Genomic DNA, 49,643 nt, shown 5'->3' with positions numbered 1-49,643 from the left:
CAGGGGGGGACGCCGTGAACCCGTCCCTGGGGGCTTGGCCGCGGCATCCATGCCGCGGACACCCCGCCTGACCCCACCCACCCGGCCTCTGACAGGTTCCTGCGCAGCCAGCCACGAAAGACAGAACAAAAAATCAAAATCAAAAGCAGAAGCCGGTCGCTGCGCGCTCCAATGCCTGATTTCTGATGTTCCCTGGTTGCCGGCCAGCGGCCGGCACTACCGCAGAGCCTCCACGCATGGCGTGGATCCACCGCACATCGCGGGAAACTGTCGGGGGCGGGGTGGTGGGGGCCAGCAGGACCGTTGGCGCCATGGATGGCGCCATCGAGCCCCCATGGACGGGTTTACGGCGTGTCCTGCTGGCCCCCACCACCCCGCCATCCCACGGGAACCCAGCTTTTGCTTGGGCCATTGCCGTTGCCATTGCCGTTGCCGCTGCCCTGGCCTCGGCGGGTGCCGGGCGCCGCCCGGCCAGAGCCCATCCCCCCGCTTCCGGTACAATGTCGGGCCCGTTTCCCAACTACGGTTCCCCGGACATGATGGTCCTCGAGGGCGCGCCCGCCCTGTCGCCGTTCCGCCGCGAACGTCTTGAATCCCGCCTGCAGTCCATCGCTCCCTCCCTGCGCATCAGCGGTGCCTGGCACGTCTACTTCGTGCAGCCCGAAGGCAGCGCCGCCCCCGACCTGACCACCCTGTGCCGCATCCTCGAAGCGGCGCCGCAGGCCGAAGCCGTGGCCGACGGCGCGGTCAGCCGCATCGTGGTGCCGCGCCTGGGCACGCTGTCGCCATGGTCGAGCAAGGCCACCGAACTGGTCCGCGGTGCCGGCCAGCCGGTCAGCCGGGTCGAACGTGGCCTGCGCATCGACGTGCAGGGCTGGCCGGCCGATGCCGCCGCCCAGCAGGCGCTGGTCAAGGCGCTGCACGACCCGATGACGCAGTCGGTGCTGGAGACCGTGGAACAGGGCCAGGCGCTGTTCTCGGCACCGGCCCGGGGTGAACTGGAGCGCGTGCCGGTGGACCAGCTGGAGGCCGCCAACCAGCGCCTCGGCCTGGCCATGGCCCAGGACGAGATCGACTACCTGCGCGAGCGTTTCACTGCGCTGGGCCGGTCGCCGTCGGACGTGGAACTGATGATGTTCGCGCAGGCCAATTCCGAGCACTGCCGCCACAAGATCTTCAACGCCAGCTGGACCATCGACGGCCAGGAGCAGGACCGCTCGCTGTTCCGGATGATCAAGAACACCCACCAGCAGACTCCGCAGCACACGCTCAGCGCGTACAGCGACAATGCCGCGGTGATCGAAGGCCATCCGGCCTCGCGCTATCGCCCCGATCCGGCCAGTGGCGAATACCGCCGCGAGCCGCAGGTGCCCAGCGCGTTCCAGATCAAGGTGGAAACGCACAACCATCCGACCGCGATCGCGCCGTTCCCGGGTGCCTCGACCGGTGCCGGTGGCGAGATCCGCGACGAGGGCGCGACCGGCCGTGGCGGCAAGCCGAAGGCGGGCCTGACCGGCTTCTCGGTCTCGCACCTGCGCATCCCCGAGCTGCCGCAGCCGTGGGAAGCGCCGCGCGCGCTGAACCCGCGCATGGCGCCGGCGCTGGAAATCATGACTGACGGCCCGCTCGGCGGCGCTGCGTTCAACAACGAATTCGGCCGCCCGAACCTGCTCGGTTACTTCCGCAGCTTCGAGCTGCCCGAAGGCGCCGATCTGGTGCGTGCGTACGACAAGCCGATCATGCTGGCCGGCGGCCTCGGCGCGATCGATCGCGTGCAGGTCGACAAGATCCCGCTGCAGGCCGGTGATGCGGTCATCGTGCTCGGCGGGCCGGCGATGCTGATCGGCCTGGGCGGTGGCGCCGCCAGTTCAGTGGCGTCCGGCGAGAGTGCCGAGGACCTGGACTTCGCCAGCGTGCAGCGCGACAACCCGGAAATGGAGCGCCGCTGCCAGGAGGTCATCGACCGCTGCGTGGCGATGGGCGCCAACAACCCGATCAAGTTCTTCCACGACGTCGGCGCCGGTGGCCTGTCCAACGCCATCCCCGAACTGCTGCACGACTCGAACGTCGGTGGTGTCATCGACCTGGGCAAGGTGCCCACCGATGATCCGTCGCTGTCGCCGATGCAGCTGTGGTGCAACGAGTCGCAGGAACGCTACGTGCTGGGCGTGGCCCAGGAGCGCCTGGCCGAGTTCGCCGCGCTGTGCGCCCGCGAGCGCTGCCCGTTCGCCGCCGTTGGCGTGGCCACCGCCGAGGAGCACCTGGTGGCGGCCTACGGTGCCGTGCCGGGCCACACCCCGGCCGATGCGCCGATCGACCTGCCGATGGACGTGCTGTTCGGCAAGCCGCCGAAGATGCACCGCGACACCGCGCACCCGCCGGCACCGCGCTGGCCGGCGCTGAAGACCGGCGGCCTGGACCTGCAGGAAGCCGGCCTGCGCGTACTCGCGCACCCGACCGTCGCCTCGAAGAACTTCCTGGTCACCATCGGTGACCGCAGCGTCGGTGGCCTGACCGCGCGTGAGCAGATGGTCGGCCCGTGGCAGCTGCCGGTGGCCGACGTGGCGATCACCCTGGCCGACTTCGATGGCGTGGCCGGCGAAGCGATGTCGATCGGCGAGCGCACCCCGCTGGCCCTGCTCGACGCCGCTGCGTCGGCACGCATGGCGGTGGGCGAAGCGCTGACCAACCTGTGTGCGGCCCCGGTCGATGCGCTGGATGAAATCAAGCTGTCGGCGAACTGGATGGCCGCGGCCGGCCATCCGGGCGAAGACGCACTGCTGTACGACGCGGTGAAGGCGGTGGGCATGGAACTGTGCCCGCAGCTGGACATCAGCATCCCGGTGGGCAAGGACTCGCTGTCGATGCAGGCGCAGTGGCACGACCAGGGCGAAGCGCACAAGAGCGTGTCGCCGGTGTCGCTGGTGATCTCGGCGTTCGCGCCGGTCGCCGACGTGCGCAAGCAGCTGACCCCGCTGCTCGACCGCGACGTGGACAGCGAGCTGTGGCTGATCGGCCTGGGTGCCGGCAAGCAGCGCCTGGGCGGTTCGATCCTGGCCCAGGTGCACGCCGACCATGGCGACCTGCCGGCCTTCGCCGGTGCCGCTCCGGACCTGGACGATCCGCAGCGCCTGCGTGGCTTCTTCGAGCTGATCCGCGATGCGCGCCAGTCCGGCCTGCTGCTGGCCTACCACGACCGCAGCGACGGTGGTGCCTTCGCCGCGCTGTGCGAAATGGCCTTCACTTCGCGCCTTGGCCTGGACATCACGCTCGATGCCTGGGGCGATGATCCGTTCCGCAGCCTGTTCAACGAAGAACTGGGTGCGGTGGTGCAGATCGCGCGCGAAGACCGCGCTGCGTTCGCCGACCTGGTCGAACGCCACGCACTGACCGAATGCGCACAGCGCATCGCCAAGCCGACCACCGCGCCGGTGGTGCGCGTGTCGCTGGGTGGCGAGAACCTGGCCGAATGGCGTTGGGACGCACTGTTCGACGCCTGGTGGTCGGTCACCCACGCGATGCAGAAGCGCCGCGACAACCCGGCCAACGCCGATGCCGAGCGCGAGGTCGCCCGTGCCTTCAACGCACCGGGCCTGAAGCCCAAGCTCAGCTTCGACCTGAACGAGGATGTGGCGGCACCGTTCATCAGCACCGGTGCGCGTCCGCGCGTGGCGGTGCTGCGCGAGCAGGGCGTCAACGGCCAGATCGAAATGGCCAACGCCTTCGAACGTGCCGGCTTCCGCGCCTTCGACGTGCACATGAGCGACCTGATCGAAGGCTGCGTGGCGCTGCAGGATTTCACCGGTCTGGTCGCCTGCGGCGGCTTCAGCTACGGCGATGTGCTCGGTGCCGGCCGTGGCTGGGCCACCTCGATCCTGGAGCGCAGTGCGCTGCGTGATGCCTTCGCCGCGTTCTTCGCGCGCGAAGACAGCTTCGCGCTGGGCGTGTGCAACGGCTGCCAGATGATGAGCCAGCTCAAGAACATCATCCCCGGTGCCGGACACTGGCCGCAGTTCCGCCGCAATGCCAGCGAGCAGTTCGAAGCCCGCACCGCGCTGCTGGAAGTGGTGGAATCGCCGTCGATCCTGCTGCGTGGCATGGCCGGCTCGCGCCTGCCGGTAGCGGTGGCGCACGGCGAAGGCCAGGCCGTGTTCGACAACGCCGTCGACCAGGCTGCCGCCCGCGTCTCGCTGCGCTACATCGATGGCCATGGCAACGTCGCCAGCCAGTACCCGCTGAACCCGAACGGTTCGCCGGACGGCATCACCGGCCTGACCAGCACCGACGGCCGCGTCACCATCATGATGCCGCACCCGGAGCGCACCCCGCGCGCGCTCAACCTGAGCTGGGCACCGGCTGAATGGCAGGGTGATTCGCCGTGGATGCGCATGTTCCGCAACGCGCGGGTGTGGTGCGGCTGATCGCATCGTTCCGCGCAGGCCGCAATGCCACCGCGTATGGAAAAACCCGCCGCTTTGTCGGCGGGTTTTTCTTTGTGTGCGTGAAATTGCTGATCTGGCCGCTAGTTACATCCGTTTTCATGCGCCAGCAGTTCGTCACGTATGTCTAACAAAATGCCTTTATAAACACGTGAAATAGTGAACTGCTTCACGGCAATAGGATTTGTCGTGTCAAAGTCTTGACGATCTGCAAAGTTGCCGTTAACACTTGAACCCCGTTTCAGAATCATTCATTTCGCAGTAACCGGTTGGCGCACGCGCTCGGTTTTCTGTCGCTGCGCGCCGTTCGGCAATACCCCGCAGTAAATCACGCGAATAAACGCCCCCAGGGGACGTTGGGCCGGAAAGCCCAGCGGTGGCGTTGCTTTGCCCAAAACCAGTCCAATCAGGAGCCGTACCGATGAATCGGATTTATCGCAAGGTCTGGAACAAAGCACTGGGTCAGTTGGTGGTGGCCTCGGAACTGGCCTCCTCCGACAGCAGCAGTGGCGGGGTCGTCGACCAGCGCCGCGATGCGACACAGGCCACGCCCGCACTGCTGGCGGTGGCACTGGGCCTGGTATTGGGGTTGGGCATGAGCGGCAGCGCGACGGCACAGTCGGTGCAGATCGGCGGCAGCGCCACCTGCGTTGCATTCAGCGGCAAGCTGCTGGAAAAGTGCCTGATCGAAGGCTCGGCCACGGCCAAGGGCAGCAATGCGGTGGCGATCGGCAGCAACAGCAATGCCAGCGCCGCCAACAGCGTGGCGCTGGGCGCTGGCTCCAAGGCCACGCGGGCCAATACCGTGTCCATCGGCGACGCCGGCAAGGAGCGGCAGATCACCAACGTGGCTGCTGGTACGCAGGGCACCGATGCGGTGAACAAGGCGCAGCTGGACGCGCAGGCGCGCGCCACGCAGGCCGCGCTGGCTGATGTCGCCGCCGATGGAAACCGCTATTTCAAGGCCGACGGCGCAGGCGATGACAGCGACGCGGCGAAGATCGAGGGGCAGGGCGCAGTCGCGGCCGGCGCCGGTGCACAGGCGCTGGCCAACGCCACCACCGCCATCGGGACCCAGGCCATTGCCGCCGGTCTCGGCGCCAGTGCCTTCGGCCAGGGCGCCCTGGCCATCGGCGATGCCAGCGTGGTGGTCGGGCAGAGCGCGGCCGCGTTCGGGCTTGGCGATACGGCCGTCGGCGCCAGCGCGTACGCAGCCAGCGAGAACGGTGCGGCCACCGCACTCGGTGCGTTGTCCGAAGCCACTGCCGATGGCGCGACGGCCGTCGGCGGTGGTGCCGTGGCGATGGGTCCTGGCAGCACCGCACTGGGCCGCGGCGCTACCGCCGCCAACGAAGCGTCGATCGCGGTGGGCGCGTTCAGCACCGCCGTCGGTAAATACAGCACCGCGCTGGGTTCGAACGCCGCTGCGGTTGCCACCGGCAGCGTGGCGCTGGGCGCCGGCTCGCTGGCCGACCGCGTCGATACCGTCTCTGTCGGCGCCGCCGACTACGGCCTGACCCGGCAGATCACCAGCGTCGCTGCGGGTACTGAAGATACCGACGCGGTCAACGTCGGCCAGTTGAAGGGCGTCGCCGCCGTGGCCGATGCCACCGCCAAGCGTTTCCGGGCCACGGGCAGCAGCAACAGTGATGCGGGTGCATTGGCCGAGGGCGACGAGGCGCTGGCGGCTGGCGAGGCCGCCAATGCGATCGGCAAGGGTGCGACGGCCGTGGGCGCCGGTGCGACCGCCGTCGCGCAGAACGCCACCGCCGTTGGCAACAACGCGCTGGCCTCGGGCCAGAACAGTGCCGCGTTCGGCAACAACGCGCAGGCCAACGGCCCAGGCAGTGTCGCCGTCGGTGGTGCTGCGGTGGATGCCGATGGCAATCCGCTGATCACCAGTGGCGGCGTGCCGGTGGAAACCGGCGCCACCAGTGCCGGTGTCGGGGGTACTGCGGTGGGTGCGAGTGCCGAGGCCGGTGGTTTCGCCGCGTCGTCCTATGGCGTTGGCGCATATGCCGCCGGCGCGCAGTCGTCCGCGTTCGGTGCGGTTGCCAATGCCATCGGTGATTACTCCACCGCGCTGGGTACGCAGAGCAACGCCACCGGCACCAGCAGCGTGGCCATCGGCGGCCCGGCCGATCTGATTCCAGGCCTGGGCTTCTTCGTGCAGACCCAGGCCAGCGGCGAAGCGTCGACCGCCGTCGGCGCCGGCGCCATCGCCAGCGGTGATCGCGCGGTGGCCAACGGCAGCCTGACCGAAGCGTCCGGCGCCGAAGCGACTGCGGTCGGCTACTTCGCCTACGCACCGGGCGAGAACGCCAGCGCGCTCGGCGCGCAGACCTGGGCCAGCGGCGCGCAGAGCACCGCCGTGGGCTACTACGCCACCGCACGCGGTGCCAACAGCGTTGCGCTCGGCGCCAACTCCGAAGCGGTGCGTGCCAACAGCGTGGCCGTGGGCAGTGCCGGCAACGAACGGCAGATCACCAGCGTCGCCGCGGGCAGTGAAGCCACCGATGCAGTGAACAAGGCGCAGCTCGACGCGGTGGCCAGCACCGCCGACAGCACCGCGCGCTTCTTCCAGGCCCAGCCGGAAGCAGGCAGCGATGCCGGTGCATTGGCCGAGGGCGAAGGTGCGGTTGCGGCGGGTTCGTCGAGCAATGCGATCGGCGCTGGCGCGATTGCACAGGGCGCAGCGGCCTCGGCCATCGGTGACGACGCCGTGGCGGTGGGGCGCAACAGCAACGCCACCGGCAATGGCGGTGTTGCCATCGGTGGCCTCGGCCAGGCCTACGACGAGTACAACCAGCCGATCATCGGTGCCGACGGTACGGCACAGCAGGTCGGCACCACTGCCGTTGCCGACGCCACGGCGGTCGGCAGTGGTGCGCAGGCGACCGGCGCTGCCAGCAGTGCGTTCGGCAACGCCGCCAGGGCCAGCGGAGACAACAGCTTCGCGGCCGGCGGCAAGTCGCGTGCGACCGGCAGCTACGCGGTTGCGGTTGGCGACAGCGCCTTCGCCAGCAGTGACGACAGCACCGCCGTCGGTGGCTACAGCTGGGCTACCGCAAGCGGGGCGAGTGCGTTCGGTTCCGGCGCCTGGGCAACGGCCACCAATGCCTCGGCATTCGGCAACGCGGCCTGGGCCAGTGGCAGTGGTGCGACCTCCATCGGTTACAACAGCTGGGCCAACGGCACCAGCTCCACCGCCGTCGGTCGCGGCGCATTCGGTTATGGCGACAACAGCGTGGCGCTGGGCTTCCAGGCGCTGGGCAACAGCCTCAACAGCATCGCCATCGGCACCAACACGGTGGCCGGTGGTGAAAGCGCGATCGCGCTCGGTGCCGGCAGCAACGCCAGCGCCAGCAACGCCGTCGCACTGGGCGCCGGCTCGGTCGCCAACCGCGCCCGCAGCGTTTCGGTCGGCAGCACCGGTAACGAACGCCAGGTGACCAACGTCGCCGCCGGTACCCAGGCCACCGACGCGGTGAACAAGGCGCAGCTGGATGCCGTGGCGGGCGCGGCAGCCACCACCGGCCGCTTCTTCCAGGCCAGCGGCAACGGCGGTGATGTGGCCGGTGCACTGGTGGACGGTGACAACGCGCTGGCCGCCGGTGATGCGGCCAACGCCATCGGCAACGGGGCCACCGCAGTCGGCAGCGGCGCCAACGCGCTGGCCAGCAATGCGCAGGCACTGGGCGTCAACGCCCTGGCCAGCGCCGCCAACGCCAGCGCGGTCGGTGCAAATGCACAGGCGACCGCTGAATACGCAACCGCGCAGGGTGCGGAAAGCGAGGCCAGTGGCGAGCAGAGTGCGGCGTTCGGTGCGGCCAGCATCGCCAGCGGTGCTGGCAGCACCGCGACCGGCGTGCTGTCCGAAGCCTCCGGCGAGGAGGCGGTGGCAGTGGGGTACTTCAGCAATGCCAGTGGCAGCGGCGCCACCGCGGTCGGCAGCGAGAGTGTCGCCAGTGGCACCGCGTCGGCAGCGTTCGGCATCGGTGCCGAGGCGACCGGCGGCTACAGCACCGCCATCGGTGGCTATGCACAGGCCTCGGCCTTCAATGCCACGGCCTTCGGCAACTTCGCCAATGCCTCCGGCTCCAACAGCGTGGCGCTGGGCGGTGATTCGGAAGCCTCCGGTGCCTACAGCACCGCCACTGGCCAGGGCAGCCTGGCCACCGGCACCAACAGCGTCGCCGTCGGCGGATCGCTGTTCGGCGTGCTGGCCACCGAAGCATCGGGCAACTACTCCACCGCCGTCGGTGGCGGCGCCTGGTCCGGTGGCATCAACAGCACCGCGCTGGGCAACGCCGCCGAATCGCGCGCTGCCAACAGCGTGGCGCTGGGTGCCGATTCGATCGCCGACCGCGACAACACCGTGTCGGTCGGCGGCGGTGGCAACACCCGCCAGATCACCAACGTGGCTGATGGCACGCAGGGCAATGATGCGGTCAACAAGAACCAGCTCGACGCCGTAGCCGCCGCAGCGGAAAAGACCAGCAGGCAGTTCCAGGCCAGCGGCAACGCCGATGGCGAAACAGGGGCACTGGTCGAGGGCGACAACGCGCTGGCGGCCGGCGATGCGGCCAACGCCATCGGCAACGGGGCCACCGCGCTGGGCAGCGGTGCCAACGCGCTGGCGGCCAACGCCACGGCCGTGGGCATCGATGCATTGGCCACCGGCAACAATGCGGCGGCGCTGGGCAGCACAGCGCAGGCCAGCGGTGAAGACAGCCTTGCGCTCGGTACCGGTGCCAGCGCCAGCGAGCTCGGCGCCAGCGCGGTCGGTGCGCGTGCACAGGCCAGTGGTGCGTACAGCACGGCAACCGGCACCGAATCCAACGCCAGCGGCACGCAGGCACTGGCCAGCGGTTTCCGTAGTGCCGCCTCTGCCGATGGCGCCACTGCCGTCGGTGGCTATGCCGAGGCCAGTGGACGCCTCGGCACCGCATTGGGCTACGGCTCGGCGGCCAGTGGTGCCAACACGACCGCCGTCGGCTTCGGTGCTGCTGCGGCCGGTACCGGTGCCGTGGCGGTGGGTCAGTCCAGCGAGGCCAGCGGCGAGGAGAGCGTGGCCATCGGTGGCAGCACCTTCTTCGGCCTGATCCCGTCGCGTGCCAGTGGCACCGGTGCGGCGGCGTTCGGCGCCGGCGCATGGGCGACCGAAGACTACGCCACGGCAATCGGCTGGAACTCGTGGGCCGCCGGCAGCAATGCCACGGCCCTGGGCGCCAACGCCACCGCCAACGGCAGCAACAGTGTCGCCCTCGGTGCCGGCTCCAAGGCCGACCGTGACAATACCGTGGCCGTCGGCAAGGCCGGTGGCGAACGCCAGGTGACCCATGTGGCAGCCGGTACCGAAGCCACCGACGCGGTGAACAAGGGCCAGCTGGATGCCGTTGCCAGCGTCGCCGACAAGACCAGCCGCCAGTTCCAGGCCAGCGGCAACGCCGATGGCGAGGCCGGTGCCCTGGTGGACGGTGACAACGCCTTGGCCGCCGGCAACGCGTCCAACGCCATCGGCAACGGTGCCACCGCGCTGGGCAGTGGCGCCAACGCGATGGCCGCCAACGCCACGGCGGTAGGCGCCGACGCCCTGGCGACCGGCAGCAACGCGGCGGCACTGGGTACCAACGCACAGGCCAGTGGTGTCGACAGCGTGGCCGTGGGCAGCGCTGCCAGCGCCAGTGAACTCGGCGCCAGCGCTACCGGCGCCGGCGCCCAGGCCAAGGGCGCCTACAGCACCGCCAGCGGCGCGCAGGCCACGGCCAGCGGCACGCAGTCGCAGGCCAGCGGTTTCCGCGCCACTGCCTCGGCCGATGGCGCCTCGGCGCTGGGCAGCTACGCCGAAGCCAGTGGTCGACTGGGTACTGCGGTGGGCTACGGCAGCAAGGCCACCGGTGCGAACGCTACCGCGGTGGGTGTCAGTGCCAACGCTTCGGCGGCCGGCAGCATCGCACTGGGCGCAGGCTCGGTGGCTGATCGTGCCAACACCGTGTCGGTCGGTAGTGCCAGCAGTGATCGTCAGATCACCCGTGTCGCCGCCGGTACCGAGCGCACCGATGCAGTCAATCGTGGCCAGCTCGATGCGGTCGCGGCGACCGCCGATGGCACCGCACGCTACGTCAAGGCCAGCGGCGCGGGTACCGCCAGTGCCAGCGGCAGCGATGCCGCAGCGATCGGTTCGGCCGCCAGTGCCAGCGGCGCACGCAGCAATGCGCTGGGTGCCAATGCGATGGCCATCGGCAACGGTGCGCTTGCACTGGGCAACAGTGCCGGCGCGTCCGGTGCGAACTCGGTGGCACTGGGTGCGGGCTCGCGTGCGCTCGATGCCAACGTGGTGTCGGTCGGTGGTGGCAACGGCACCGATGGCCCGGCCGCGCGCCGCATCGTCAATGTGGCCGACGGCCGCATCGCCGCCGGCAGCAGCGACGCGGTCACCGGCTCGCAGCTCAACGTCACCAACCAGCGCGTGGGCGCCGTGGAAACCCGTGTCGGTGATTTCGACTCGCGCATCGCCACGGTCGAGACCACGGCGGCCAGCGCCGTCGGCTATGACGACGCCAGCCGTGACCGCCTGACCCTGTCCGGCTTCCAGGGCACCACCATCGACAACGTCGGCGCGGGCAACATCGCCGCCGGCAGCCGCCAGGCGATCAATGGCGGGCAGCTGTTCCAGTCGCTCAGTGATGCCGCCAGCTTCCTCGGCGGTGGTGCCAGCGTCGGCATGCAGGGTGTGTTCGTGGCGCCGAACTACGTGATCCAGGGCGCCACCTACAGCAATGTCGGCGATGCGCTGGGCGCGCTGGACCGCAAGGTCAGTGAGATTGACCGTCGTACTGCCGGTGGCACGCGTGCAGGCGCGTCCAGCCTGCGCGCAATGAGTGCTTCGCTGGATGAAAGCCCGCAGGCCAGCGTGGCCGACGCACCGGCAACGGCCGATGCCGCGCCGGCCAGTACCGCACGCGTGCAGGGCACGCCGACGGTGGCCGCGGCGGGGGCGGGCATTCCGGTCGGCACCCCGGCCACCGGCTTCAACGCCGTGGCCATGGGCGATGGCGCGGTAGCCAGCGGCGCTTCGTCCACGGCCATCGGCCAGGGCGCCAGTGCCACGGCGGCAAATGCCGTGGCGCTGGGCCAGGGCTCGGTTGCCGATCGTGCCAACACGGTCTCGGTGGGCAGCGAAGGCAACGAACGCCAGGTCACCAACGTCGCCGCGGGCACCACCGCCACCGACGCCGTCAACAAGGGCCAGCTGGATCGTGGCATGGCGACGGCGAACAGCTACACCGACAGTCGCGTCCAGGCCGTTGCCGACAGCTTCGATGTGTTCAAGGGCGAGATCGACGGACGCCTGCGCCACATGGACCGCCGCATCGACCGCCAGGGCGCGATGAGCGCAGCGATGCTCAACATGGCTACCAGTGCCGCCGGTATCCGCACCCAGAACCGTGTCGGCGTCGGCATCGGTTTCCAGGGTGGCGAGTCGGCGTTGTCGCTGGGTTACCAGCGTGCGATCAGCGATCGCGCCACGGTCACCTTCGGCGGCGCCTTCAGCAGTGACGACAGTTCGGTCGGCGTCGGTGCCGGCTTCGGCTGGTAAGCCACTCCATCGCGCCGGCGGCCACCCACGCCGGCGCCGTACCTGCAGTGAGGGCCTGGGGGGAGGTCACGGCAATCCCGGCTGGGCCGGCCGGGAGTCGTCAAGGAATGATGGCCGCAGTGTTGGTTCGATCCATGACCCAGAAGAGGAATTCGACGTGATCAAGAAGCAGAACCTTCGCATCAATGTGCTTGCCGCCGCCGTGCTGTCGATGACGGCGGTCGGTGCCGTCCACGCCGCCGGGTTGCCGACCCGTGAACCGGTGCGCCAGGCCAGCACCGCCCAGCCGGGTACCGAGCGCATCATCGTCAAGTACCGGGCCGGCGCTGCTGCCGCCACCGACCGCTCGGCGAAGCTGTCCACCGTGCAGTCCGCACTGACCCGTGCCAGTCTCTCCGGCGGCACGTCACGCGCCAGCACGCTCGGCCCGCAGGTGGTCCGCAAGCTGTCTACCGGTGCGGATCTCATCCGTGTGCAGGGCCGCCTGGCACCGGCCGAACTGCAGCGCGTGCTGAAGGAACTGAAGGCCGATCCGTCGGTGCAGTACGCCGAAGCCGACGTGAAGCTGCGCCGCAGCGAACTGCGTGCCGGCAACGTGCAGCCGGCGCTGGTGCCGAACGATCCCTTCTACCAGCAGAACCAGTGGCATCTGCACAATGCGGTCGGCGGCATCAACGCACCGGCGGCGTGGGATGTCTCGCAGGGCGAGGGCATCGTGGTGGCAGTGATCGATACCGGCGTCCTGCCGCAGCATCCGGACCTGGTCGGAAACCTGCTGGAAGGCTACGACTTCATCAGCGATGCGGAGACCTCGCGGCGCCCGACCAACGATCGCGTGCCGGGTGCGCAGGACTACGGTGATTGGGTCGAGAACGACAACGAGTGCTATGACGGCTCGCTGGCCGACGACAGTTCCTGGCACGGCACCCACGTCGCTGGCACCGTGGCCGAGCAGACCAACAACGGCGTCGGCATGGCCGGTGTCGCCTACAAGGCCAAGGTGCTGCCGGTCCGCGTGCTGGGCAAGTGCGGCGGCTACCTGTCCGACATCGCTGATGCGGTGACATGGGCCTCCGGCGGTACCGTGACCGGCATCCCGGCCAACACCAATCCGGCCGAGATCATCAACATGAGCCTGGGGGGCGGTGGTTCCTGCGCCAGCACCTACCAGGACGCGATCAACGGCGCGATCTCGCGCGGTACCACGGTGGTGGTGGCTGCCGGCAATGAAGCCGACAACGCGTCCAAGTACCAGCCGGCCAGCTGCGAAGGCGTGGTGACCGTGGGTGCCACCCGCATCACCGGTGGCATCACCTACTACTCCAACTATGGAGCCCGCGTGGACCTGTCCGGTCCGGGCGGTGGCGGCAGTGTCGACGGCAACCCGGGCGGCTACATCTGGCAGACCGGCTCCAATGCGGCCACCACGCCGGAATCGGGCACGCCGGGCTACATGGGCATGGGCGGTACCTCGATGGCCTCGCCGCATGTGGCCGCCGTTGCGGCACTGGTGCAGAGCGCACTGATCGCCAAGGGCAAGGATCCGTTGACCCCGGCCGCGATGCGTACCCTGCTGAAGGAAACGGCGCGTCCGTTCCCGGTCGCCATCCCGGCGGCGACCCCGATCGGTACCGGCATCCTCGATGCCAAGGCCGCGCTGGCCAAGGCACTGGAAGAACCGTGCACCGAGAACTGCGGGCCGGTGGCCACGCCGCTGACCAACAAGGCCGCAGTCGGCGGCCTGAACGGTGCTGCCGGCAGCAGCAAGCTGTACAGCTTCGAAGCCGTCGCCGGAAAGCAGCTCAGCGTGATCACCTACGGTGGCACCGGCAACGTCTCGGTCTACATTGCCCAGGGGCGTGAGCCGAGCGCCAGCGACAACGACGGCAAGTCGACCCGTCCCGGCACGTCCGAAACGGTGCGGGTGAACAAGCCGGTGGCGGGCACCTATTACATCAAGGTGGTGGGCGAAGCGGCATACAACGGCGTGAGCATTCTCGCCACGCAGTAATCACCTCGTGTCGTAGTTGAACGGCCGACGCCCGTCACCCTGTGTGACGGGCTTCGTCTTTTTACGAAAGGTGGCCGCAGGGCGGCGGAAATCACGGCTTAACTGCTAAAGTCGGGCCGATTGACAGGAGAGTCACGTGAACGCGCTCGCTGCAACCGTTACCGACGACGCCGAAGGCCGCATCCTGGATGCGTTGCTGGCGCGCGGCCGGCTCAAGGAAGGAGACCTGGCACGCGCGCGGCCATTGCATGCCGAGGCCGGCGGCAGTCTGCTGGGCCTGCTGGTGCGCCTGGGCCTGGTGTCTGAACGCGACCAGGCACAGGCCAGCGCTGAGGTGCTGGGCCTGCCGCTGCTGGAAGGCAAGCAGGTGCCGGAGGCCCCGCCGCAGGCGCTGGCCGAGGGACTTCCGCTGTCGCTGCGCTTCCTGAAGCAGTTCCATGTGTGCCCGCTGGAGTTGGATGAACACGGGGTGCGGCTGTGGCTGGCCGATGCCCACGACGCCTATCCACAGCAGGCCGTGCAGTTGGCCCTTGGGGTCCCGGTGACACCGGTGCTGGGCATGCGCGCGGAGATCGATGACCTGGTCGAGCGCTGGTTCGGCCAGGGCCGCAGCGCGATGGGCGCGATCGTGGAAACCGCGGATGGCGAGGGCGGTGCGGTTGACGACATCGAGCACCTGCGCGACCTTGCGTCGGAAGCACCGGTGATCCGCCTGGTCAACCTGGTGATCCAGCGTGCGGTGGAGCTGCGCGCTTCGGATATCCATGTCGAACCGTTCGAGAGCCGGTTGAAGGTCCGCTACCGCGTCGATGGCGTGCTGGTGGAGGGCGAAAGCCCGCCGGCCAACCTCACCGCTGCGGTGATCAGCCGCATCAAGATCATGGCCCGGCTCAACATCGCCGAGCGCCGCCTGCCGCAGGACGGCCGCATCATGCTGCGCGTGCAGGGCAAGGAGCTGGACCTGCGCGTGAGCACGGTACCGACCGCGCATGGCGAAAGCGTGGTGATGCGCCTGCTGGACCGCGAAACGGTGGTGTTCGATTTCCACCGGCTCGGCTTCACCGATGCCTTCCTGCCGCAGTTCCGCAAGGTGCTGGAACAGCCGCATGGCATCCTGCTGGTCACCGGCCCGACCGGCTCGGGCAAGACCACCACGCTGTACACCGCGCTGAGCCAGCTCAACACCGCCGACGTCAAGATCATCACGGTCGAAGACCCGGTGGAATACCAGATAGAAGGCATCAACCAGATCCAGGCCAAGCCGCAGATCGGCCTCGACTTCGCCAATGCCCTGCGCAGCATCGTGCGCCAGGATCCGGACATCATCATGATCGGTGAAATGCGCGACCTGGAAACCGCGCGCATCGCCATCCAGTCGGCGCTGACCGGCCACCTGGTGCTGTCCACCCTGCATACCAACAACGCAGCCGGTGGCATCACCCGCCTGCTCGACATGGGCGTGGAGGACTACCTGCTCACGTCCACCATCAACGGCATCCTGGCCCAGCGCCTGGTACGCCGGCTGGAGCCGACCCACGCCGAGCGCTACGAAGCCTCGCCGGAAGAGATCGAGCGGTTCGAACTGCGCCGCCTGCAGCCGGAAGGGCCGATCCACCTGTACCGCCCGAAGCCGTCTGCGCTGGCGCCGACCGGCTACCTGGGGCGTACCACCATCATGGAATTCCTGGTGATGGACGATGCGCTGCGCCGTGCGGTGATGCGCCGCGATGGCATGGGCGAGATCGAGCGCATCGCCCGCGAGGCCGGCATGCGCACCATGTACGAGGATGGCCTGTCCAAGGCGTTGAGCGGGCAGACCACCATCGAGGAAGTGCTGCGCGTGACCGAGGAAAGCTGATGCGTGCAGGACGCCGGGGCTGACATGCCGAACTATCGCTACAAGGCGCTCAATCCGCATGGCGAGGTCTTCGATGGGCAGATGGAAGCGGCCAGCGAGGCCGAGCTGATCGCGCGCCTGCAGGACCAGGGCCACCTGCCGATGGAGACGCAGCTGGCCGACGCCGGCGCGATCGGCGGCAGCAGCTGGCGCAACCTGCTGCAGCAGCGCCCGCTGCAGGGGGCCGCGCTGCTGCAGTTCACCCAGCAGTTGGCGACCCTGCTCGGTGCTGGCCAGCCGCTGGACCGCGCGCTGTCGATCCTGCTGGGGTTGCCCGAGGACGAACGATCGCGCCGCGCGATCACCGACATCCGCGACGTGGTGCGCGGTGGCGCACCGCTGTCCACCGCGCTGGAGCGCCAGCATGGGCTGTTCTCGCGCCTGTACGTGAACATGGTGCGCGCCGGCGAAGCCGGTGGCAGCCTGCATGAAACCCTGCAACGCCTGGCCGACTACCTCGAGCGCAGCCGCGCGCTGCAGGGCAAGGTCATCAACGCGCTGGTCTACCCGGCGATCCTGCTGGTGGTGGTCGGTGGCGCGCTGTTGTTCCTGCTCGGCTACGTGGTGCCGCAGTTCGCGCAGATGTACGAAAGCCTGGACGTGGCGCTGCCGTGGTTCACCAACGCGGTACTGCAGCTGGGCCTGTTCGTGCGTGACTGGTGGGTGCTGCTGCTGGTGGTGCCCGGCGTGCTGGTGCTGTTCTTCGAGCGCAAGGCGCGGCAACCGGCGTTCCGGTTGGCGCTGGATGGCTGGCTGCTGCAGCGGCGTGGCATCGGTCGCCTCATCGGCGAGCTGGAAACCGCCCGGCTGGCGCGCACGCTGGGCACACTGCTGCGCAACGGCGTCCCCTTGCTGGGGGCACTGGGCATCGCGCGCAACGTGCTGGGCAACCGCGCCCTGGCCGCTGACGTCGAAACGGCCGCCGATGAAGTGAAGAACGGCGCCGGCCTGTCGCTGGCCCTGTCGCGCGGCAAGCGGTTCCCGCGCCTGGCGCTGCAGATGATCCAGGTCGGCGAGGAATCCGGCGCACTCGATACCATGCTGCTCAAGGCCGCCGACACCTTCGAACAGGACAGCGCCCGGCGCATCGACCGCATGCTGGCGGCGATGGTGCCGGCGATCACCCTGGTGCTGGCCTCGGTGGTCGGCGCGGTGATCGTGGCCGTGCTGGTGCCGCTGTATGACCTGACCAATGCCATCGGTTGACGATGGCACTCCCTGCAACCCCGACACTCCGCAACTGAAAGGACCGTCCATGATTGCCCGTCGCCGACCGATCCGCCTTTCCTTCACCGCCGCGCGCAACCAGTCGGGCATGAGCCTGCTGGAAATCATCATCGTCATCGTGCTGATCGGCGCGGTGCTGACCCTGGTCGCCAGCCGCGTGCTGGGCGGCGCCGACCGTGGCAAGGCCAACATCGCCAAGGCGCAGGTGCAGACCGTCGCCTCCAAGATCGACAACTACCAGATCGACACCGGCAAGCTGCCGGCCACGCTCAACGACCTGGTGACGGCGCCGGCCGGTGTCGGCGGCTGGCTCGGCCCGTACGCCAAGCCCGCCGACCTGAATGACCCGTGGGGCCACGCACTGGAGTACCGGGCGCCGGGCGAAGGCCAGCCGTATGAGCTGGTCAGCCTGGGCAAGGATGGCAAGGCTGGCGGCAGCAGCGTCGACGCTGACATCCGCTACCAGCCGTAACCGCGCATGACGCACTTCCTGCCGCGCCGGTTGCCACGCCCGCGCCTGCACGGCAGGCGTACGGCTGGACTGTCGTTGCTGGAAATGCTGCTGGTGATCGCATTGATCGCAGCGATCGGCCTGATCACCGCCGCCGGCCTGTCGCGCGGGTTCGCCGGCATGCAGCTGCGCAGCGCCGGCAAGGACATCGCCAGCCAGCTGCGCATGGTGCGCGCGCAGGCGATCGCCCGCGGCGAACCGCAGCGCTTCGTGATCGAACCGGCACGGCGCCGCTGGGAGGGGGCCAACCAGCGCCACGGTGAGGTGCCGGCACAGCTGCAGGTGCAGTTCGAAGGTGCCGCACAGCTGGCCACCGCGGCGGGGCAGGGCGTGATCGAGTTCCATCCCGATGGTGGCTCCAGCGGCGGCCGTATCCGGTTGCAGCGCGACGGTGCCGAATGGCGCGTCGACGTCGGCTGGCTGACCGGCGAGGTCCGCTCCGGCCCCTGGCGGGCGCAATGAAGCGGCGCGCGCGTGGCTTCACCCTGCTGGAAGTGATCATCGCTTTCGCCCTGCTGGGCCTGGCGTTGACCCTGCTGCTGGGCAGCCTGTCCGGTGGCGCGAAGCAGGTACGTGACGCCGAGCTGCGCACGCGTGCGGTGCTGCATGCACAGTCGTTGCTGGCCCAGGCCGGTGTCGACGCGCCGCTGCAGGTGGGCAGCCAGCAGGGTGACTGGGAACAGGGGCGCTATCACTGGGAGCTGCAGGTCCAGCCGTGGGTGGAACCACGCGCCGGCAACGCCGTGCAGGCCACGTCAGCGGGCACCCCATGGCTGGCCGAGCTGCAGCTGCGGGTGCGCTGGGGCGACAGCGAGCGCGAACAACTGCACTGGCGCAGCCTGCGCCTGTTGCCGCCCGACCTGGAGAACGCGCGATGAAGCGGCGCGCCGCGGGCTTCACCCTGGTCGAAGTGATGCTGGCCACCGTGCTGCTGGCCGGCGGCCTGGCACTGGCCTTTGCCAGCGTGCGCTCGGCGATGGCGGTCAGCCAGCGCGGCGAGCAGATCGCCGCTGAAAGCGAACGCATGCGCGCGGTCGAGTCGTTGCTGCGCAGGCAGCTGGCGGGTGCACTGCGCACCCCGCTGGAGGCCCCGGACCCCACCCGCGAACCCATCTTCTTCCAGGGCGAGGAGCAACGCATGCTGTTCGCCGCCGACCTGCCCGGTTACCTCGGCCGTGGCGGCCCCTACCTGCACGCGCTGCAGGTGGACGGACGCGGTGGCCAACAGCGCCTGCTGCTGGACCTCGTGCTGCTGCAGGAAGGCGAGCGCATCGCCGAGAATCCGCCGCGCCCGCCGGAGGTGCTGGTGGACAACCTGAAGTCAGTGCAGCTGCGCTATCGCGGCATCGATGCCAGCACCGGGCAGGTGACCGACTGGCTGCCGCGCTGGGATGACACCCGCCGCCTGCCGATGCTGGTGGAAATCCAGATCGTGCCATCCCGGGGCGCGCCGTGGCCGCCACTGGTGGTGGCGCTGCGTGCCGGTGGCAGTGGAGGCACGCGATGAGCCGTCAGCGCGGGGCGGCATTGGTGCTGGTGCTGTGGCTGATCGCATTGATGACGGCGCTGGTCGGTGCGTTCGCGCTGAGCGCACGGGTCGAGCACCTGCAGCAGCGCGTGCTGGATGACGATGCACGCGGGCAGGAACGTGCGCGCGCCGGCCTCGAATATGCCCTCATGCGCCTGTCAGCCGATCCGCAACGGGCGCCCTGGCGTGCCGATGGCCGTACCTACCGCTGGCAGTTCGACGACGCCAGCATCGAGATCAAGGTGCTGGACGAGAACGGCAAGATCAACCTGAACCTGGCCGACGCCGCACTGCTGACCGCCTTCCTCAAGGCGCTGGGCGAAGACGATGCACAGGCCCGGCAGTTGGCCGGCGCCATCATCGACTGGCGCGACGAGGACAGCCTGCTGCAACCGGGCGGTGGCGCCGAAGCGCCGGACTACGCCGCAGCCGGATTGCCCTACGGCCCACGCAACAAGCGCTTCGAGACCCTGGGCGAGCTGCAGCGGGTCCTGGGCATGCGCGGCCCCCTGTACCGGGCGATGCTGCCGCACCTGACCCTCTACAGCCGCCAGGCACGGCCGGATCCGCAGTTCGCCAGCGCGCCGGTGCTGACCGCGCTGGGCCTGGATGCGGACAGTGTGATGGCGCAGCGCGCACAGCAGGAGCGTGATGCAGATTCCGCTGGCGGCACGACAACGCTTGCCAGCAGCAGCGGCACCTATAGTATCGAGTCCGGTGCCATCGACGGCAGTGGACGCAGGTCGGTGTTGCAGGCAGTGGTACGCAGTGGCTCGGGCGGGGTTCCCGGGCGGACTTACACAGTGCTTCGCTGGGAGCAGGGAATGACAGCAAGATGACGGCGTGGCAGGACAGTCTGCGGCAGGTGCAGGGCCGGATCGGCCCGGGCGCCGGCCGTTTCCTGCGCTGGTGGCGGCAGTCGCTGCTGGCCTGGGTGCCGGTGCGCTGGCAATGGGCATTGGGCTGGGGCCAGGCACGCCTGCTGCTGCAGCACGAGGGCGACCAGCTGCAGGTCTGGCGTGAAGCCGGCGAACGCCGCGAAGGGGTGGCGCGCCTGCCGTGGCCGCTGTCGCCGGTGGAGCTGGACCGCGTGCTGGAGCCTCGCCTGCGTACTCTGCCGCGGGTGTGGCTGCTGCCGGCGACGGATGTCCTGCGGCGTAGCCTGCGCCTGCCCGCTGCAGCGGCCGACCGCCTGCGCGCCGTGGTCGGTTTCGAGATCGACCGGCAGACCCCGTTCGAATCATCCCAGGTCAGTTATGACGTGCGTGAGCTCGGCGCGGGCGGCGAAGGCCAGCTGCAGGTCGAACTGGTGGCGTGGCCATTGCGGCAGCTGGACGCATGGCGCACCAGTGTGGGCCCATGGGCCGATGCGCTGGCGGGCGTCGATGCCATCGATGCGCAGGGCAACGTGCTGCAGGTGAACCTGCTGCCGCCCGCACAGCGCCAACTGCGGCCAGACCCGATGCGACGCTGGAACCTGCTGCTGGCAGTGGCTGCCGTCGTGATGCTGGTACTGGCCGCGGTGCAGCTGCTCGACAACCGCCAGGCCGCCGCCGATGAGCTGCGTGCACAGGTCGAGCGCAGCGCGCGCAGTGCGCGAGGTGTGGCCAGCGAACGCGCGCAGCTGCAGGCGCTGATCGATGGCGCCGCATTCCTGGAGAAGCAGCGCAGCCAGCGCGCCGGCACCGTTGAAATCTGGAACGAACTGACCCGACGCCTGCCGGAAGGTACCTACCTGGAAAAGCTGGCGATCGAGAACAACAACCTGCAGCTGATCGGCCTGAGCCGCGAGGCGTCGCAGCTGGTGCAGCTGCTGCAGGACGCACCGCAGTGGCGCAAGGTCAACCTGACCGGGGTGCTGCAGGCCGATGGCGCGGCCAGTGGCCGCGACCGCTTCACCATGACCGCCGAACTGCAGCCGTTGCCGGCCGCCGCACCAACCCCGGAGGCGGCCGATGCCGATGCCAAGCGCACGCCGTGACTGCTGGCTGGCGCTGGCACTGCTGCTGGCAGTGCTGGGCCTGGCCTATCTGCTGCTGGTGCACCCCTGGTTCACCCAGCCGCTGCGTGCGATCGATGCCGATGTCGCCGCCCTGCGCGAACGCGAGTCGCGCGTGCAGGCGCAGCTGCAGCAGCAGCCGCAGATCGAACAGCGCCTTCGCGCTACCCGCGAGGCACTGCAGCAGCGGCCAGGCTTCCTGCGCGAAGCCACTGCCGAAGCTGCCGCCGCTGCATTGGGCGCCCGGCTGCAGGATGCGGTGGCGATGGCCAGCCCGGGCAACCGCAGCTGCACCATCAGCAACCGCACGCCGCTGACCGACAACCGGCGCGACGCCGAGTTCGTGCGCGTCGCCATGCAGGTGCGCCTGCGCTGCGGGGTGGCCGAACTGGCCACCGTGCTGCACAGCCTGGAAACCGGCAGCCCACGCCTGTTCGTCGACAACCTCAACCTGATCGCGCAGCGCTTCCAGCAATCACCGAACGAATCGGGGCTGGGCCTGGACGTGTCCTTCGAGCTGGCCGGCTATCTGCTGCCGGGCGCTGCCGCCGATGGCACGGTTCCGGCGCCCGCTGCGACACCGGCACCGTCCGCGTCGCCGGCCGAGGCCGCACCTGCGCCGCAGCCGGCGCCCCCGTCCGAAGGGCAGGAGGTGGCCGATGAAGCTTGAGCAGATCAGCCTGCCTACCGGCTTCCTGCTGGCGCTGGCCGGTTGGGCGGCCGCCGTCTGGCTGGCGACCGGCTTCGGGCTGGGCAGCCAGCTGCCGGGTGCCGGCGGTGATGCCGACGCCGCGCCATCGCTGCCATCGCTGCCGCCGCTGGCGGCCGAGCGCATGGCCAGCGCCGACAGCTACAGCGCGATCGGTGAGCGCCCGTTGTTCGCCGAAGACCGCAGGCCGCGGCCTTATCTGCTGGGTGGCAGCGAACCGGCGGCCAGCGCCGCGTTGCGCCTCACCGGTGTGCTGCTGACCGGCGATTTCGGCATGGCCACGTTCACCACCGAACAGAACCGCTCGCTGCGCCTGCGCCTCAACGGCGAAGCCGTGGATGGCTGGCAGCTGGTGGCGCTGCAGCCGCGCCAGGCGACGGTGATCGGCCCCGGTGGCAACCAGGTCCTGGAACTGGCGGTGTTCAACGGCCAGGGCGGTGAGCCGCCGACGGTGCTGCGCGGTGCCAACGGCGCACCGCCTGCAGGTGCGATCGTGGTGCCGCCCTCGGCGGGCGCTCCGCCGGCGCCGCCACCGGCCGCGGCAATCCCATCGCCGTCGCCCGCTGGCAATGCACCAGCGCCTGCGGCGGCCGCTGCAACAACCCCACCGGCCAACAACAACGGTCCCAGTGAAGCGCAGATGCAGGCCATCCGCGAACGCATCCAGGCCCGCCGCCGCCAGCTGCAGCAACAGCAGCAACAACCGTCGCCGCCCCCGGGCGATGGCACCAACCGATAGAGTGAATGCATGAACCTGCGTTTTCTTCCCTGGTCCTTTGCCCTCGCGCTGCTGGTCGGCTGCAGTACGGTGTCCGCGCCGCACGTGCAGCGCAACGGCAATCTGTCGCCCAGCGCCGACGCCGGCCAGGCGGCCGATGTCGCTGCCGATGCCGCCCGTGAAAGCCAGGGGGCACCGCAGGCGGTGATCCGCCGCGGCACCGGCACCATGATCAACCGCGAGGCCGCGCGTGCGCCGGCACCGGCGCTGCACGGTGCCAGTACCGGCGAGGCGACCTTCAACTTCGAAGGCGAATCGCTGCATGCGGTGGTCAAGGCCATCCTTGGTGACATGCTTGGCCAGAACTACGTGATCGCGCCAGGCGTGCAGGGCACGGTCACCCTTGCCACGCCCAAGCCGGTATCGCCGGCGCAGGCACTGAACCTGCTGGAGATGGTGCTGGGCTGGAACAACGCGCGGATGGTCTACAGCGGTGGGCGCTACAACATCGTCGCCGCCGACCAGGCGCTGGCCGGCACGGTCGCGCCAAGCACGGCACCCGCGGCCAGCGCGCGCGGCTTCGAAGTCCGCGTGGTCCCGCTGCAGTTCATCTCCGCCACCGAAATGAAGAAGGTGCTGGAGCCGTACGCGCGCCCCAACGCCATCGTCAACGTGGACAGTGGCCGCAACGTGATCACCCTGGGGGGTACCCGCGCGGAACTGGAAAACTACCTGCGCACCGTCGAGATCTTCGACGTCGACTGGTTGTCGGGCATGTCGGTGGGCGTGTTCCCGATCCAGTCGGGCAAGGCCGAGCAGGTCGCGGCCGACCTGGAAAAGGTGTTCGGCGAAGAGAGCAAGACGCCCAGCGCCGGCATGTTCCGTTTCCTGCCGCTGGAGAATGCCAACGCCGTTTTGGTGATCACGCCGCAGGTGCGCTACCTGGACCAGATCCAGCAGTGGCTGGATCGCATCGACACCGCTGGTGGCAGCGCCCGCCTGTTCTCCTACGAGCTGCGCTACATCAAGGCGCGCGACCTGGCCGAGCGCCTCAGCGAGGCCTTCGCCAGCAGTGGCAACCGCGGCGGCTCCAGCCCGGCCTCGCTGGCACCGGGCGCCATTCCGTCGCAGCTGGGCGGCGACGGCGACCGTGGCATGGACAACAGCAGCAGCAACCTGGGTTCGACGCTGGGCGGAACCAGTGGTAGTGGCAGTGGCAGCAGCAATGGCAGCCTGAACCTGCCGCAGCGCCAGCCCGGCAACGTCAGTGTCAGCCTGGAGGTGGAGGGCGACCGCGTCGGCGTGTCGGCGGTGGAGGAAACCAACACCCTGCTGGTGCGTTCGACGCCGCAGGCGTGGCGCTCGATCCGCGAGGTGATCGAGAAGCTGGACGTGATGCCGCTGCAGGTACACATCGAAGCCCAGGTGGCCGAGGTCTCGCTGGATGGCGACCTGAAGTACGGCGTGAACTGGTTCTTTGACAATGCCGTGGCCGGGCGTGCCCTGACGGGCGCATTGGGCGGCGTGACCCTGCCGGCGGCAGCGGGTGGCTCGTGGAGCAGCTTCGCCGGTGCCGCAACGGGCGGCGAAGGCCTGGGCTGGGCATTCACCGGCCACAATGGCGCGGCGGTGGTAAGTGCGCTGGACAAGGTCACGGATGTACGCCTGCTGCAGACGCCTTCGGTGTTCGTGCGCAACAACGCCGAGGCCACGCTCAACGTGGGCGACAAGGTGCCGATCAACACCACCACGGTGAACACCGGCGTGGGCACCAGCACCTACAGCTCGGTGCAGTACATCGACACCGGCGTGATCCTGAAGGTGCGCCCGCGCGTGACCCGCGATGGCACGGTGTTCCTGGATATCGTGCAGGAAGTGAGCAGCGCCTCGAACGTGCCCGACAACTGCAATCCGACCGAGCGCAACTGCAACCCGCGAATTTCCACAAAGAAGCTGTCGACCGAAGCGGCGGTGCAGAGCGGCGACACCATCATGCTGGCTGGCCTGATCACGGATTCGGGCACCGATGGCAGCAGCGGCATTCCCGGCCTGAGCCGTATTCCGGTAGTTGGCGCGCTGTTCGGGCAGAAGAGCCGCTCCAGCCGCCGTTCCGAGGTGATCGTGCTGCTGACCCCGAGCATCGTGCGCAACAGCCTGGAATCGCGCAACCTGACCGACGAGTACAGCAAGCGCTTCCGCGCGATGGAGCCGCTGAACCAGCCGCGCGCGAAGAAGTAAGGGGTTACGGCCGGGCGGCGCCCGGCACCCGCCGAGGCCGGAGCAACGGCAACGGCCAAAGCGAAAGCAACAGCAACAGCAACAGCAACAGCAACAGCAACAGCGGGTTTACTGAGGGAGGGTGGGTCGGCGTGGGGTGGCAGGACACGCCGTAAACCCGTCCCTGGGGGCTCGATGGCGCCATCCATGGCGCCAACGGTCCTGCCACCCCATGCCGACCCACCTCTGACAGACTCCCGTGGCTGTTGGTAGGTGTCGACCTTGGTCGACACGGTGGATCCGCGCCATGCGTGGATGACTGTCTGTCAGATTTCGAAATCAGAAAATGGGGTCAGATCCGTTTTCCTCTGGAAAACGGATCTGACCCCAGGCTTTGCCGACAGATCGCAGAAATCTGTCGAAGGCGGGGTGGGTCCGGTTGCGGGGGCGTGAGCCGCATGGATGCGGAGACCGAGCTTACATGGACGTACTTGCAGCGTCCCCCGCAACCGGACCCACCCCGCCATCCCCCAAGAACCCGCTCTGGCTGTTGCTTCGGCTTCGGCTCCAGCCTCCGCGGGTGCCGGGTGCAACCCGGCCGATACCCTCCCGGTGCTACGCTGTGGCCACCGACAACCACGGAGGCGGGATGGGGGCGATCGTGTTGTTGCCGCTGTGCGTGGACGATGCCGCACTCGACCGCTGCCTGGCCGCGCTGGATGCCGGCACGGCGCCAGGGACCGCGGTCTGGTTGGCCGATGACGCACAGACCGGGCCACGCGCGCAGGCGGTGGTGGAACACTGGCTGGCGCATACGCCGCTGCAGGCCGAGTACACCCGGCGCGCGCGGCCACTGGGCGAAGTCGCCCATCTGGACGAGATGCTGCGCGCCTGCGATGGCCTGGACGTGGCCGTGCTGGCGCCGGACAGCGTGCCATCACCCGGCTGGTTGCAGCAGTTGCAGGATGCCTTCGCCCGCGATGCCGCGATCGCCACCGCAACCCCCTGGTGCAATGCCGGCGAGACCGCCGCGTGGCCACGGCTGGGCGAGATCAATCCCGAGCCGCAGGACCCGGTCCTGCTGGCGCACACCTGCGCGACGCTGCCGACGCTGCACCCGGAGCTGCCATCGGCGGTCACCCACGCGGTGCTGGTGCGCGGCAACGCGCGCCGTCGCGCCGGCGGCCTGGACGTGGACAGCTACGCTGGCTGGAACGCGGCACTGGTCGACCTCAGCCTGCGCATGGCCGGCCTTGGCTGGCGCAACGTGCTGTGCGAGACCGCCTTCGTCAGCCGGGCAGGGGAGGCGGTCAGCCGCGATGGCGATCTGGAGGCCCTGGCCGCGCGCTGGCCGGCCTGGGTACCGCGGCTGGCCGATTTCCTGATGCACGACCCACTGCACGGGCTGCGCGCCGACCTGCAGCAGCGCATGCGGCAGGCGATAATGCCGAAGGAACAGGGCGACCTGTTCGTCCCGTCAGTGCCGGAGCCACCCGTTTGAATGTTGCCATCGCCGCCATCGTCGTCACTTACCAGAGTGGGAGCACCATCGATGCCTGCCTCTCGCGCCTGCGCCAGGCGCAGGATGTGGCCGAGATCCGGGTGATCGACAATGGTTCGCTGGATGGCACCCTGGACATCGTGCAGCGGCATGCCAGCCACGATCCACGCGTGCGCTTCGTCGGCAACCCGGACAATCCCGGCTTCGCCGCCGCCAACAACCAGGGCGTGGCCGACTCGCACAGCCCGTGGCTGGCCTTCATCAACCCGGACCTGATGGTCGAGCCGGACACGCTGGCCGAACTGCACTCCCGCGCCGAAGCGCTGGGCGACTGCCTGCTGGGCGTTGAACAGGTGGACGAGCATGGCCATGCCGACGAGGCGGTGCGCCGCCGCGACCCGGATTTCCTGAGGATGCTGCGTTCGCCCGGCAAGGGCTCGAAGCTGGCGGTTCCGCGTGAGCCGCACCAGGCACTGCAGCGGGTGCCGGCACTGTCCGGCGCACTGCTGATGATGCCGCGCGCGCTGTTCGACCGTATCGGTGGCTGGGACGCGGGCTATCGCCTGCACGCCGAGGACCTGGACCTGTGCCGGCGCGCGCGCGAAGCCGGCGCGGTGGTAGCGATCGCCAACGACCTGCAGGTTACCCATGTGCGCGGTGTCTCCAGCCGCTCGCGGCCGTTCTTCGTGGAATGGCACAAGCACAGGGGGCTGTGGCGCTACTTCCAGAAGTTCGAGGCCAGGCAGCGTTCGCTGCCGGTGCGCGCGGCGGTATGGGCTGCGATCTGGGCGCATGCGCTGATGCTGGTGCCGCGCCTGCTGCGCAGGTCGTTGTAGAGCCGAGCCCACGCTCGGCTGCATGGAAAGGGTCATCCACGCATGGTGTGGCTCCACTCGCCGCGCCCACGGTTCACTCCGCCGGGCGCATAATCCGCCCCATGCCTATCATCCAGTCCCTGCTCGACACCGACCTGTACAAGTTCACCATGATGCAGGCGGTGCTCCACCAGCACCCCGGCGCCCAGGTGCAGTACCGGTTCAAGTGCCGCACCCCCGGCATCGACCTGGCAAGCTACATCGCCCAGATCGATGAGGAAATCGACCACCTGTGCAGCCTGCGTTTCAGCGACGCGGAACTGGACTACATGCGTGGCCTGCGCTTCGTGAAGCCGGACTTCGCCGATTTCCTCGGCCTGTTCCATCTGGACCGCAAGTACATCCAGCTGCGTGCGTCGACGGCCGTGCCCGGTGAGATCGAGCTGGACATCACCGGCCCGTGGCTGCACACCATCCTGTTCGAAGTGCCGCTGCTGGCGATCATCAACGAAGTCTGGTTCCGCAACACCACCACGGCCGACTTCGCCGAAGGCGAGCGCCGCCTGCAGGCGAAGGCCGCGCTGCTGCGCGATACCCCCGGTTTCGAGCACTGCCGCATCGCCGACTACGGCAGCCGCCGCCGCTACTCGCGTGACTGGCATGCCCGCCTGCTGCCGCTGCTGCGCGACGCGCTCGGCCCGCAGCTGGTCGGTACCAGCAACGTCCACTTCGCGCGCCTGTATGGCATGACCCCGCACGGCACCATGGCCCACGAGTACCTGCAGGCGTTCCAGGCGCTCGGCCCGCGCCTGCGTGATTCGCAGGTGGCAGCACTGGAATCGTGGGCGCGCGAGTACCGCGGCGATCTTGGCATCGCGCTGTCCGACGTGGTCGGCCTGGACGCGTTCCTGCGCGACTTCGACATGTATTTCTGCAAGCTGTTCGACGGTGTGCGCCATGACTCCGGCGATCCGTTCGACTGGGGCGACCGCATGCTGGCGCATTTCCAGCAGCGCCGGGTCGATCCGCGCAGCAAGGTGCTGGTGTTCAGCGATGGGCTCGACATCGCCAAGGTGATGCGGCTGTACGACTACTTCCGCGGTCGCTGCCAGGTCGCGTTCGGCGTTGGCACCCACCTGACCAATGACCTGGGCCCGACGCCGCTCAACATCGTCATCAAGATGGTCCGCTGCAACGGCCAGCCGGTGGCCAAGCTCAGCGATTCGCCGGGCAAGAGCATGTGCGACGACCCGGGTTACCTGGCCTACCTGCGCCAGGTGTTCGAATTGCCGCAGCCGGAGTAATACCGGCCTGCAGGGCTTACAGGTAGTCGACGACCACCAGATAGGCGCCCTGCAGCGGCTGCTGCTTCGAAGCCTGCACGCTGTAGCGCTCGGAGAAGGCGATATCGCCGGCGCGCATCGCGCTGGCCGACACCGACAGCTTCTGGCCCTGGCGCTTGCCGTCACGCAGCGTCGCCGCCTGGCCATCGGCCAGTGCCGTCACGGCCACCGTCGAGCCCTTGGCCGACGGTGGGCAGGCCGCCAGGCTCAGCTCACCCTGGGACAGGTTCGTCGTGCAGCCCGGCTCGGCGATACGGCCGCTGAAACGGATGCTGCCGCTGCTGGCCTGGGCCAGCGCACTGACGGACATCAGGGCCACGCACAGCAGAATGGAGTTCCTCATGACACGTTCTCTGGTTCGGTGTGTCCTAGTTAGCGACAGGATCGATCAACCTTTAATAGGACGATTCCGAATCTGCTAGGGCCATCACCAAGAAAGAGTGATGCGCATCAAAGAAGCCAAATTCCCCCTGAAAAATGCCTGTTTCCGCGCGTGCCGAACGCGTCGCGCAATGCGACATCCCCAGTCGTTTGTAGCGTGACCGCGCCCCGCGTCAAAACCCCCGCACCCCGAGGCTGTGATTCGCCTAACACGTCACATTTAAGGCGTCAATGAATTGGCGTTCAGAAAAATAATGAGACTTTCATCACAGTTGTGCCTATACTTGCGTCACGGATTCAGGGAGAGGTATGTCCGAGTCCGGCCACAGGTGAGACGCAAGGATGGGTCTTGTTAGCCCGGCAGTGCTCCTTGCTTCCTCCTCTACTTCTCATCTCTTCAGTAGGGTTAGGTAAAAGCGAATGCACAAGATGAACCTCATTGCCGCTCTGATGCTGGCCGCCGCTCCGCTGGCCGCCAACGCCGCCGACGGCACCATCACCTTCAATGGCAAGGTGACCGACAAGACCTGCACCATCTCGACCCCGGGCGGCAAGGACTTCGCCGTGACCCTGCCGACCGTGTCCAAGAACACCCTGGCCACCGCCGGTGCCGTTGCGGGCCGTACCCCGTTCGCCATCAACCTGACCAAGTGCAGCGCCGGCAACGTCGCCACCTACTTCGAGCCGGGTTCGACCGTCGACTTCAACAGCGGCCGCCTGGTCAACCAGGCCTCGGCCAACGCTGCCACCAACGTGCAGCTGCAGCTGCTGGGCTCGAACAACCAGTTCCTGCCGATCAAGGCTGCCGGCGCTGGCCTGGCGCAGACCAACTCGCAGTGGGTCACCGTCGGCACCGACGGCTCGGCCGATCTGAACTACTACGCTGAGTACTACGCCACTGCCGCCGCCACCCCGGGCGACGTCACCAGCAGCGTCAAGTACACGATCATCTACAACTGATCGTCGTCGTACCCGCATTGGCCGGCGTACGCGCCGGCCAGTGCTTCGCGGCCCCTGGCCACACCCCTCGAGCGTAGTACTTCCGATGAAAGCAATCTTTCCCCGGGCGCTGCTGCTGGCAGCGTTCACGCTGCCCTTCTGCCAGAACGCTCTGGCCGGCGTGGTGGTCAACGGCACGCGAGTGATCTATCCGGCGCAGGCGCGCGAAGTGACCGTGCAGGTCGACAACGTGGGCGATTCGCCGGCGCTGGTCCAGGCCTGGATTGACAGCGGCGACGCCAACCAGACCGCCGACAACAGCGACGCCCCGTTTGTACTGACGCCGCCGATCGCGCGTGTCGAGCCGGGCCGCAGCCAGGCGCTGCGCGTGATCTTCTCCGGTGCGCAGCTGCCGACCGACCGTGAGTCGGTGTTCTGGCTCAACGTGCTGGATGTGCCGCCGTCGCCCGACAACGCCGACAGCGGCGACCAGAATTACCTGCAGGTCGCGTTCCGTTCGCGCCTGAAACTGTTCTACCGGCCGCAGGGCCTGAAGGGCGTCGCCAACGACGCGCCGGCAGCGTTGCGCTGGACCCGCACGGGCGATCGCCTGCGGGTGGAAAACCCCAGCCCCTTCCACGTCACGCTGGCCGAAGTGCATGCCGTGACCGGCAGCAGCGAGAAGACCGTCGAGGACAAGGGCGCCATGGTCGCGCCGAAGCAGAGCCTGGAGTTCACCGCACCGGCGGGCTCCGACCAGGTGCGCTTCATCACCATCAACGATTACGGCGGTCGGGTGGAGCACACGGTCCGCCTCGGCAGTACCGGGGGCTGAACGCGCCGCGCCGGCCATGGGCCTGCGCATCCCGCCACCGCCGCCGTGCGGCGAATTGAAGGAATGTCAGTGTGATCGGAAACAGATTGACATTGTCGATCCACCAGGCGATCTGCCTGCTGGTTGCTGGCGTGGCCTGCCCAGGATGGGCGATGGCTGCGCCGGCCAATCTCGGCGAACAGGCGCTGATGGCGCAGAGCGGTGCGGCCAATGCGCGTGCACCCGAGTCGGCCCAGTTCAACTCCAGCTTCCTCTCCGGCCAGGCCAAGCAGGTCGACCTGGCCTCCTTCACCAATGGCAACCCGATGGTGGCTGGCACCTACCGTGTCGACGTCTACGTCAACGGTGGCTGGCAGGGCCGTCGCGATCTGCAGTTCAAGGCCGATGAGCAGGGCCGCGTCGACGCCTGCCTGCCGCTGCCGATGCTGGAAGAAATGGGTGTGGACAGCGAGGCCGTGCTGCTGCAGCAGGACCCGACGCTGCCGACCGACACGAACAGCTGCGTGCCGGTACAGCGGCGCATGGCCAATGCCTATGGCATCTATGACAGCGGCAACCTGCGCTACGACCTCAGCATCCCGCAGGTGTTCCTGCGCCGTGAGGCGCGCGGCTACGTCAATCCGTCGCTGTGGGACCGCGGCATCAACGCTGGCTTCGTCGGCTACAGCTTCAACGCCATCGACAGCGACAGCCGTGTTGAAGGGGGGCAGCGCAATCGCAGCGCCTACCTCGGCCTCAACGCCGGCCTGAACTTGGGAGGCTGGCAGTTCCGCCACGATTCCAACCTGACCTGGTCCGAAGGCAACGGCCGCCACTGGCAGAGCATTGCCACCTATGCGCAGCGCGGCATCCCGCAGGTGCGCGGCATGCTCACCATTGGTGAGGCCTACACCACGGGCGAGCTGTTCGATTCGATCGGCTACCGGGGTGCCAGCCTGGCCAGCGACGACCGCATGCTGCCCGATTCGCTGCGCGGTTACGCGCCGGTCGTGCGCGGTATTGCCGAAACCAACGCGCGCATCGAAGTGCGCCAGAACCAGCAGCTGATCTACTCCTCCACCGTATCGCCGGGCAGCTTCGTCATCGACGACCTGTACCCGACCGGCTACGGCGGCGACCTGGAAGTGAGCGTGATCGAGGCCGACGGCCGCCGCCGCGAATTCAAGGTGCCGTTCGGTTCTGTGCCGCAGATGCTGCGCGAAGGCGTGTCGCGCTACTCGCTGACCGCCGGCCAGGTGCGCAACAAGCTGCTGGCCGATGAGCCGTGGCTGGTGCAGGGTACCTACCAGCGTGGCATCGGCAACCAGTTGACCCTGTACGGCGGCAGCGCGCTGAGCGAAGGCTACCTGTCGCTGCTGTACGGTGTCGGCCTGTCCACGCGCGTCGGTGCCTTCGCTGCCGACGTCACCCATGCACGGACCTCGTTCGACCACTACGGCAGCCATACCGGCGCCAGTGTGCGGCTGAGCTACAGCAACATGATCGGCGAGACCGGGACCAACCTGACCCTGGCCGCCTACCGCTACTCCACTGAAGGCTTCTACAGCCTGCAGGACGCGCTGTATGGCCGTGATTCGGACAAGCGCGGCATCGATCCGACCACCCGTGGCCGTCAGCGCAGCCAGTTCCAGGTAACGCTGAACCAGCCGCTGGGCCGACGTGGCGGTGCGCTGTACGTGACCGGCTCGGTGCGTGACTTCTACGACCGTTCCGGCACCTCCAAGCAGTACCAGGTGGGCTACAACAACGCCTGGCGCTCGGTGAACTACGGCTTCTCGGCGCTGCGCACCGAAGAAGGCGTGCTCGGCCGTTCCGATACCCAGTACCTGCTGTCGATGAGCGTGCCGCTGGGCCGGGGCACCCACCCGGTGTCGTTCAGCGCCGACCTTGGCGCGCGCGACCGCGGTGGCTACGACAACAGCCGCGTCGGCATCACCGGTTCGGCCGGCGTCGACAACAACTTCAGCTACGGCGTGGCCCTGTCCGATTCCCGCGAGGGTGGCACCACTGCGGTCGGCAATGCCGAGTACCGCAGCCGCTACTCGGCGTTGAACGCCACCTACAGCCACTCGCGTGATTTCCGCCAGGCGTCGGTCGGTGCCAACGGCAGCGTGGTCGTGCATCCGGGCGGCTTCACCTTCACCCCGCAGCGCGGCGACACCATGGTGCTGGTCGAAGCGCCGGGCGCGCGCGATGCGATCGTCAGCAACGCGCCGGGCCTGCGCGTCGATGGCCGCGGCTACGCCGTGGTGCCGTACGTGTCGCCGTACCGCCTCAACACCGTCACCCTCGATCCGCAGGGCATGGCCCACGACGTCGAACTGGAAAGCACCAGCCAGTCCATCGCGCCGTTCGCCGGTGCCATCAGCTACCTGCGCTTCGACACCCGCAAGGGCAACGCGCTGCTGATCCAGGTGCGCAACGCCGATGGCCGCAGCATGCCGTTCGGTGCGCAGGTCAAGGACGAACAGGGCCAGCCGGTCGGCATGGTCAGCCAGGGCGGCCGCCTGTACGTGCGCAGCGAGAAGAACCAGGGCCAGTTGCAGGTCGAGTGGGGCGCCGGTGCCGACCAGCGCTGCACCATTGATTACCAGGTGCCGGCGGGCGCCGATGCGTCCAAGACCGGCTTCATCCCGCTGGAGGCAGCATGCCGATGATTTCTTCCCGTGGCCGCCAGGCGCTGGCCGCGCTGGCCGTACTGGGCGGCGTGCTGCTGGCGCAGCAGGCCAGCGCCGCCTGCCGCATCCAGAACAGCTGGTTCATCGCCCAGGACGTGACCATGGACATGGGCCAGATCGTGATCCTGCCCAGCACCCCGGTCGGCGGCGTGATCAAGGAAATCAGTGAACCGATCACCCAGCAGAACAGCGTTGCCCGCTGCGATTCCTGGACTGGCGGTCGTTCGATCGGTGAGTACGTCAACGCAGCGCAGAAGCGCCCCGTGGCCGGCTTCTCGAACGTCTATGAAACCGATGTGGCAGGCGTCGGCATCCGCCTGTACCGCGATTCGGGTGCGATCCAGACCTACTACCCGCACTCGATCAACTTCGGTGGCGGTTCCGTGGTCAGCCTCATCGGTGGCCAGTTCCGCATCCAGCTGATCAAGACCGCTGCGCAGACCGGTTCGGGCGTGATCGCGCCGAACGGCCGCTTCACCAACTACTACTTCGACGGCGATGGCCCCGGGCGCCCGGTACTGACCTCGACGTTCAAGGGCTCGGGCACCACCGTGGTCAGTCCGACCTGTGAAGTGCAGGCCGGCAGCCGCAACATTGCCGTCGATTTCGGCAGCGTGCCCAACACCACCTTCACTGGTGTCGGCTCCAAGGCCGTTGATCGCGACTTCGAGATCCGCCTGAACTGCCAGGGCAGCAACGTTGCCGCCTACCAGAGCAAGATCGGCATCCGCCTCGATGCCGACCAGGACAGCTCGAACATGCCGGGCGTGCTGAAGCTGAGCGCGGCCAGCAACAGTGCCACCCGCATCGGCATCCAGATGGTCCAGCGCGATGGCAGCACCGAGCGTGAAGTGCGCTTCGGCCAGACCATCAACGTTGGCACCACCGCGCCGGGTACCAGCGTCATGGCGCTGCCGCTGCGCGCGCGCTACGTGCAGACCCAGGCCGGTACGGTGGGCGCGGGTGTCGCAAACGGCCAGGCCACGTTCACCATCCAGTACGAGTAAGGCCGCCCCGGCGGCTGCCCCTGCTGCGTTCCGCCGCAACGTCGCCCGGCTCACGGGCGGCGTTGACTGCGTCTTGATCCTGCAACGATGAAGATCGATGCCACGACGCGCATACAGACGCCTTAGTGTGATGTATGTCGCGAATTTGGAGTTTCCTCATGAGGTGACCGTCTCCTGCCTGCGGGTGCTGGACGGCAACGCCGAAAGGATCCAGACGTGGCTACTGCTGCTTGCCCCCTTCCGCGCCGGCTTTCGGGAGCGCTCCGGTGAAGGTCCTGTCGGTGTTCGGCACGCGACCGGAAGCCATCAAGATGGGGCCGCTGGTGCGCGCCCTGGCACACGCTGCGGATATCGAATCGGTGGTCTGCATCACCGGGCAGCACCGGGCGATGCTCGACCAGGTGATGGCGCTGTTCGAGATCACCGCCGACCATGACCTCGATGTCATGGTGCCCAACCAGACCCTCAATGGCCTGTGTTCCAGGCTGTTCGAACGGCTTGACGCGCTCTACACGCAGGTCCGGCCCGACTACGTGCTGGTGCATGGCGATACCACCACGGCGATGACCGCGGCCCTGGCCGCGTTCCATCACCGCATCCCGATCGGCCATGTCGAGGCCGGCCTGCGCACCGGCGACATCCACCGGCCGTGGCCGGAGGAGATGAACCGGCGGGTGATCGATGTGGTCGGCCATCAGTTGTATGCACCCACTCCCGGCTCGCGCGCCAACCTGGCCCGTGAGCACCTGGGCGGGCAGATCCTGGTCACCGGCAACACCGTCATCGATGCCCTGCAGCAGACCGTGCAGCGGCTGGATGCCGATCCGGCACTGCGTGCGCAGGCCGACGAACCCTTCCATATGCTCGACCCCGGCCGCCGGCTGCTGCTGGTCACCGGCCATCGCCGCGAGAGTTTCGGCCAGGGCTTCGAGGACATCTGCCGTGCGCTGGCCGAGCTGGCACGGCGGCCGGACCTGCAGGTGCTGTACCCGGTGCACCTCAACCCGAACGTGCAGGGCCCGGTCAATGCCCACCTCGGCAACCTCGACAACGTGCACCTGGTGCCACCGCAGGATTACCTGCGCTTCGTGCGCCTGATGCAGCGCGCCGACGTCATCCTCACCGACTCCGGTGGCGTGCAGGAAGAAGCCCCGGCGCTGGCCAAACCGGTGCTGGTGATGCGCGATGTCACCGAACGGCCGGAGGCGGTCGAAGCCGGTGTGGTCACGCTGGTCGGCACCACGCCCTCGCGCATCGTCGATGCGGTCAACGCGGTGTTGGCACGCCCCCCGCAGCCGGCCCGCTTCGACCCCGATGCCAGCCCCTACGGGGATGGCCGCGCCAGCGCCCGCATCGTCGCCGCCCTGCGCGGTGCGCCCCTTCCCGAATTCTCGCCCGGCGTCCGCAGCAGCGGCGCCGTCCACCCCATCCACGCGAAGTGACGCCATGACCCAGACCGGCCGCTCTTCCCTGTTTGCATCCGCCGCTGCGTTCGTCCTGTCGGGCGTGGTTGGCAGTGCCCATGCCGCCGACAGCGTCGCCGGCCAGTTCACCGAATGGAGCAGCGACAGCACGGTGAACCGGCAGATGACCCTGCGCGAACTCGGTTTCCGCCAGCCACTGGTGCTGAGCGGGCAGGAGAGCCAGCGCGAGGTCTACCTGCCGGTGCCGGCCGGTGTGGCCACCCGCGACGCGCAGCTGCAGCTGGATGGGCGCTATGTGCGCGGCCACGCCGGGCGCACCTCGGGCCTGTGGTCGGTCGATGGCGACCCGATCGCGGCGCGTTCGATCACCGATGCCCAGGGCGATGCCAGCCAGCTGCTGGCCATCGATGGCGAACCCCGCCAGAGCGGCTTCGTACGGGTCGGCGTCGGCTGGTGGTCGATCGTGTCCGATTACCAGTGCGCCGACCAGAGCGCGCCGGCCAATGTGCTGCGGCTGTCGCCGGACTCGCGTTTCAGCTACCGCTTCGACGGCCGCGCCGTGGATACCGTTGCCAAGGCGTGGGGGGCGCTGCCACCGCGGGTGCGCCTGCTGGTGGATGGCAAGGCGCTGCAGGCACCGGCCTACGATGCGGCCTGGCGCATCGGTACCGCGTTGCAGGCCGGGGGCAAACAGGTGCAGGTGGTGGCCCTGCCCAAGGTCGGTGACAGCGTTGACCTCGCCGGTATCAGCATCCCGGCCAGCCTGCAGGGCGTGCCGGCCTACGCCGCGCTGGCCACGGGTGAGCGCGCGCATGCGATCAGGGATCTGGCCGAAGTCGGCGCGCTGCTGTCATTGCGGGACAGCGGGCCGTTGGCCGCCGATGTGATGATCGGCAGCGATGCACTGCGCGCCGGCGTGCGTGCGGCGCTGGATGCGCTGGCCGTACAGGTCGGTGCGGCGGGGGCCGATGCGGGCACCGCGTTCGCCGCGTGGCGCGGTACCGGCATGGGCGGCCTGGAAAAGCCCGCCGCCAACGCGTCGGTCAGCGTGGTGGCCGTGGCCGGGCGTCCGACGCTGGTGGTCGACCCGGCGGCGGCGGGCAAGGTCGCCGGGCTGCTCGCCGAGCAGTGGCGCAGCTATGCACTGGGCCGCAGCCTGCAGGTCAGCGCAGCGGGCACGCCCAGACTGGATGGTGACCAGGTACTGCTGAGCCGGCTCGGCAACATCGCCGGCACCATGGATGTGGTGACCCGCGCCGACCGCAGCGCCAGCTTCGACCTCGGCGCACTGTCGGCCGATGGCCGCCTGCCCGAGCAGGTGGTGATCGATGTCTCGGCGGCCCCCAACGCGGCCGGGCAGGGCGCGGTCGCCACGATCTACCTCAACGATTACCTGCTGGGTGGCAAGGTGCTGTCGGCCAACGGCCAGCCGCAACGGCTGGTGGCCAAGGTGCCGGCCTACGCGCTGTCGGCACGCAACGAGATCCGTGTCAGCTTCCTGCGCCAGCCGGCGCGTCCCTACTGCCACGATCCGGCCACGGGCTATCCGGTCTCGATCCTGCCCAGCAGCCACCTGACCCTGGCCAAGCGTTCGCTGGGCAGTGACTTCGTGGGTGCCAGCAGCCAGCTGTCGCGCGGCAACCAGGTGTTCGTGCCCGGCACCTGGCTGCAGGATGCGCCGGCCTCGCTGGGCAAGGTCATCGCGGTGACCAGCGCAGTGGGCGCATCGCCGGAGGCATCGGAACTGAAGGTGGTCGAAGCCGGTGCCGTGGTCAGCCCGGGCGCGCCGTGGCTGGCGTTCGGCGTGGCGCCATCCGGTGTCGATATGGCCGGCCTGAAGGATGGCCACCTGCTGATCGGCGGCAAGCCGCAACCGCTGTTGGATGTGAGCGGGCTGGATCGTGCCGCGGTGGTGCAGGTGGGGTCGTCCGGTGGCCAGCTGGGCGTTGTTTACAGCGACCTCGGTGCGCAGTCACCGCCGTTCGGCGCCCCATTCCGTTTGCTGCGGGGCGATCTCGCCGTGCTCGACGGCAGTGATGCCGTGCGCGAATTCGACCGCCAGGATCCCTACGGCACGCGTATCGCGCAGGACGGCAACCCGCAATCGAAGTGGGAACGGCACATGGTCTGGCTGCTGCTGCTGGTCGGCGTGATCGTGTTCGCGCTGCTGGCCGCCCGCGTCACCCAGGTGCGTCGCCGCAAGTCCGCCAACACAGGGCACTGATCCACCGTGGACGGTCTGTTCTGGAACATCCAGCTGGCCAACTACTACGCCGCCCTGGAAACCACGGCGGCGGCGGTGGCCGTGCTGATCCTGATCTCCAGCCTCGATGACCTGTTCATCGATGTCTGGTACTGGGTACGCGAGAGCTGGCGCGCGCTCACGATCAAGCGCCGCGATGCCTACCGGCCGCTGACCCAGGACGACCTGCTGCAGCGCCCGCAGCAGCCGCTGGCGATCATGGTGCCGGCGTGGATGGAGTACGACGTCATCGCGCAGATGGTGGAGAACATGATCAACGTGCTCGATTACCGCGAGTACGTCGTGTTCGTCGGCACCTATCCCAACGACCAGCAGACCATCGATGAGGTCGAGCGCATGCGCCGCCGCTACAAGCGCCTGCGCCGCGTGGAAGTGCCGCACGACGGGCCGACCAGCAAGGCCGACTGCCTGAACTGGCTGATCCTGGCGATCTTCGACTACGAGAAGCGCCACGACATCGAGTTCGCCGGGGTGATCCTGCACGATAGCGAGGACGTGCTGCATCCGATGGAACTGCGCTTCTACAACTACCTGCTGCCGCGCAAGGACATGATCCAGCTGCCGGTCACCTCGCTGGACCGCGAGTGGTATGAGCTGGTTGCCGGTGTCTACATGGACGAATTCGCCGAATGGCACGCCAAGGATTTGGTCGTGCGTGAAAGTGTTTCCGGCATGGTGCCATCGGCGGGCGTCGGTACCTGCTTCTCGCGGCGCGCGCTGCTGGCGCTAAGCGCGCAGACCGACAACCAGCCCTTCAACACCGACAGCCTCACCGAGGATTATGACGTCGGTGCGCGGCTGGCGGCGATGGGCATGCAGTCGATCTTCGCCCGCTTCCCGGTGCAGTTCCGCGTGCGTCGCCCGTCCTGGTTCGGCTGGGGGCCGGTGCGCGAGCGCACCCAGCAGATGGCGCTGTGCGTGCGCGAGTACTTCCCCGACAACTTCCGTGCCTCGTACCGGCAGAAGGCGCGCTGGGTGCTGGGCATCGGCCTGCAGAGCTGGGAGTCGCTGGGCTGGCGCGGCTCGCTGGCCACCAAGTACCTGCTGGCGCGCGACCGCAAGGGCATCATCACCTCGTTCGTCAGCATCATTGCCTACCTCATCTTCCTGCAGCTGCTGCTGTTCTGGCTGCTGAAGATGTCCGGGGTGTGGACGATGCAGTTTCCCAGCGTGTTCCAGGCCGGCACCTGGCAGATGACGGTGGCGCTGCTGACCACCGCAGCGCTGGCCACCCGCGTCGTGCAGCGCTTCTATTTCGTCAACCGGCTGTACGGCTGGGAGCATGCCTTGATGTCGATCCCGCGGATGGTGGTCGGCAACATGATCAACTTCATGGCCACCGCCCGCGCGTGGAAGGTGTTCCTGGCCTACCTGCTGTTCGGCAAGCGCATGGTCTGGGACAAGACCATGCACGACTTCCCGGACGCGGCGCAGCTGGTGCAGACGCGCAAGCAGCTCGGCGAACTGTTGACCACCTGGCAGGCGGTGGAGCCGGAGCGCCTGCAGCAGGCACTGGAGCAGCAGCAGGACGGCCGGCAGCAGCCGCTGGGCCGCATCCTGCTCACCCAGGGGTGGCTGGATGATGAGACCCTGGCCGAGGCGATCGCCTTCCAGGGCGACCTGCCTCGTGCGGTGATTGACGTGGACTACCTGCGCGCCTGCCACTTCCCGGTCAGTGCCGATGCCTGCGTGCAATGGCGCATGTTGCCGCTGCCACCGCGCCAGCAGGGCACCCTGCGGCTGGCCGTGGCCAGCCCATTGCCCGAAGAAGCGTTGGCACTGCTGAAGCAGGAAACCCGCAGCGAGCACATCGAACAGAGCATTGCCCGCGAAAGCGAAATCAACGCAGGCCTGCGCCTGATCGGCGGCGACCGGCACTGGCAGCTGGACAACGTGCCCCTGCTGGGCGACCTGCTGGTGGAGATGCGCCTGATCGACCACGCGCGCTTCGAGATCGCATTGGACGCGTACAAGCCGCAGCGCGACGGCCGCATCGGCGATTACCTGGTCAAGCAGGGCATCACCACCGAAGACGCCGTGGCCCAGGCCATGCAGGAACAGCGCCGGCGTGCGGCGGCGCTGCAGTCGCCGCCTCCCGGAGCCTTGCCAGCATGAAGACCACGCTGCTGTCCTCCGTCATTGCCGTGGCACTGGCCACGGCGGCCGCGCCGGTGCTGGCCCAGGCCGATGCAGCACTGCCGTTGTCCGGTGCGGCCTACCGCGTCGCCGAGCAGGCGTTTGCCGCCTATGAGCGCGGTGACTACCCGGCGGCTTACCGGCAGTCCACCGAAGCGATCCGGCTGCGCCCGGACGTGGTGCGGCTGCGCCTGTTGCAGATCTATGCGCTGCAGAAACTGGGGCGGGGTGCCGAGGCCCAGCAGCAGGCACGTCGTGCACTGGATGCGGGATTGAAGGATCCGGCGTTGCCGGCGCTGGCCGCTGCCACCGCTGCGCGCAGCACGCCTCCGGATGCCAGGAGCGGGCGCGCACCCTCCCCACCGCGCGTGGCTGGCAGCGGCGCAGACCGCGCCAGGCAGCAGGCCTACGCGCTGGCCACCGAGGCCTACGCCGCTTATGACGCCGGGCGGATGGGAGAGGCAGCCAGCAAGGCCGAGCAGGCCTTCCGGCAGCAGCCAACGCAGGGCGCCTGGGCGATGCTGTGGGTGGCCGCGCTGGAAGCACAGCAGCAGCCCGAACAGGCCGACGCCGCCATTGCCACCGCGCTGCAGCTGGGCGCGCCGAATGTCGAGGCATTGCGCGCACGGCGCGTGGCGCTGGATCGACAGCGCGCGCTGCTGCAGGCCCAGCAGGCGTACCGGTCGCTGTCCACGCAGGATGATGCCGCGGCCGTTGCGCAGGCACGTGCCGCTGTCGAGCTGGCACCGGAGGTGGCGACGTACCGGTTGCTGCTGATTACCGCGCAGCTGCAGCAGGGGCAGCTGGCCGACGCCGAGCGCAGTGCCGACCAGGCGTTGCAGGCCGACGGCCAGGATCTCAATGCGCGGGTGATGCGCGGCTACCTGCGCCAGCGCCAGGGCAACAGCCTGCTCGCCAACGAGGACTTCGACGCCGCGCTCGCCATGCCGGGCTCAACGACGCAGCAGCGCAACGTGCGCCTGCTGGCGGTGGATGCGGCCCTGGCCGCTGGGGATCGCGCACGTGCGGCTGCACTGCTGGCGCCGCTGCGCGCGGCATTGCCAGCAGATGCCAGCGATGCACGCGCGCAGCAGCTGCTGCAGCAGGGCATCGAGCAGCGCGCCAAGGCGGTCCGTTCCAGTCGCGAGCGTCCGCGCATGAGCGCGCAGACCTATCCGGCGCCGTTCCAGCACTGCCAGTCTGGCGACAGCGGCAACCGTTGCGAGTTGATGCCGGCCGACCTGCAGGGCGACGGTGGCGCCGCGCAGCGTGCCTACGCGGCCTACGCGCGCCGGGACTACGCCGAGGCCATCGGCGAGGCGCGGCAGGCCGTGCAGCTCGCACCGGAGGACGCGAGCCTGCAGGGGCTGCTGACCACCACGCTGGCGGCAGGCAACCGCAGCCAGCAGGACGAAGCACGGCAGCGTCTGGATGCGGCGCTGGCACAGCGCCCTGACGATGCGGAGGCGCTGATGCAGCGCGGCTACCTCAACCAGAAGGCGCACGAGCCGGCGCGCGCACTGGCCGACTTCCGTGCCGCCGAGGCGACCGGCAGGGCACCAAAGGGCGTGGTGCTTGACCAGGCCTACGCCAGCGCGGCCAACGGCGATCACCCGCAGGCGGTGACCCTGCTGCGGACGGCCATTGATCGTGCCGATGCCGGCGAGCTGCCACTGGATGCGCACCAGCGCTACAACGTGCGCAATGCCATCGCCAACTATTCGCGCGAGTGGGGCGTGATCGCCTCGGCCGGCTTCCGTGGCGCGCGCCAGGCGGCGACCAATGTCGGCGGCGCGGCGATCAGTACGCCGGGTGATTCGGTGTTCAGCACGCTTGAAGCGTTCTGGCGCCCGCCGGCTTTCAATGACCAGCACGGCGCGCTGGAGCTTTACGCGCGGCTGCTCAACACCCTGTACGACCAGGGTGGCACCTACGAGTCGCTCCGCGCCGTGGACCCGTGCACCGGCGAATCGACGCCCGATGCACGCGCACGCGCCGAACGGCTCAGCCGCTCGCGTTCCACCACCGGCTGGCCGTCCACCATCGCCTCGTTCGGCCTGCGCTACGCCTTCGGCCAGACCGGCCTGAGCGCCGGCATCGAGCGTCGCCAGTTCCTCGGCAGCGCCACCCGCACGGGCGATGTCTACCCCGCTTCGGCGGCCGTGCAATGCAGCCTGCAGCTGGCCCGCAACCCGCCACTGGAAGCCAGCACACTGGCCCGCTACCGCCTGGCCAGCGGTTCCGGTGGCTGGATGTCCTACCTGACCTACGGCTATTACCACGGCACCGACCTGCGCACCGACGTGAATCAGTGGTGGATGGTCAGTGGCTACGCGCAGGGCGGTTACACGTGGGATGACAACAGCGCGCATTTCACCCTCGACGCACTCGATGCCAATGGCACGCCGGTGCGCCGGGTGGGCGATGCCAACGGGCGCCTGCATCGCGAACAGTGGTTCGCTGCCGGTGAACTGCGTGCCGGCCGCAGCTTCCGCTTTGGTGCCGGGCGGACCCACTGGGTGGTCACGCCGTATGTGGTGGTGGGGGCGGACTGGCTGGACCAGCGCTCGCGCGTGCGCGACATCCGCTACCCGCTGTTCCCGGCGCAGTCGTTCGCACTCAACGATACGCAGCGCAGCTGGTCACTCGGCGCAGGGCCGGGCGTGGGCGTGCGCTACTGGTTCCGCGAAGACCACTACAACACGCCGCGTTCCTACCTGGACCTGACCGTGCAGTACCGCTTCGCGATCGGCGGCGGTGATACGCAGCGCGCCAAGGGCCTGTTCGCCACCGCCATCCTCTCCTACTGAGGCAGGCCCCAACGTCGTCGCAGCGCCGCGGCCTGCGGCGTGTCCTGGGTCAGCCACGGCTCCAGTGCATAGACCAGCACGTGCTGCGCACCGCTGTCGTGCGCCCACGCCAGCTGCCGCTGGATGCGCGCGGCATCTGCGGTTTCGCCCTTGAACGCGCTGCCGTCGGCGGGGCTGCCGGGCAGTTCGCGGAACAGTTCGACGATCGCATCGAACCCGATGCCCTGTGCCCGGAAATGGCCGAGCAGCGGTTGCAGCTGCTGCACGTTGCCGGCGCCGGCCACCCCCACGCCGTCCTGCACCATCGGCCGCAGCGCGGCCCGTGCCAGCACCGCCTGCCACAGCGCGACCAGGTCGCCGTCGGTCTGCAGGCGGCTGAAGTAGCAGGAGATCGCACAGTCACCGCCGCGCGCGCTGGCGGCCTGCGCCAGCCCGTGCAGCCACTGCGCCAGCCATTGCTGGCGGGCCGGATCGGCCCAGTGGAACTGCTCCAGTTCGTAGGGCAGGTACCAGCCGCCGAAGGCGGGCTGCTGCGCCCACGGCGCCTGTGCCAACCAGCTGCGCGCGTGCGCCAGGCTGTCGGCCAGGAACGCCTGCAGCGTGGCGTCGTCGGCGCCGATGGCCTGCCACCAGCGTTGCTGGAAGGGCAGGCCAACGCGGATGCGGATGTCGTTCTCGCTGGCGGCGGTGAACAGCTGCTGCAGGTTGCTGTCCGGCAGCGACCAGTCGCCATCGCTGCCACCGACGATGCCGGTCCACTGCAGCACCAGCTGCCGGCAGCCCAGCGCGTGGGCAAGCTTCAACGAACGTTGCCAGTCGGCCGGGCCCCACTGCAGATGGCTGCGCCAGGGCTGCAGGAAGGTGCCATCCACCTGCACCGGCAGCGAACAGCCGGGCAGGGTGGCGAGCGTAGCGGCCAACGGCGCCAGCACTGCCGCGCGCAGCAACCGGCGGCGCAACGGCGAAGACGGATCCGTGGGAAGGTCGGGCCGAACCATGCCCGCATCATCCCAGAGCACCGTGGGTGGGAGGTGAACCCCGCGCCGGGTGGTGCCGGCCGCTGGCCGGCATCGTGCCCCGGGTGGCAGGTGAATCACCATCCGGTAGTGCCGGCCGCTGGCCGGCATCGCGCCCCGATTATTCCAACGCGTAGCGCAGCGCGAACAGCACCGCCACCAGCCACACCGCCGGATGCACTTCGCGCCAGCGGCCGGTGCCGGCCTTCAGCGCCGCATACGCGATGAAGCCAAACGCCAGGCCATTAGCGATGGAGTAGGTGAACGGCATCGCCAGGGCACACAGTGCGGCCGGCACCGATTCGGTCAGGTCGCTCCAGTCCACGTCCACCAGTTCGCGCAGCATCAGGCCGGCCACGAACAGCAGCGCCGGTGCGGTGGCATAGCCGGGCACCATCGCCGCCAGCGGCGAGAACAGCAGTGCGGCCAGGAACAGTGCCGACACCACCAGTGCAGTCAGGCCGGTGCGGCCGCCCACCTGCACGCCCGAGGCGCTTTCAGCGAACGCGGTAGTGCTGCTGGTGCCCAGCAGCGAACCGGCCACGATCGCCGTGCTGTCGGCCAGCAGCGCGCGGCCGAATCGCTTCTGCGCGCCCGGCAGTTTCAGCAGTCCGGCGCGACCGACCACGCCATACAGGGTGCCGGTGGCATCGAACACTTCCACCAGCACGAACACCAGCACCACCTGCAGCAACACGGCGATCGGCGCGCCACCGTTGTGGTGCAGCAGGCCCGGCAGGTCCAGCTGCAGGAAGGTCGGCGCCAGGCTCGGCGGCAGCGAGACCAGGCCCTGGTACTGCACGTCGCCCAATGCCCAGCCCGCGCCGGTCACCGCCAGGATCCCGATCAGGATCGCGCCACGGATACGGCGCGCTTCCAGCACCGCGATCAGCAGGAAGCCGGCCAGTGCCAGCAGCGGCGGCGCCGTATTCAACGGGCCCAGCGCCACCAGCGTGTCTTCATTGCCGACGATCACGCCGGACTTCTGCAGCGCGATGATCGCCAGGAACAGGCCGATGCCGGCCACGATCGCCGAGCGCAGCGACGAAGGAATGCCCGACACCAGCCACGCCCGCACACCGGTCAGCGACAGCACCAGGAACACCAGGCCGGAGATGAATACCGCGCCCAGTGCCTGCTGCCACGGCAGGCCGGCGGCACCGACCACGGTGAAGGCGAAGAACGCGTTCAGGCCCATGCCCGGTGCCATGCCGACCGGGAAGTTGGCCGCCAGCGCCATCACCGCCGAACCCAGCGCAGCGGCCAGGCAGGTGGCCACGAACACCGCACCCGCATCCATGCCGGTGGTGCCGAGGATTTCCGGGTTGACGAAGACGATGTAGGACATCGTCAGGAAGGTGGTGACACCGGCCAGCAGCTCGGTGCGCACGGTGGTGCCGTGCTGCTGCAGCTGGAACAGGCGTTCGAACAGGGACATGGGGCGTCTCGCAACAATAAGGTGTCACGACCAACGGTCGTGACCTACCCGAATGCAGAACGGCCGCGCAGAGCGCGGCCGTTCTTCCTTTCTTACTTCAGCGCCTTGAAGCGCAGGCGCTTCGGCGCGGCATCGTCGCCCATGCGACGCTTCTTGTCTTCCTCGTACTCGCGGTAGTTGCCCTGGAAGAACTCCACGTGCGAGTCGCCTTCGAAAGCGATGATGTGCGTGGCGATGCGGTCCAGGAACCAGCGGTCGTGCGAGATCACGAAGGTGTTGCCCGGGAACTCCAGCAGCGCGTCTTCCAGCGCACGCAGCGTTTCGATGTCCAGGTCGTTGGACGGTTCGTCGAGCAGCAGCACGTTGCCGCCCTGCAGCAGGGTCTTGGCCATGTGCAGGCGGCCACGCTCACCACCGGACAGCGAGCCGACCATCTTCTGCTGGTCCTGGCCCTTGAAGTTGAAGCGGCCGATGTAGGCGCGCGACTGGATCTCGATGCCGTTGATGTTGAGGATGTCCAGGCCACCGGCGATTTCCTGGAAGACGTTGTGGTTGCCTTCCAGCTTGTCGCGGCTCTGGTCCACGTAGGACAGCTGCACGGTCGGGCCGATCACGATCTCGCCCGAATCCGGCTTCTCCTGGCCGGTGATCATCTTGAACAGCGTCGACTTGCCGGCGCCGTTCGGGCCGATGATGCCGACGATCGCGCCCGGCGGAATCAGCATCGACAGGTTGTCGATCAGCAGGCGGTCGCCGAACTTCTTGGAGACGTTCTTGAACTCCATCACCATGTTGCCCAGGCGCTCGCCCGGCGGGATGAAGATTTCGTTGGTCTCGTTGCGCTTCTGGTAATCCTGCGACTGCAGCTCTTCCAGGCGGGCCAGACGGGCCTTGCCCTTGGAGCGGCCGCCCTTGGCGTTCTGGCGCGACCACTCCAGTTCCTTCTGGATCGCCTTCTGGCGGGCCTTTTCCTGGTTCTCTTCCTGCTTCAGGCGCTCATCCTTCTGCACCAGCCATTCGGTGTAGTTGCCCTTCCACGGAATGCCGCGGCCGCGGTCCAGTTCCAGGATCCACTCGGCGGCGTTGTCCAGGAAGTAGCGATCGTGGGTGACCGCCACCACGGTGCCGGTATAGCGCGCCAGGAACTGTTCCAGCCATTCCACCGACTCGGCGTCGAGGTGGTTGGTCGGTTCGTCGAGCAGCAGCATGTCCGGCTTCTGCAGCAGCAGGCGGCACAGTGCGACGCGGCGCTTTTCACCGCCGGACAGGTTGGCGATCTTGGCATCCCACGGCGGCAGGCGCAGCGCATCGGCAGCCACGTCCAGCTGGTTTTCCAGGGTGTGCGCGTCGCCGGCGGCCAGGATCGCCTCGAGGCGCTCCTGTTCCTTGGCCAGCGCGTCGAAGTCGGCGCCTTCCTCGGCGTAGGCGGCGTACACCGCCTCCAGCGCGGCCTGGGCCTGCAGCACTTCGCCCACGCCTTCCTCGACCGACTCGCGCACGGTCTTGTTCGGGTCCAGTTCCGGTTCCTGCGCCAGGTAACCGACCTTGATGCCGGGCTGCGGGCGGGCTTCACCCTCGAAATCGGTGTCCACGCCGGCCATGATCTTCAGCACGGTGGACTTGCCGGCGCCGTTCAGGCCCAGCAGGCCGATCTTCGCGCCCGGGAAGAAGGACAGGGAAATGTCCTTGATGATCTGCCGCTTGGGCGGGACCACCTTGGACACGCGGTTCATGGTGTAGATGTATTGCGAGGACATGCGGTCTCCGTAGGCGCGGCCCTGCGCCCGACCCGTCACGGGAACATCCCGTTGCGGCAGCGGGCACAGACTGGAATGGAATACCGCCAATTATAGCCGGAACCGGTTCCGGCCCGCGCCCGGCCGGAGCCGCGCAGGCTGGCCGTGGCCTGAATACTCCGTCACAGTCCTGCAGCGGGAAGCGTTTCCAGCCGGAAACGGTTCAGATCGGTTGCGCAATATGGGCTCACCACCCACCCAAGCAGAGGTCTGACATGCGCATCAATCGAGTAATGGCCGGCGCCGTGGCCTCTGTGCTGGCGCTGGGCGCCGTGACCCCGGCCTTCGCCGACAACGACCATCGCCGCGACCACGACCGCCGCGAGTGGCGCGAGGATCGCCGTGAGTGGCGCCAGGACCGCCGCGACTGGGAGCGCGACCGCCGCGAGGCCCGGCGCGACTGGGAACGCGACCGCCGCGACTGGCACCGTGACCATGATCGCTACTACCGCCCGGCACCGCCGCGCGTGGTCTATCGCCCGGCCTATGGCCCGGGCTATGGCTGGAAGGTCGGCCACCGCTACCGCGACTACTACCGCGGCCCGGTCTACGTGGTGAACGACTACCCTCGCTACAACCTGCGCCGCCCGCCGTACGGCCATCAGTGGATCCGGGATGATCGCGGCAACATGCTGCTGGTGGCCATCGCCACCGGTGTGATCGCCCAGTACGTGCTCAGTCGCTGAGGATCGCGGCCGGGGGCGGATCCCTTTCCAACGGAAAGGGCTCTGACCCCACAACATCAATCGAAACCATACGGGGCCGGATTCCTTCGGGGATGCCGGCCCCGTCCGTTTCGGCCCCAGCGGGCCAGTGCAGGGCTACAATCGAGGGCTGAGCCGTACCCCCTTTTCCCTGCCTGCTGGAGTACCCGATGTTCCCGCGTGACGTCCGCATCGAATCCTACGATCCCGAACTGGCCAAGGCCATCGCCGCTGAGACCCAGCGCCAGGAAGACCACGTCGAGCTGATCGCCAGCGAGAACTACACCAGCCCGGCGGTGATGGAAGCCCAGGGCAGCCAGCTGACCAACAAGTACGCCGAAGGCTACCCGGGCAAGCGCTACTACGGTGGCTGCGAATACGTGGACATCGCCGAGCAGCTGGCGATCGACCGCCTGAAGCAGCTGTTCGATGCGGACTATGCCAACGTGCAGCCGCACAGCGGTTCGCAGGCCAACCAGGCCGTGTACTTCGCCCTGCTGCAGCCGGGTGACACCATCCTCGGCATGAGCCTGGCCCACGGTGGCCACCTCACCCACGGCGCCAAGGTCAATGCCTCGGGCAAGCTGTTCAACGCCGTGCAGTACGGCGTCAACGACCAGGGCCTGATCGATTACGACGAAGTCGAGCGCCTGGCCCTGGAGCACAAGCCGAAGATGGTCGTGGCCGGCTTCTCGGCCTACTCGCAGGTGATCGACTGGGCGCGCTTCCGCGCCATCGCCGACAAGGTCGGCGCCTACCTGTTCGTCGACATGGCCCACGTCGCCGGCCTGGTCGCCGCAGGCGTCTACCCGAGCCCGCTGGAACACGCCCACGTGGTCACCTCCACCACCCACAAGACCCTGCGCGGCCCGCGCGGCGGCATCATCATCGCCAAGGGCGCCGACGAAGACCTGGTCAAGAAGCTGCAGTCGATCGTGTTCCCGGGCATCCAGGGCGGTCCGCTGATGCACGTCATCGCCGGCAAGGCCGTGGCCTTCAAGGAAGCGCTGGAGCCGGGCTTCAAGGCCTACCAGCAGCAGGTGGTGAAGAACGCCCAGGCGATGGCCAGCACGCTGATCGCGCGTGGCTACAAGATCGTCTCCGGCGGCACCCAGAACCACCTGATGCTGGTGGACATGATCGGCAAGGACGTGTCCGGCAAGGACGCGGAAGCCGCGCTGGGCAAGGCCCACATCACCGTCAACAAGAACTCGGTGCCGAACGACCCGCGTTCGCCGTTCGTGACCTCGGGCCTGCGCCTGGGCACCCCGGCGGTGACCACCCGCGGTTACGTCGAGCAGGATTGCGTCGACCTGGCCAACTGGATCGCCGACGTGCTCGACGCACCGAACGATGACGCGGTCATCGCCCGCGTGCGCGACGCCGTCAGCGCGCAGTGCCGCAAGTACCCGGTCTACGGCTGATCGGAGAGTGGGGTCGGAGCCCTTCCTGGCGGAAAGGGATCCGACCCCGCCTTCCGGATCGACGCAGGGGTCGGATCCCTTCCCGCAGGGAAGGGCTCTGACCCCGGCATTGGAGTAATTGCGCATGGATGAGCGCCACCTCAAGTACCTGTACACCGCGCTGGCGGTGCTGTTTGGCCTGCCCAGCCTGGTGATGGGCGGCGCGGCGGCGACGATGCTGCTGCTGATGGGGCTGGGCCAGTTCGGTCATGGCACGCTGGCCTCGGTGACGGTG

31 protein-coding genes and 1 pseudogene (1 of these 32 only partly in view) are annotated in these 49,643 nt (G+C 68.5%); 28 read left to right on the top strand and 4 right to left on the bottom strand.

Annotated features, from left to right (window positions below; translation table 11 throughout):
• Positions 1–536 precede the first annotated feature (536 nt).
• The 17 genes from purL (at position 537) to pncB (ending at position 28,479) form a co-directional block, all read left to right on the top strand.
• A complete protein-coding gene (gene purL, locus VG566_RS10925) occupies positions 537–4,421 on the top strand; it encodes a phosphoribosylformylglycinamidine synthase (RefSeq protein WP_241884626.1) in 3,885 nt (1,294 codons plus the stop codon).
• 439 nt (positions 4,422–4,860) lie between these two features.
• Positions 4,861–12,042, top strand: coding sequence for an ESPR-type extended signal peptide-containing protein (locus tag VG566_RS10920; RefSeq protein ID WP_423172686.1), 7,182 nt, complete (start codon positions 4,861–4,863; stop codon positions 12,040–12,042).
• A 157-nt stretch (positions 12,043–12,199) separates the two neighbouring features.
• Positions 12,200–14,053, top strand: coding sequence for a S8 family peptidase (locus VG566_RS10915; RefSeq protein ID WP_014645887.1), 1,854 nt, complete (start codon positions 12,200–12,202; stop codon positions 14,051–14,053).
• A gap of 136 nt (positions 14,054–14,189) precedes the next feature.
• Entirely contained in the window at positions 14,190–15,911 is a 1,722-nt protein-coding gene (gene gspE / locus VG566_RS10910) for a type II secretion system ATPase GspE (protein ID WP_197561703.1), read from the top strand.
• Between the two features lie 24 nt (positions 15,912–15,935).
• Positions 15,936–17,156, top strand: coding sequence for a type II secretion system protein XpsF (gene xpsF, locus VG566_RS10905; RefSeq protein WP_032956504.1), 1,221 nt, complete (start codon positions 15,936–15,938; stop codon positions 17,154–17,156).
• 49 nt (positions 17,157–17,205) lie between these two features.
• Positions 17,206–17,649, top strand: a complete 444-nt coding sequence (gspG, locus tag VG566_RS10900; RefSeq protein WP_014645890.1) for a type II secretion system major pseudopilin GspG — start codon at positions 17,206–17,208, stop codon at positions 17,647–17,649.
• 6 nt (positions 17,650–17,655) lie between these two features.
• Positions 17,656–18,150 carry a type II secretion system protein XpsH gene (xpsH, locus tag VG566_RS10895; protein WP_049404744.1) on the top strand — a complete coding sequence of 165 codons (495 nt, stop codon included), beginning with the start codon at positions 17,656–17,658 and terminating at the stop codon, positions 18,148–18,150.
• Complete coding sequence (gene xpsI / locus VG566_RS10890; protein ID WP_134966935.1) at positions 18,147–18,566, top strand: type II secretion system protein XpsI; 420 nt, start codon at positions 18,147–18,149, stop codon at positions 18,564–18,566. The genes xpsH and xpsI overlap by 4 nt, the downstream gene beginning before the upstream one ends.
• Positions 18,563–19,195 (top strand): type II secretion system protein J, encoded by a 633-nt coding sequence (locus tag VG566_RS10885; RefSeq protein WP_049404741.1) that lies wholly within the window; start codon positions 18,563–18,565, stop codon positions 19,193–19,195. Before xpsI ends, VG566_RS10885 begins: the two co-directional genes overlap by 4 nt.
• Complete coding sequence (locus VG566_RS10880; protein ID WP_049404739.1) at positions 19,192–20,055, top strand: general secretion pathway protein GspK; 864 nt, start codon at positions 19,192–19,194, stop codon at positions 20,053–20,055. Before VG566_RS10885 ends, VG566_RS10880 begins: the two co-directional genes overlap by 4 nt.
• The gene (locus VG566_RS10875; protein ID WP_049404737.1) at positions 20,052–21,197 is read left to right on the top strand and encodes a PilN domain-containing protein; all 1,146 of its coding nucleotides are present in this window, start codon (positions 20,052–20,054) and stop codon (positions 21,195–21,197) included. Before VG566_RS10880 ends, VG566_RS10875 begins: the two co-directional genes overlap by 4 nt.
• On the top strand, positions 21,172–21,885 hold the full coding sequence (gene gspM / locus VG566_RS10870) for a type II secretion system protein GspM (RefSeq protein WP_423172685.1): 714 nt from the start codon (positions 21,172–21,174) through the stop codon (positions 21,883–21,885). The genes VG566_RS10875 and gspM overlap by 26 nt, the downstream gene beginning before the upstream one ends.
• Positions 21,875–22,663 carry a general secretion pathway protein GspN gene (locus VG566_RS10865; RefSeq protein WP_197561706.1) on the top strand — a complete coding sequence of 263 codons (789 nt, stop codon included), beginning with the start codon at positions 21,875–21,877 and terminating at the stop codon, positions 22,661–22,663. Before gspM ends, VG566_RS10865 begins: the two co-directional genes overlap by 11 nt.
• A gap of 9 nt (positions 22,664–22,672) precedes the next feature.
• Positions 22,673–24,880, top strand: a complete 2,208-nt coding sequence (gene gspD / locus VG566_RS10860; RefSeq protein WP_049404733.1) for a type II secretion system secretin GspD — start codon at positions 22,673–22,675, stop codon at positions 24,878–24,880.
• Positions 24,881–25,508: 628 nt separating this feature from the next.
• Positions 25,509–26,360 carry a glycosyltransferase family 2 protein gene (locus VG566_RS10855; RefSeq protein ID WP_046428748.1) on the top strand — a complete coding sequence of 284 codons (852 nt, stop codon included), beginning with the start codon at positions 25,509–25,511 and terminating at the stop codon, positions 26,358–26,360.
• Positions 26,357–27,196 (top strand): glycosyltransferase family 2 protein, encoded by an 840-nt coding sequence (locus VG566_RS10850; RefSeq protein WP_241884628.1) that lies wholly within the window; start codon positions 26,357–26,359, stop codon positions 27,194–27,196. Before VG566_RS10855 ends, VG566_RS10850 begins: the two co-directional genes overlap by 4 nt.
• 101 nt (positions 27,197–27,297) lie before the next feature.
• Positions 27,298–28,479 carry a nicotinate phosphoribosyltransferase gene (pncB, locus tag VG566_RS10845; protein ID WP_014645901.1) on the top strand — a complete coding sequence of 394 codons (1,182 nt, stop codon included), beginning with the start codon at positions 27,298–27,300 and terminating at the stop codon, positions 28,477–28,479.
• Positions 28,480–28,495: 16 nt separating this feature from the next.
• Here the strand turns inward: pncB and VG566_RS10840 are convergent, their stop codons facing one another.
• Positions 28,496–28,861: a hypothetical protein gene (locus tag VG566_RS10840; RefSeq protein ID WP_014645902.1), complete on the bottom strand. Its 366-nt coding sequence runs from the start codon at positions 28,859–28,861 to the stop codon at positions 28,496–28,498.
• 458 nt (positions 28,862–29,319) lie between these two features.
• Between VG566_RS10840 and VG566_RS10835 the strand changes: the two genes are divergently transcribed.
• The 8 genes and pseudogenes from VG566_RS10835 to VG566_RS10800 all read left to right on the top strand — a co-directional run bounded on the left by VG566_RS10835 (position 29,320) and on the right by VG566_RS10800 (position 42,991).
• Positions 29,320–29,859 (top strand): fimbrial protein, encoded by a 540-nt coding sequence (locus tag VG566_RS10835; RefSeq protein ID WP_014645903.1) that lies wholly within the window; start codon positions 29,320–29,322, stop codon positions 29,857–29,859.
• A gap of 85 nt (positions 29,860–29,944) precedes the next feature.
• Positions 29,945–30,673 (top strand): fimbrial biogenesis chaperone, encoded by a 729-nt coding sequence (locus VG566_RS10830; RefSeq protein ID WP_014645904.1) that lies wholly within the window; start codon positions 29,945–29,947, stop codon positions 30,671–30,673.
• Between the two features lie 92 nt (positions 30,674–30,765).
• Positions 30,766–33,330, top strand: coding sequence for a fimbria/pilus outer membrane usher protein (locus VG566_RS10825; protein WP_197557177.1), 2,565 nt, complete (start codon positions 30,766–30,768; stop codon positions 33,328–33,330).
• Positions 33,321–34,358 carry a fimbrial protein gene (locus VG566_RS10820; protein WP_032962457.1) on the top strand — a complete coding sequence of 346 codons (1,038 nt, stop codon included), beginning with the start codon at positions 33,321–33,323 and terminating at the stop codon, positions 34,356–34,358. The genes VG566_RS10825 and VG566_RS10820 overlap by 10 nt, the downstream gene beginning before the upstream one ends.
• A 266-nt stretch (positions 34,359–34,624) precedes the next feature.
• Positions 34,625–35,808, top strand: a pseudogene (gene wecB / locus VG566_RS10815) (non-hydrolyzing UDP-N-acetylglucosamine 2-epimerase).
• Entirely contained in the window at positions 35,805–38,006 is a 2,202-nt protein-coding gene (locus VG566_RS10810; RefSeq protein ID WP_069118008.1) for a hypothetical protein, read from the top strand. The pseudogene wecB and the gene VG566_RS10810 overlap by 4 nt, the downstream one beginning before the upstream one ends.
• A gap of 6 nt (positions 38,007–38,012) precedes the next feature.
• Positions 38,013–40,160: a glycosyl transferase family protein gene (locus VG566_RS10805; RefSeq protein ID WP_197561546.1), complete on the top strand. Its 2,148-nt coding sequence runs from the start codon at positions 38,013–38,015 to the stop codon at positions 40,158–40,160.
• Positions 40,157–42,991, top strand: coding sequence for an NfrA family protein (locus VG566_RS10800; RefSeq protein ID WP_241884630.1), 2,835 nt, complete (start codon positions 40,157–40,159; stop codon positions 42,989–42,991). The genes VG566_RS10805 and VG566_RS10800 overlap by 4 nt, the downstream gene beginning before the upstream one ends.
• On the opposite strand, the gene VG566_RS10795 is transcribed toward VG566_RS10800, so the two are convergent.
• The 3 genes from VG566_RS10795 to ettA all read right to left on the bottom strand — a co-directional run bounded on the left by VG566_RS10795 (position 42,985) and on the right by ettA (position 47,202).
• A complete protein-coding gene (locus VG566_RS10795) occupies positions 42,985–43,989 on the bottom strand; it encodes a DUF4434 domain-containing protein (protein WP_230548470.1) in 1,005 nt (334 codons plus the stop codon). The genes VG566_RS10800 and VG566_RS10795 overlap by 7 nt on opposite strands.
• A 139-nt stretch (positions 43,990–44,128) precedes the next feature.
• On the bottom strand, positions 44,129–45,445 hold the full coding sequence (locus tag VG566_RS10790) for an NCS2 family permease (protein WP_032962452.1): 1,317 nt from the start codon (positions 45,443–45,445) through the stop codon (positions 44,129–44,131).
• A gap of 92 nt (positions 45,446–45,537) precedes the next feature.
• Positions 45,538–47,202: an energy-dependent translational throttle protein EttA gene (gene ettA / locus VG566_RS10785; RefSeq protein WP_005415249.1), complete on the bottom strand. Its 1,665-nt coding sequence runs from the start codon at positions 47,200–47,202 to the stop codon at positions 45,538–45,540.
• Between the two features lie 254 nt (positions 47,203–47,456).
• On the opposite strand from ettA, the gene VG566_RS10780 reads away from it, so the two are divergent.
• The 3 genes from VG566_RS10780 to VG566_RS10770 all read left to right on the top strand — a co-directional run.
• Complete coding sequence (locus VG566_RS10780; protein WP_049408719.1) at positions 47,457–47,927, top strand: RcnB family protein; 471 nt, start codon at positions 47,457–47,459, stop codon at positions 47,925–47,927.
• A gap of 188 nt (positions 47,928–48,115) precedes the next feature.
• Positions 48,116–49,369, top strand: a complete 1,254-nt coding sequence (gene glyA, locus VG566_RS10775) for a serine hydroxymethyltransferase (protein ID WP_241884631.1) — start codon at positions 48,116–48,118, stop codon at positions 49,367–49,369.
• Between the two features lie 124 nt (positions 49,370–49,493).
• Positions 49,494–49,643 carry the 5' end (the start) of a hypothetical protein gene (locus tag VG566_RS10770; protein ID WP_014645915.1) on the top strand. 270 nt of this gene lie beyond the right edge of the window, so 150 of the gene's 420 nt are visible here — the first part of the coding sequence; it begins with the start codon at positions 49,494–49,496; its stop codon lies off the right edge, out of view.

The sequence above is a fragment of the Stenotrophomonas sp. CASM114 genome (assembly GCF_049384325.1).
In the GTDB taxonomy this organism is placed as follows: domain Bacteria; phylum Pseudomonadota; class Gammaproteobacteria; order Xanthomonadales; family Xanthomonadaceae; genus Stenotrophomonas; species Stenotrophomonas muris.
This window is presented reverse-complemented; position numbering and strand designations above follow the sequence as displayed.

Coding starts and splice junctions, on each gene's coding strand:
- purL (WP_241884626.1), top strand. CDS start 537: ATGATGGTCCTCGAGGGCGCGCCCGCCCTGTCGCCGTTCCGCCGCGAA.
- gspD (WP_049404733.1), top strand. CDS start 22,673: ATGAACCTGCGTTTTCTTCCCTGGTCCTTTGCCCTCGCGCTGCTGGTC.
- VG566_RS10835 (WP_014645903.1), top strand. CDS start 29,320: ATGCACAAGATGAACCTCATTGCCGCTCTGATGCTGGCCGCCGCTCCG.
- VG566_RS10790 (WP_032962452.1), bottom strand. CDS start 45,445: ATGTCCCTGTTCGAACGCCTGTTCCAGCTGCAGCAGCACGGCACCACC.
- VG566_RS10865 (WP_197561706.1), top strand. CDS start 21,875: ATGAAGCTTGAGCAGATCAGCCTGCCTACCGGCTTCCTGCTGGCGCTG.
- ettA (WP_005415249.1), bottom strand. CDS start 47,202: ATGTCCTCGCAATACATCTACACCATGAACCGCGTGTCCAAGGTGGTC.
- VG566_RS10830 (WP_014645904.1), top strand. CDS start 29,945: ATGAAAGCAATCTTTCCCCGGGCGCTGCTGCTGGCAGCGTTCACGCTG.
- glyA (WP_241884631.1), top strand. CDS start 48,116: ATGTTCCCGCGTGACGTCCGCATCGAATCCTACGATCCCGAACTGGCC.
- VG566_RS10800 (WP_241884630.1), top strand. CDS start 40,157: ATGAAGACCACGCTGCTGTCCTCCGTCATTGCCGTGGCACTGGCCACG.
- VG566_RS10795 (WP_230548470.1), bottom strand. CDS start 43,989: ATGGTTCGGCCCGACCTTCCCACGGATCCGTCTTCGCCGTTGCGCCGC.
- VG566_RS10885 (WP_049404741.1), top strand. CDS start 18,563: ATGAAGCGGCGCGCCGCGGGCTTCACCCTGGTCGAAGTGATGCTGGCC.
- xpsI (WP_134966935.1), top strand. CDS start 18,147: ATGAAGCGGCGCGCGCGTGGCTTCACCCTGCTGGAAGTGATCATCGCT.
- VG566_RS10810 (WP_069118008.1), top strand. CDS start 35,805: ATGACCCAGACCGGCCGCTCTTCCCTGTTTGCATCCGCCGCTGCGTTC.
- xpsF (WP_032956504.1), top strand. CDS start 15,936: ATGCCGAACTATCGCTACAAGGCGCTCAATCCGCATGGCGAGGTCTTC.
- VG566_RS10855 (WP_046428748.1), top strand. CDS start 25,509: ATGGGGGCGATCGTGTTGTTGCCGCTGTGCGTGGACGATGCCGCACTC.
- VG566_RS10875 (WP_049404737.1), top strand. CDS start 20,052: ATGACGGCGTGGCAGGACAGTCTGCGGCAGGTGCAGGGCCGGATCGGC.
- xpsH (WP_049404744.1), top strand. CDS start 17,656: ATGACGCACTTCCTGCCGCGCCGGTTGCCACGCCCGCGCCTGCACGGC.
- gspG (WP_014645890.1), top strand. CDS start 17,206: ATGATTGCCCGTCGCCGACCGATCCGCCTTTCCTTCACCGCCGCGCGC.
- VG566_RS10920 (WP_423172686.1), top strand. CDS start 4,861: ATGAATCGGATTTATCGCAAGGTCTGGAACAAAGCACTGGGTCAGTTG.
- VG566_RS10880 (WP_049404739.1), top strand. CDS start 19,192: ATGAGCCGTCAGCGCGGGGCGGCATTGGTGCTGGTGCTGTGGCTGATC.
- VG566_RS10820 (WP_032962457.1), top strand. CDS start 33,321: ATGCCGATGATTTCTTCCCGTGGCCGCCAGGCGCTGGCCGCGCTGGCC.
- gspM (WP_423172685.1), top strand. CDS start 21,172: ATGCCGATGCCAAGCGCACGCCGTGACTGCTGGCTGGCGCTGGCACTG.
- VG566_RS10780 (WP_049408719.1), top strand. CDS start 47,457: ATGCGCATCAATCGAGTAATGGCCGGCGCCGTGGCCTCTGTGCTGGCG.
- pncB (WP_014645901.1), top strand. CDS start 27,298: ATGCCTATCATCCAGTCCCTGCTCGACACCGACCTGTACAAGTTCACC.
- VG566_RS10840 (WP_014645902.1), bottom strand. CDS start 28,861: ATGAGGAACTCCATTCTGCTGTGCGTGGCCCTGATGTCCGTCAGTGCG.